The sequence below is a fragment of the Akkermansiaceae bacterium genome (genome assembly GCA_019634595.1).
GTDB lineage: Bacteria > Verrucomicrobiota > Verrucomicrobiia > Verrucomicrobiales > Akkermansiaceae > Luteolibacter.
Window position 1 is genome coordinate 576,715 of the sequence record JAHCBC010000004.1, and the last position, 57,671, is coordinate 634,385.

The 57,671-nt window shown below is 62.4% G+C and carries 46 protein-coding genes (2 of these 46 only partly in view); 18 read left to right on the top strand and 28 right to left on the bottom strand.

Annotated elements, in window-relative coordinates; genetic code table 11:
- Together KF712_17645 and KF712_17650 are read right to left on the bottom strand one after the other, a co-directional pair.
- Positions 1 to 845, bottom strand: partial view of a hypothetical protein gene (locus KF712_17645; protein ID MBX3742812.1) — the 5' portion only. The gene continues 976 nt to the left of window position 1, outside the view; the window shows 845 of its 1,821 coding nt (coding positions 1–845); it begins with the start codon at positions 843 to 845; its stop codon lies beyond the left edge, outside the window.
- A 368-nt stretch (positions 846 to 1,213) separates the two neighbouring features.
- Entirely contained in the window at positions 1,214 to 1,699 is a 486-nt protein-coding gene (locus KF712_17650; protein MBX3742813.1) for a hypothetical protein, read from the bottom strand.
- 474 nt (positions 1,700 to 2,173) lie between these two features.
- On the opposite strand from KF712_17650, the gene KF712_17655 reads away from it, so the two are divergent.
- The 4 genes from KF712_17655 (at position 2,174) to KF712_17670 (ending at position 7,699) form a co-directional block, all read left to right on the top strand.
- Entirely contained in the window at positions 2,174 to 3,109 is a 936-nt protein-coding gene (locus KF712_17655) for a MoxR family ATPase (GenBank protein MBX3742814.1), read from the top strand.
- Between the two features lie 12 nt (positions 3,110 to 3,121).
- On the top strand, positions 3,122 to 4,513 hold the full coding sequence (locus KF712_17660) for a DUF58 domain-containing protein (protein ID MBX3742815.1): 1,392 nt from the start codon (positions 3,122 to 3,124) through the stop codon (positions 4,511 to 4,513).
- Positions 4,514 to 4,615: 102 nt separating this feature from the next.
- Positions 4,616 to 6,622, top strand: a complete 2,007-nt coding sequence (locus KF712_17665) for a transglutaminase domain-containing protein (protein ID MBX3742816.1) — start codon at positions 4,616 to 4,618, stop codon at positions 6,620 to 6,622.
- 78 nt (positions 6,623 to 6,700) lie between these two features.
- Positions 6,701 to 7,699, top strand: coding sequence for a DUF3592 domain-containing protein (locus KF712_17670; protein ID MBX3742817.1), 999 nt, complete (start codon positions 6,701 to 6,703; stop codon positions 7,697 to 7,699).
- A gap of 8 nt (positions 7,700 to 7,707) precedes the next feature.
- Here KF712_17670 and KF712_17675 read toward each other — a convergent pair whose 3' ends face one another.
- On the bottom strand, positions 7,708 to 8,478 hold the full coding sequence (locus tag KF712_17675) for a ferritin-like domain-containing protein (GenBank protein ID MBX3742818.1): 771 nt from the start codon (positions 8,476 to 8,478) through the stop codon (positions 7,708 to 7,710).
- Positions 8,479 to 8,646: 168 nt separating this feature from the next.
- Here KF712_17675 and KF712_17680 point away from each other — a divergent pair, with 168 nt between their 5' ends.
- Together KF712_17680 and KF712_17685 are read left to right on the top strand one after the other, a co-directional pair.
- Positions 8,647 to 9,387, top strand: a complete 741-nt coding sequence (locus KF712_17680; protein MBX3742819.1) for a hypothetical protein — start codon at positions 8,647 to 8,649, stop codon at positions 9,385 to 9,387.
- A gap of 47 nt (positions 9,388 to 9,434) precedes the next feature.
- Positions 9,435 to 10,310, top strand: a complete 876-nt coding sequence (locus KF712_17685; protein MBX3742820.1) for an endonuclease/exonuclease/phosphatase family protein — start codon at positions 9,435 to 9,437, stop codon at positions 10,308 to 10,310.
- Here the strand turns inward: KF712_17685 and KF712_17690 are convergent.
- On the bottom strand, positions 10,286 to 11,173 hold the full coding sequence (locus KF712_17690; GenBank protein MBX3742821.1) for a hypothetical protein: 888 nt from the start codon (positions 11,171 to 11,173) through the stop codon (positions 10,286 to 10,288). The two genes, KF712_17685 and KF712_17690, sit on opposite strands and share 25 nt — an antisense overlap.
- Before the next feature lie 126 nt (positions 11,174 to 11,299).
- Between KF712_17690 and KF712_17695 the strand changes: the two genes are divergently transcribed.
- Entirely contained in the window at positions 11,300 to 13,309 is a 2,010-nt protein-coding gene (locus KF712_17695; protein ID MBX3742822.1) for a sigma-70 family RNA polymerase sigma factor, read from the top strand.
- Entirely contained in the window at positions 13,306 to 14,553 is a 1,248-nt protein-coding gene (locus KF712_17700) for a hypothetical protein (protein ID MBX3742823.1), read from the top strand. The genes KF712_17695 and KF712_17700 overlap by 4 nt, the downstream gene beginning before the upstream one ends.
- A 68-nt stretch (positions 14,554 to 14,621) precedes the next feature.
- On the opposite strand, the gene KF712_17705 is transcribed toward KF712_17700, so the two are convergent.
- Positions 14,622 to 14,957, bottom strand: a complete 336-nt coding sequence (locus tag KF712_17705; protein ID MBX3742824.1) for an alkylphosphonate utilization protein — start codon at positions 14,955 to 14,957, stop codon at positions 14,622 to 14,624.
- Positions 14,958 to 15,111: 154 nt separating this feature from the next.
- Here KF712_17705 and KF712_17710 point away from each other — a divergent pair, with 154 nt between their 5' ends.
- Positions 15,112 to 15,567, top strand: a complete 456-nt coding sequence (locus KF712_17710; protein MBX3742825.1) for a nuclear transport factor 2 family protein — start codon at positions 15,112 to 15,114, stop codon at positions 15,565 to 15,567.
- Positions 15,568 to 15,648: 81 nt separating this feature from the next.
- On the opposite strand, the gene KF712_17715 is transcribed toward KF712_17710, so the two are convergent.
- The 3 genes from KF712_17715 to KF712_17725 form a co-directional block, all read right to left on the bottom strand.
- Positions 15,649 to 16,953 carry a DUF58 domain-containing protein gene (locus tag KF712_17715; GenBank protein ID MBX3742826.1) on the bottom strand — a complete coding sequence of 435 codons (1,305 nt, stop codon included), beginning with the start codon at positions 16,951 to 16,953 and terminating at the stop codon, positions 15,649 to 15,651.
- Positions 16,954 to 16,962: 9 nt separating this feature from the next.
- The gene (locus KF712_17720; protein ID MBX3742827.1) at positions 16,963 to 17,952 is read right to left on the bottom strand and encodes a MoxR family ATPase; all 990 of its coding nucleotides are present in this window, start codon (positions 17,950 to 17,952) and stop codon (positions 16,963 to 16,965) included.
- 66 nt (positions 17,953 to 18,018) lie between these two features.
- A complete protein-coding gene (locus KF712_17725) occupies positions 18,019 to 21,387 on the bottom strand; it encodes a M6 family metalloprotease domain-containing protein (protein ID MBX3742828.1) in 3,369 nt (1,122 codons plus the stop codon).
- Between the two features lie 105 nt (positions 21,388 to 21,492).
- Here KF712_17725 and KF712_17730 point away from each other — a divergent pair, with 105 nt between their 5' ends.
- Both KF712_17730 and KF712_17735 read left to right on the top strand, forming a co-directional pair.
- Positions 21,493 to 23,361, top strand: coding sequence for a heparinase II/III family protein (locus tag KF712_17730; protein ID MBX3742829.1), 1,869 nt, complete (start codon positions 21,493 to 21,495; stop codon positions 23,359 to 23,361).
- A gap of 63 nt (positions 23,362 to 23,424) precedes the next feature.
- Positions 23,425 to 24,708, top strand: a complete 1,284-nt coding sequence (locus tag KF712_17735; GenBank protein MBX3742830.1) for a hypothetical protein — start codon at positions 23,425 to 23,427, stop codon at positions 24,706 to 24,708.
- A gap of 15 nt (positions 24,709 to 24,723) precedes the next feature.
- On the opposite strand, the gene KF712_17740 is transcribed toward KF712_17735, so the two are convergent.
- Together KF712_17740 and KF712_17745 are read right to left on the bottom strand one after the other, a co-directional pair.
- Positions 24,724 to 28,137 (bottom strand): c-type cytochrome, encoded by a 3,414-nt coding sequence (locus KF712_17740; GenBank protein MBX3742831.1) that lies wholly within the window; start codon positions 28,135 to 28,137, stop codon positions 24,724 to 24,726.
- A gap of 22 nt (positions 28,138 to 28,159) precedes the next feature.
- Positions 28,160 to 29,287 carry a Gfo/Idh/MocA family oxidoreductase gene (locus KF712_17745; GenBank protein MBX3742832.1) on the bottom strand — a complete coding sequence of 376 codons (1,128 nt, stop codon included), beginning with the start codon at positions 29,285 to 29,287 and terminating at the stop codon, positions 28,160 to 28,162.
- Positions 29,288 to 29,364: 77 nt separating this feature from the next.
- Here KF712_17745 and KF712_17750 point away from each other — a divergent pair, with 77 nt between their 5' ends.
- Positions 29,365 to 30,111 carry an AraC family transcriptional regulator gene (locus KF712_17750; protein ID MBX3742833.1) on the top strand — a complete coding sequence of 249 codons (747 nt, stop codon included), beginning with the start codon at positions 29,365 to 29,367 and terminating at the stop codon, positions 30,109 to 30,111.
- Here the strand turns inward: KF712_17750 and KF712_17755 are convergent.
- The 3 genes from KF712_17755 to lgt all read right to left on the bottom strand — a co-directional run bounded on the left by KF712_17755 (position 30,103) and on the right by lgt (position 34,084).
- Entirely contained in the window at positions 30,103 to 31,221 is a 1,119-nt protein-coding gene (locus KF712_17755) for a response regulator (protein ID MBX3742834.1), read from the bottom strand. The genes KF712_17750 and KF712_17755 overlap by 9 nt on opposite strands.
- Entirely contained in the window at positions 31,214 to 32,992 is a 1,779-nt protein-coding gene (locus tag KF712_17760; protein MBX3742835.1) for a CHASE3 domain-containing protein, read from the bottom strand. Before KF712_17760 ends, KF712_17755 begins: the two co-directional genes overlap by 8 nt.
- Before the next feature lie 72 nt (positions 32,993 to 33,064).
- Positions 33,065 to 34,084, bottom strand: a complete 1,020-nt coding sequence (gene lgt, locus KF712_17765) for a prolipoprotein diacylglyceryl transferase (GenBank protein MBX3742836.1) — start codon at positions 34,082 to 34,084, stop codon at positions 33,065 to 33,067.
- Positions 34,085 to 34,178: 94 nt separating this feature from the next.
- Between lgt and KF712_17770 the strand changes: the two genes are divergently transcribed.
- Together KF712_17770 and KF712_17775 are read left to right on the top strand one after the other, a co-directional pair.
- Positions 34,179 to 34,445, top strand: a complete 267-nt coding sequence (locus tag KF712_17770; GenBank protein MBX3742837.1) for a hypothetical protein — start codon at positions 34,179 to 34,181, stop codon at positions 34,443 to 34,445.
- A gap of 18 nt (positions 34,446 to 34,463) precedes the next feature.
- The gene (locus tag KF712_17775) at positions 34,464 to 35,264 is read left to right on the top strand and encodes a TatD family hydrolase (protein ID MBX3742838.1); all 801 of its coding nucleotides are present in this window, start codon (positions 34,464 to 34,466) and stop codon (positions 35,262 to 35,264) included.
- Positions 35,265 to 35,354: 90 nt separating this feature from the next.
- On the opposite strand, the gene KF712_17780 is transcribed toward KF712_17775, so the two are convergent.
- Positions 35,355 to 35,546 (bottom strand): hypothetical protein, encoded by a 192-nt coding sequence (locus KF712_17780; GenBank protein ID MBX3742839.1) that lies wholly within the window; start codon positions 35,544 to 35,546, stop codon positions 35,355 to 35,357.
- 282 nt (positions 35,547 to 35,828) lie between these two features.
- On the opposite strand from KF712_17780, the gene KF712_17785 reads away from it, so the two are divergent.
- Positions 35,829 to 39,245 carry a PKD domain-containing protein gene (locus KF712_17785; protein MBX3742840.1) on the top strand — a complete coding sequence of 1,139 codons (3,417 nt, stop codon included), beginning with the start codon at positions 35,829 to 35,831 and terminating at the stop codon, positions 39,243 to 39,245.
- Positions 39,246 to 39,319: 74 nt separating this feature from the next.
- Here KF712_17785 and KF712_17790 read toward each other — a convergent pair whose 3' ends face one another.
- The 5 genes from KF712_17790 to KF712_17810 form a co-directional block, all read right to left on the bottom strand.
- Positions 39,320 to 40,615, bottom strand: coding sequence for an aminopeptidase P N-terminal domain-containing protein (locus tag KF712_17790; GenBank protein ID MBX3742841.1), 1,296 nt, complete (start codon positions 40,613 to 40,615; stop codon positions 39,320 to 39,322).
- A 93-nt stretch (positions 40,616 to 40,708) separates the two neighbouring features.
- A complete protein-coding gene (locus KF712_17795; GenBank protein MBX3742842.1) occupies positions 40,709 to 41,269 on the bottom strand; it encodes a hypothetical protein in 561 nt (186 codons plus the stop codon).
- A gap of 13 nt (positions 41,270 to 41,282) precedes the next feature.
- Complete coding sequence (locus tag KF712_17800; GenBank protein ID MBX3742843.1) at positions 41,283 to 42,230, bottom strand: hypothetical protein; 948 nt, start codon at positions 42,228 to 42,230, stop codon at positions 41,283 to 41,285.
- Positions 42,231 to 42,282: 52 nt separating this feature from the next.
- Complete coding sequence (locus tag KF712_17805) at positions 42,283 to 42,603, bottom strand: hypothetical protein (GenBank protein MBX3742844.1); 321 nt, start codon at positions 42,601 to 42,603, stop codon at positions 42,283 to 42,285.
- Positions 42,604 to 42,638: 35 nt separating this feature from the next.
- Entirely contained in the window at positions 42,639 to 43,541 is a 903-nt protein-coding gene (locus KF712_17810) for a hypothetical protein (GenBank protein MBX3742845.1), read from the bottom strand.
- 181 nt (positions 43,542 to 43,722) lie between these two features.
- Between KF712_17810 and KF712_17815 the strand changes: the two genes are divergently transcribed.
- Entirely contained in the window at positions 43,723 to 44,532 is an 810-nt protein-coding gene (locus tag KF712_17815; protein ID MBX3742846.1) for a sugar phosphate isomerase/epimerase, read from the top strand.
- 77 nt (positions 44,533 to 44,609) lie between these two features.
- Here the strand turns inward: KF712_17815 and KF712_17820 are convergent, their stop codons facing one another.
- From KF712_17820 to KF712_17850, 7 genes are all read right to left on the bottom strand, one after another.
- A complete protein-coding gene (locus KF712_17820; GenBank protein ID MBX3742847.1) occupies positions 44,610 to 47,162 on the bottom strand; it encodes an ATP-dependent Clp protease ATP-binding subunit in 2,553 nt (850 codons plus the stop codon).
- Entirely contained in the window at positions 47,155 to 48,282 is a 1,128-nt protein-coding gene (locus tag KF712_17825; protein ID MBX3742848.1) for a protein arginine kinase, read from the bottom strand. Before KF712_17825 ends, KF712_17820 begins: the two co-directional genes overlap by 8 nt.
- A 127-nt stretch (positions 48,283 to 48,409) precedes the next feature.
- Entirely contained in the window at positions 48,410 to 48,856 is a 447-nt protein-coding gene (locus KF712_17830) for a UvrB/UvrC motif-containing protein (GenBank protein ID MBX3742849.1), read from the bottom strand.
- 136 nt (positions 48,857 to 48,992) lie between these two features.
- Entirely contained in the window at positions 48,993 to 49,862 is an 870-nt protein-coding gene (gene ilvE / locus KF712_17835) for a branched-chain-amino-acid transaminase (GenBank protein ID MBX3742850.1), read from the bottom strand.
- 137 nt (positions 49,863 to 49,999) lie between these two features.
- Positions 50,000 to 52,141: a PQQ-binding-like beta-propeller repeat protein gene (locus tag KF712_17840; GenBank protein MBX3742851.1), complete on the bottom strand. Its 2,142-nt coding sequence runs from the start codon at positions 52,139 to 52,141 to the stop codon at positions 50,000 to 50,002.
- A 74-nt stretch (positions 52,142 to 52,215) separates the two neighbouring features.
- The gene (locus tag KF712_17845; protein ID MBX3742852.1) at positions 52,216 to 52,680 is read right to left on the bottom strand and encodes a CYTH domain-containing protein; all 465 of its coding nucleotides are present in this window, start codon (positions 52,678 to 52,680) and stop codon (positions 52,216 to 52,218) included.
- Between the two features lie 16 nt (positions 52,681 to 52,696).
- A complete protein-coding gene (locus tag KF712_17850) occupies positions 52,697 to 53,275 on the bottom strand; it encodes a hypothetical protein (GenBank protein MBX3742853.1) in 579 nt (192 codons plus the stop codon).
- Positions 53,276 to 53,312: 37 nt separating this feature from the next.
- Here KF712_17850 and KF712_17855 point away from each other — a divergent pair, with 37 nt between their 5' ends.
- The gene (locus KF712_17855) at positions 53,313 to 53,861 is read left to right on the top strand and encodes a 5-formyltetrahydrofolate cyclo-ligase (GenBank protein MBX3742854.1); all 549 of its coding nucleotides are present in this window, start codon (positions 53,313 to 53,315) and stop codon (positions 53,859 to 53,861) included.
- Between the two features lie 245 nt (positions 53,862 to 54,106).
- Here KF712_17855 and KF712_17860 read toward each other — a convergent pair whose 3' ends face one another.
- Both KF712_17860 and KF712_17865 read right to left on the bottom strand, forming a co-directional pair.
- Positions 54,107 to 54,655 carry a phosphopantothenoylcysteine decarboxylase gene (locus tag KF712_17860; protein MBX3742855.1) on the bottom strand — a complete coding sequence of 183 codons (549 nt, stop codon included), beginning with the start codon at positions 54,653 to 54,655 and terminating at the stop codon, positions 54,107 to 54,109.
- 13 nt (positions 54,656 to 54,668) lie between these two features.
- A complete protein-coding gene (locus tag KF712_17865) occupies positions 54,669 to 55,889 on the bottom strand; it encodes a cysteine desulfurase (GenBank protein ID MBX3742856.1) in 1,221 nt (406 codons plus the stop codon).
- Positions 55,890 to 56,198: 309 nt separating this feature from the next.
- Here KF712_17865 and KF712_17870 point away from each other — a divergent pair, with 309 nt between their 5' ends.
- A protein-coding gene (locus KF712_17870) for a heparinase II/III family protein (GenBank protein ID MBX3742857.1) crosses the window boundary here: on the top strand, positions 56,199 to 57,671 show its 5' portion. The gene runs 252 nt beyond the window's last position; the window shows 1,473 of its 1,725 coding nt (coding positions 1–1,473); the start codon lies at positions 56,199 to 56,201; its stop codon lies beyond the right edge, outside the window.

Below are 57,671 nucleotides of genomic sequence, written 5' to 3' on the forward strand. Positions count from 1 at the left end.
TATGCCTCGGGCCAACTGTTGATGTTGAGCAGGAGTTCGGTTCCGGACGGAGGCCGCAGCGAGTCGAGAGCCGCGCGGATCTTGTCTTTGTTCCATGTACCGGTGGCCGGATCGAACCAAGTTTTGACAAGGCTGCCGTTGTGGATGCGGAGCAGACGGGGCTTCATGAAGGAGATGCCTTCGCTCCAACCGGGGCGTGGCGAGGTGGCGGAGAAGCCGTGCTGGCAGTTCAAGGAATACAGGTAAGGGGAAACGGGGCGGGAAAGGCGGTTCCAGTTGATGACGACACGGGCATTCTCCGCGGGGACGGCTTCCGTTGGCGGCGCGGAGGGTGCGGCGGAGGGTTGCCATGTGGGGTCGGCCGTGATGACGAGGGCGTCAACGCCGCTCTTCGGGGTGCGGTTGACCTCGCTGATGAAGTGGATGCTGCCGCCGAGCCGGGAACGTTCAAAGGAACCCACTTTGCGCCATCCGAAGCCGTCGGGGTGGCGGGTCCAGTCCCAGGGAAATTCGACGGCTTTGCCATCGATGCTGGTTTTCATCTGGAGGGCGGTGGCCTGGTAGCGGACCCAGATATGAAGGGGATCTCCCTCCGGGGGGAGATCGCCCGCTGCGACAGACTGGTAATCGGCGGTGGCGGTGAGGTATCTGCCGGTGAAAGCGGCCGGATCTTCGCGGGGCAGGAGTTTGGCATTGCCGGATACGGCGGGTCCGAAGAGCGCGGTGGTTTTCGTGTCGGATCGGGCGGGAAGATCCGCGGCCAACGGGGGTTGGGCGGAGGATGGCATACAGGTCGCCAGGATGGTGCAGATAAGGATTTCCCGGAGAGTGCGCGAGAGGTTCATGGGAGGACTGGTGGGAGAATCATTTCATTTCTCCGGGATGATGGAGGTTGGAGAGGAAGAAGAAGCCGGTGCCCCGAGGACGGCAGGATGGAGGGCGCTTCCATAGGGTGGAGATGAAACTCGATGGCCGGAGGGACGCGGGGAATTCGCATCGAAGGTAGCAGTCGGAGGATTTGTAACTTAATGAAGGGGAAGATGTCAATTTCGCGGAAAATCGTGTCCCATTTTGATGATCAATGACCTGTCCCACTGTTACGGATTCTGAACAAACAAAGGAGAGGGCACTTACCTGTGCCCCGGTGGCATCAGCGAATGTGGCGGCTTTGCCGCAATGTCCACTCTACGTACACTCCACTATGTATTTCCATCTACCGTATCACGTATTTGAAATAGAGCTTCTGATATTTCTCATCCTCCTTTTGGCGGAGTGCGATGGTGGGATTCTCGACATCCCCAATGATCATCCCGCGTTTCACCTGCCATAGAGGCCTTCGATAGCCCAATTCAAATTTGGGAATGGTCTTCCAATCTTTCTCCGGCTTGTGGGTGTAGGAAAATTCCTGGGCGGTGAGGAACTTCTGCTTTCCCGCAAAGGACTCGAACCCTAACTGCATCGGCCCACCATTGTTGGTCATTTCGATGGTAATGACGTCACCGCTCTTGACGAACATCCGCGCCGCCTCCGGCTTTTGGAACCCAGCTTGGAGAATCACCTTGCCGTTGACTGCCATCACGCCCCAATCGTCACACCATAATGCGATGGCAACTTCGGTCACCCGCTCTCCGTTGATCGGAGGTGCGCCCGGAACACTTACCGAACGCTTCGCCCGCAATGCCGATCCATCGGGAGACACCTCCGTGTCAAAAGTCTGCCCATGGCCCCATGTGATGGCGTATCGCTGGATCGCATCGGAAAAGGGATCGGATTCCCATTTCCCTTCGGTGAAATTTCCGTCGTCCCCCCATATTGCGGCGGTTCCATCGACTCTGGCCTTGAGAATCCTCCCATCCGTCAAGCGCCAGCAACCGACAAGCAAATGATTTCCGCAGGAAATGGCGATTCCCAGCGCAGTGACAAGCATGCTACAGGCAAGAGTCCTCATTCCACAGATGAATTGCAGGCCACGGCGGCAGCAAAAGGATTTTCAAGCGGATATCGGATCTCCTCCCGCTCGCGGAAAGGAACTCCCCCCTTCACGCCTTTTTCACAGAGAGCATGCAGGGAATCTGTTGCACCGCGCCCGCACCCGTTGTTTCTTGATGGGACAAGCTCCGGCAGTCTCTAACAGGGACCTTGCCGGGACGTGTCGCCCACAAAAACCCCACCCATGTCCGCCCAGGCCACCGCCCAACGTCTCGAAACCGCCGTTTGCTCCATCATCAAGGGCCAACAGAATGTGATCCGCCGGGTGCTGGCGTGCATGGTGGCGGGGGGGCACGTGCTGCTGGAGGACTACCCTGGCACGGGCAAGACCACCTTGGCCAAAGCCATCGCCAGGGCCATCCGTGGCACCACCTTCAAGCGGGTGCAGTTCACGCCGGACCTGCTGCCGTCGGACATCCTCGGCATTTCCGTGCTGGATCCGAAAAGCCAGGAGTTCCGCTTCCACCCCGGCCCCATCTTCACGGACATCCTGCTGGCGGATGAGATCAACCGCGCGTCCCCGCGGACGCAGAGCGCGCTGCTGGAGGCCATGGGCGAAAGGCAGGCCACCATCGAGGGCGAGCGCCACCTGCTGGATGGTGTTTTCTTCGTCATCGCCACGCAGAACCCGGTGGAGTTCCGCGGCACCTATCCGCTGCCGGAGGCGCAGATGGACCGCTTCGCCATGCAGTGTGCGCTGGGCTATGTTTCCGCGGAGGAGGAGGCGCAGATCCTGGCGGACCAGATGGAGGTGCACCCGGTGGATGTGCTGGAACCCGTGGCCAGCCGGGAGGAAGTGCTGGAGCTGATGGAGGCGTCGAAGCACGTGCGCTTCAGCGCGGAGCTGCGCCACTACGTGGTCTCCCTGGTGGCGGCCACCCGCGGCAGGACGGACGTACAGCTCGCCGCCAGCCCGCGCGCCTCCCTGGCGCTCATGAAAATTTCCCAGTCCCTCGCCCTGTTCGAGGGCCATGACTTCGTTTCCCCGGAGATCATCCAGGCCGTGGCGGCTGATGTCATCGCCCACCGTCTGGTGCTTTCCCCGGAGGCACGCTACTCCGGCATCACCGCAAGGCGGATCGTGGCGGACATCATCGAGGAAACCCCAGTCCCGGTCTAGCCGGATACCGCCATGAATCCGCCGGCCACCACCACCACCTCCCGGCCCGGGTTTTTCACCCGCTTCACCCATGCGTGGTATTCACAGGGCGCGGCGATCGGCTACTTCTTCTCCCGCCGCTTCCGGCCTGCGGGAGCGGGACTCGTCATCGTCATCGTGCTGATGGCGGGGCTGGGCTTCGGCCACCGGAAGGACCCCGTCTATCAGATTTTCTCGCTGGCGGTGGGCATGGGCGTCATCGCACTGCCGTGGGCCTTCATCCGCCGCGCGAAGATCCAGGCGAAACGGGAACTGCCACTCTACGCCACCGCGGGTGAAACCATCCGCTACACCGTGCGCGTGACCAACACCGGTGCATGGCACCTGCGCCGCGCATGGCTGACGGAAACCCCGCCGGATCCCCGGCCTGGGTTGATGGAGTTCTTCCTCCGCCGTGAACCAGGAGAAGAGGACCGCAATGCCTTCGACCGGAAGTTCGCCTTCTACCGCTGGCGCTGGCTGATCGACGGCCGCCGCGCCTTCGACGGCGGGGACTCCACGGAGATGCTGGACCTGAACCCGGGAAAAACGGCCCGCGTGGAGGCCTCCATCACCCCCGCGCGGCGCGGCGTCATCCGGCTGGACGACCTGCGCATCCTGCTGCCGGACCCTTTCGGGCTGGTCCAGAACTGCCGGAAAGTCACCACCCCGCCCAGCACCCTGACCGTGCTGCCCAAGCGGCATCCCCTGCCGACCTTCGAAATGCCCGGCGGCTCCCGCTTCCAGGCGGGTGATGAGAACGCCACCAACGCCATCGGCAACACCGGGGAATTCGTCGGTCTGCGCGACTACCGCCCGGGGGATCCGCTGCGGCAGATCCACTGGAAAAGCTGGGCGCGCACCGGCCGCCCGATCGTCAAGGAACTGGAGGACACCTACTACCCCCGCTACGGGCTGGTGCTGGACACTTTCCTCACGGGGGCGAACGAGGCGTTCTTCGAGGATGCTGTGTCCGTCGCCGCGTCCTTCGTGGCGCTCATCGACCGTGGTGACTCGCTGCTGGACCTGATGTTCATCAAGGACCAGGCGCACATGGTCACCGCCGGGCGCGGACTGGCCCGCATGGAAAAACTGCTGGAGGTCCTGGCGGGAGTGGAGGGAGAGCATGACCCGCAGTTCGGCCAGCTCAGCCGGCTGATCCTCCGCCACCGGGAGGATCTCACCTCCTGTGTGGTGGTGCTGGCGGGCTGGGACGGGGAACGCGCCGCTTTCCTTTCCACTCTGGCCAGGGGTGGCATGGCCTGCGTGCCCATCATTATCGGTGACGGGGAAAAGCCTCCCGGCACCCCCGGCTACTGGCTGCGCAGCGGCTTCATCGGCCCGGACCTGCTGAAACTGCCACGGAAGCTCGACGCCTATCATTGATCCCTCTTTCCTTTCCCGCTCCACCAACCGTTCCCCGCCATCAACAAGATCCATCCACCACCCCGTTTCCTGCTGGGAGCGGCCCTCATCTTCTGGGGGCTGATGACGGAGCATATGGTCATCGCGGTGGGAATGGCGCTGGTGGTGGAGGCCGCCCACTGGCTGCGCCTGCGCTGGCACTTCGATGACACGGCCTACATCCGCGCATGGCAGCTCACCCAGATTTCCGCCGCCTGCCTGGCCGTATATGTCTGGCTGGAGGGTGACCGGCTCAGCGCCCTGCAAAGGCTGATGTCCTGGCTGCCCGCGCTTTTCCTGCCCGTGCAGCTCGCCCAGATCTACGGACTGAAGGACTCCATGCCGCTCAGCACTTTTTCCTTCTTCGCCCGCCAGCGGCAGTTGAGGAACGAGCGGCTGGGGCTGCGGGACACGTCCACACGCCTGAACTTCGGCAACGTGTTTTTCGTCTCCTGTCTGGTCGCAGCCACGCTCGGCCCCCTCGCGGAGAGCGTCTGGTTTCTCAACGGCCTCCTGTTCCTGATCGGGTGGGCCGTTCTCGCCGCCCTGAGAACGAGATTGGCTCCCCTGCTGCTGGCACTGGCCTTCGCCGGAGGCTTCGCCGTGACGGGACAGGCTTCGCTGAAAATCGCCAACGAGAAACTCCTCCGCTATTACCGGGGCGGCCACGACGGCCCGCGCAACCCGAACGTGACGGACACCGCCATCGGCTCCCTGGGCGAGATCAAGCAGAGCAAGGACATCCAGTGGCGGCTGCGCGTGAACGGCAACGGGATGCCGCCCACCCACCTGAAGACCATCGTCTTCAACAAATACCGCAACGCGGAATGGATCAACCAACGCGCCGAAGGCAGGGACAAGGACTTCGACTGGCTGGCCATCGACGAAATCACCGAAGGTTCCAACCAGTTCGTCATCTCCCCCAGTGAAACGGATCCACCGGTGGAGGCGAAGCTCCCATCCTTCCGCCTCCGTGGAAAGGTGGAGGAGGAAAGCCAGCTACCGCTGCCGGGAAGCGCCGCCATCATCCACGGCTTCAAGCTTGAGACCATCGACCACAATTCGATGGGGACGGTGCGGATCAATCCGTCGAACGCCATCATCGACGGCACCGTCTTCTGGAAGCACCGGTCCACCATCGAGGTTCCGCCGGAAAGGCAGGACTACCTCCTTCCGAAGCTGGAGGAAAGCACGATCCTCAGGATCGCGGCGGAGATCGGCCTGCATGGTGAACCCACCCTGAAGGGAAAGCTCGATCTGATCTCCGGGTGGTTCGCGAGGGAGTTCAAATACACGCGCTACCTGACGACTCCGGTGCCGGGCGAGTTCGCGCTCCGGCGGAAGGGCCGGGAAAACATGAGCCGCGGCAATGCCATCGCGGTGTTCCTCACCAACCACCGGGAGGGCCACTGCGAGTACTTCGCCACCGCAGCCTCCCTGCTCCTGCGCGCCGCCGGAACACCCAGCCGTTACGCCGTTGGCTTCTCCGTGAGGGAAATGGATGGCAGGCGGAACGAGTTCCTCATCCGCGGCACGCACGCCCACGCCTGGTGCCGCGTGTGGGATGAGGAAAAGGAACAGTGGATCGACTTCGACCCTACGCCCGGCAACTGGCTGGCCATGGAAGGCATCCGCCCGGACTGGAAGCAACCTTTCAAGGACTGGCTGCTGCGCGTCCGCGAAGACTTCGCGCTCTGGCGGACGGATACGGAAAACCGGACCGGCCTCGCCATCGGGATGATGTCCTTCGCCGTGATCGCCCTCGCTTTCATCGGCCGGAGGTTGTGGCGGTCGAAGCACATGGTGGGGCCGAAGGCATCAGGCCGCCCGGTGTTCGACATCACCCGCACGCCGCTGCATGAACTGGAACCCATGGCCCGGAAGATCCTCGGCCCCCGCCCGCCGGGCCTGCCGTTTTCCCGGTGGTTGTCGGGCTTGCGCGGCATGCTCGGAGATGCCGGCCAACTGGATGAAGCCATCCAGCTCCACCAACGCCTGCGCTATGATCCGGAGCCGCCGGGGTCCACTCCGGTGGAGCGGCTGAAGACGTTGGTCGATGGGATCAAGGACAAGCTGAAGGCGGAGGGTTGAAGGTGGCGAAGGTCTCACGAGGTTCGCTGCGCTTGCAGGATTGATTTTCCATGGCCTTTGGTGGTATCCATCGGACCTATGGCCCAGCTAGCTCCATGGAGGATCAAGATGGTCCGCTGCATCATCGCGGCACTGGCGATGGGCGTCGGTGGATTGCTGGCGTGGGCTGTCTGGTTCCATCAAATGGAGGACCACCGCAAGGTTGCGGGGTGGACAAAAGTTCCCTGCACGATCCTCCGCTGGGACATGCAGGTCAGCGAGACATCCTGGGGGCCGAACGCGACCCGTTACTGCTTCTACCGCTATGAATACGGCGGCAAGACCTACACCGGGCAGAACTATGACGAAGCCACCGACTGGCCGGTGGACCTGCGGGATTTCGAGGAGGAAGGTGTCGCCGCCAGGCAGGGTCCGGCATTCTGTTACGTGAATCCGGAAAGACCGACTGAGGCCAGCTTCCGCGGGCCGCGGGCGTGGTTTCCGTGGTCGCTCACCGGCGGCGGGCTGCTCCTCTTTCTGGCAGGCTTCATCTTTTTCATCCTCACCTTCATCCCGCGCCGTCCCCTGCCGCCGGAAATGGCGGACCTGCGGATGCGCCGGCGGGCGTTGTGCGGGATGGGCCTCGGGCTGATACTGGCAGCGCTCGTGATCGCGAAGCGGCAGGATCTTTGGGAAGGCGTCGAAGGCCAGATCCTGAGATCAAAGCTGGTCCCTGTCCCGGCGAAGATCGAGGCTACCGGTCTTTCCGAAGCAAAAGGCACGGGGAAGAACCGGAACATCACCTACAACATGATGAGCGTGGTGTATTCCTACGAGCATGGCGGCAGGAAATGGCACGCGGACCGTTGGTTCTACCATGAGGTCAGCAGGATGGGCGGCAGCAAGGAGGACGCACGGGAGACGCTTTCCCAGTACCCGCGCGGAAAGGAAGTCACCGCATGGATCCATCCGGAGAAACCATGGATCGCCACGCTGGACCGCGGACTGTCATGGTCGCTGGCATGGGCGGTGATGCCCGCCACCTTGTTCTTCGGCGGGCTGCACGCATTCCGGGTTGGCTGGAAGCTGAAGCGTTGAGCTTCTTTTCAGCCACACAGTCCGCCGATCCTCGCGGAGATCCTCCGCCCTATACGCCGGAGGTTGCGGGACCACACGGCTTCCTTCCGCAGTTGGTGGATGAAGTTCCCCGCATCCCTCCAGATGGTCCGGTAGAACTCCGCGTCCGTCCCGCCGAGCGCGACCACCGCGCCCCGGTGGTTCACCCACAGAACGGTGCCTGCCATCAGCGCGCGCAGCCGGAACATGCCCGCCCACAGCATGCCATGGCACTGCCCGCCCGCTGCTTCATCCGCCAACCGCGCGCGGTGGAAGGCGATGTGGCCCGTCTCATCCCGGATGATGAGATCGCACATGCTGCGCAAGGCGGAATCTTTCCCATGCTTGCGGAGCATCTTGTAATACACGTTGCTGACGATCTCCGTGCCGAGCAACGCCTGCAGCTCGAACCGCACGCCGAGGAATTTCCTCACCGCACAGAACAGCGAGAAGCTCCAGTGTCCCTGGATCTCCTCACCGCCCAGACGTTTCAGCATGTCGCCCAGCAGGCGCGAGTGCTCCCGCTCCTCCTTGAACCAAAGGTCGATCACCCGCTTCATCGCCGGGTCGGAGAGATACTGCTCCCTGTTCCAGGCGATGAGGTAGGCGGGGCCACCGCCATCCCCGAGCTGGAACTGCTGGATGGAACGGGTGAGCTTTTCCAAGGTGCCACCGGTGAGTTCCAGCGGTGCCTGCCAGTCCGGTTCCGGCCGGTGTCTTCCGTTGTTCTCAAAATGCCTGACCCATTTCTGATAGTTCATATTGTTGCGGGGTTACGGGGCAAAGGTCGGTCCTGAATGCGGAGGCTTGATGCGCGGTCGGTGAAGATTCCGTGAAAAGCGGCAATCCAGATGTACGGGAGAATATAAAATCTCATTGAATATTCTTTGTATTTCCATTGTATATCCAATAATCTCACATCCCGATCCATGCCATCTCTGCTCACGATATTCTCTCTGTTCGTCTTGGGTTGCCTTCCCATTCAAGCCCAGCTTTATCCCGTGGCGGTCGCCGTCGTCCCCTATGCCGCCACCATCCCCGAGGGAGGCAGTCTCCAGATGACGGCCCGGCTTGTTTATAACAATGGGGGATCCGCGCCCATCGAGCCGTCACGGGTCCAATGGCGCGTCAACTCGGTCGATCCGGCCTTCATCAGCAACACCGGCATGCTGATCGCATCCGCCGTCCACAAGGACACCCAGATCACCATCCACGCGGTCTATGCGGGTTACCAAGGCTTCATTCCGGCGTTCATCCAAAATACCCAGCCCGACAACTACGGAAGCTACGCGGGGGACGGCCTTGAGGATGGCTGGCAGGTGGAGCATTTCGGACTGGATCATCCGCAGGCCTCGCCGCTTTCCGATCCGGATGGTGACGGGCAGAACAATCTTTTCGAATACACCGCGGGAACTTCACCGAGGGACCGATACTCAAAGCTCGTCTTCGCCGTGCTGCGCGTTCCGTCGCAGCCAACCCATCGGAAGATCGAAATCCATCCGATCCTCGCCGGCCGGAGCTACCAACTGCAGCACAGCCCCGATCTCACCCCGGGTTCATGGAAACCGGTGGCCGCAACACCGGTCGATACCGGAAGCCACAGGGTCATCACCGACACGGACGCGGCCGGTGCCAGCCGCTTTTACCGGGTGATCGTCACGAAACCGTGAGACAATGCCGCGTTGACGGAGATGCCGGGGAAGGATTCGCTCTACGGATGCCGGTCAAACCCATCCTCACCGCCGTCCTGCTGCTTTCAGCCATCGCCCACGCGTCCGAGCCGCTGCGCGTGCTGTGCTTCAACCTCCGCTACATCAACAAGGGGGACACCGGCGACCGCACCTGGACCGCACGCAGGGACCAGGCGGCGGATGTGATCCTCAAGGACAAGCCGGATCTCATCGGCATCCAGGAAGGGCTGCGGCCGATGCTGGATGACATCGCGGAAAGGGTGCCCGGTTATGTCGAGATCGGCGGCGGGCGCGAGGATGGTCTGGCGAAGGGGGAATACACCGCGCTGCTGGTGAGGGCGGACCGTTTCACCATCCAACAGTCCGGAACCTTCTGGTTGTCGGACACGCCGGAAACCACGGCTTCCACCACTTGGGGGAATCAGGTCGTGAGAATCTGCACGTGGGCGAAGCTCTATGACCGCACCAACAAGCGGGCGTTCCATTTCTTCAACACGCACCTGGACCACCAGACTCCGCTCGCCCGGCAGAAAGGCACGGAACTGATCGTCTCGCGCATGGCCGCCTGCGGGGCGGATGGTCCGTTCATCCTAACCGGGGATCTCAACGCCCGCCCGGAAGATCCGCTGCATGGCCTGCTCACCACCGGTCCGTGCGGCCTGGTGGATGTGTGGGCCGCGCTGCACCCGGGTGCCACACCGGAGGAATCCGTAACCGCCCATTCCTTCATCGGGAAGCCCGACGGATCCCGCATCGACTACATCTATGCCTCGAAGGTGTTCACGCCGGTCGACTCGGAAGTGCTGAGGACGCACATCAACGGCGTCTATCCATCCGACCACTATCCGGTGCGAGCGACGCTGGCCTTTCCCGTGGATCAGCCGGTGGCACCAGCGCAGTGACCGCCGTGCGCCTCGCCATCGCGGAAACCGAATCCACGGCGCACCGCCGCCATCTCCGCGGTCAGGCGTCCGTTCTGCCCGCGCACGATGAACGGGGATTCTTCCGTGGTTTCATCACTGAAATCCTCTGGCAACCGGCAGGCGAACAGTGTGAACAAAGGCTCCAGCGTTTCACGCGGCACCACATCCCGCATCCTCACGATCTTCAGTCCGGAGGAAAGGATGCCATCGATCCCCCGTTGCCGCTGGCGCGTGGGGAAACAGACGACGAACCATCCGCCCGGTGCCAGGTGCTTCACCGCCGCCTTCGCATAGTCGGAAATGTCACCCCGCAGCTCGAACCGGGCGTGTGCCTTCTGTGAGTCCTGCGGCACCACACCGGTCCCCTCCGGAAAGTAAGGCGGGCTGCCGGTGATGAGCGGAAACTTTTCCGCCAGGGCGAGATCGCGCAGATCGCCCAGCGAGTGATCCACACGGCCAAGCAGGCCGTTGCAGCGGAGATTCGATTGGAGAAGCCGGTAGCTGATCTCCTGGGCCTCCACACAGGTCAGGCGGGCACCTTCTCCCATCCCCCACAGGGTCAGCAGGCCGACCGTGCCGATGCCGGTGCCAAGATCAAGGTGGCGTTCCACCTTTGGCGATGACTGGAGGGCATACCACGCCGTCAGCACGTCATCTGCAGAATGCCGGTGGCCCTTCAACCGTTGCGCGATGAGCCAGCCCGCCTCCGCACCGGAATCATCCGTGAGGGCGCCACCCGCGCCGCCGACAGGCCCGGTCAGCGCGTCGAGCGTGATGCGCTCGCCGAACTCCTCTTCCAGCCGGAGCCGTTCCTTCCGCCATTCTTCCATTTCAGACGCCATCGCTGGCAGGAGGGAAAGCAGACCCGGCCCACCAACTCAAGTCCGGGTGATCCCTGAATTTTTTTGTCCGCTTTCCCGGCACGGCGGTGTCTTCTGGTCATGATGGCGGATGATTCCCAAAACCTGTTGCTCCGTTTTTCCCGTGACCGCTCCGACGAAGCGATCCGCACCCTGGTCCGGCGCCATTCCCCGCTGGTCTTCGCCACCGCGCTCCGGCGGCTGAACGGCGACCACAGCGCCGCGCAGGATGTCACCCAGGAAGTCTTCACCCTGCTGGCGAGAAAGGCCGCCAGCCTGCACGATGTGTTTCTCTCCGGCTGGCTCCACCGCCAGGCCTGCCGCCGCGCCGCCAACCATGTGCGCACGGAGCAACGGCGCAGGCGGCGCGAGAAGATCGCCGGTGAGGCCATGGAAGCCCCCGGCGGAACCGACCGCTCCCCTTTCCTCTTCCGGGAACTGGATGAGGCGTTGCTGAAGCTCCCCTCTCCGGACCGCGATGCGGTGATCCTCCGTTTCTTCGAAGGAAAGGATCACCGCCAGGTGGGGATGAAACTGGGCATCACGGAGGAAGCGGCCCGCAAGCGGGTGAAGCGCTCCCTCGAGCGGCTGGGCTGCCTCCTCGGGAAACGCGGGCTGGCACTCACGGGAGGATCACTGGAAGTGAAGCTGCTGGGGATGGAATCCCTGCCGGTGCCGGAAGCGCTTGTCAGCCGCATCGCCGGAAATGCGGCGCAGGCAGGATCGGGCAGTTCAACCGTCCTCGCCTTCCTCAAGCCCATGCTGGCCGGATCCGCCCTCGCATCCCTCGCCGCCGGAGGCACGCTTGCGATGCGGCAGCCATCCCACGAACCGGAAAAAGCACCTGCCATCACCACCACCCGCGAGCGGGAGGATAGGGCGGAGGGCTACACCATCCTGCCCGCAGGCTCTCCGCTGGAGGCCATCATCAGCGAGATCAAGCGCCTGAAATCCGGTCCCGCCCACACGCTGACACGCCTGCAACTGGATACACTGCTGGAAAGGATCAGGATCGAACAGATCCCGGAGTTCATCACGCTCGCGGAGGAACGCCTCACACCCTCCGAGCAGATCGCCGCCTATGAACCGCTGCTGAAGCGGTGGGCCGCGAAAGATCCCGATGCCGCCCTCACCCATGTGCTCCAGTCCGGCATGGCCGCCCGGCGGGATGCGGCCATCTGGGGGAACACGCTGTTGGGCAATCTCCTCACCTCTTGGCTGGAACGCAGCCGGGACGCGCCCGCAGCATGGCTCATCGCCCACCAGGATCATCCTTTCCTGAAACCGGGAGGAGATGGAGCGAACCTCGTCGGCAACATATCGAAAGGCTACTACCAGCACGGGAACCATGCGGCCGTGTTCCGTCTCATCGATGCGCTTCATCTCCGCGAAGCGAAGATGAACGCCTTCAAGAGCATCGCCGGAGAGGGTTCGATGTGGGTGATGAACGGCAAAGGAAAAGCGGAACGGTGGATAAAGTTCCACCGGGCGCTCGAACTCCAGGGCGATCCCGCGTTGAAAGAGGAGTTCTCACTCCGGTTCTGGCAGAATCTTGCCAACATGGAATTTTCCGACCTGCAGGAGGCGATGAAAAGCATGACACCCAGAGAGAGATTCCAGGTCTCGCTCGGTGTGCTTTCCTCGGGTGTGTCTCCGAAAAGCACCTATGATAAATCAGGAAGCCTGAAGGATCGATCCTTCAAGAAAGTCATCGACCACAATGAGCGGGAGGCCGCTGCCATGGAAGCGGGCGCGGCGGCGGGCCTCCCCCACGAACAGGCTCTTTCCTTGGCGGGAGACGCACTCAGCCGTGTTCTCGATAACACGGAATTCAGTGACTGGCTCTCGCAACACCCGGAGCTTGATCTGGATGACTCCATCCTACGGCGTATCCGCTCCGAACTCGGCGCAAACGGAGGACGCATCGACGATCCGAAGGAAGCGATCAGCCTCCGCTGGACCGCCATGATCCGGGATCCGGAACTCCGCCTGAGCGCGGCACGAGCGGCGTTCATCCGGCTCCTCGCGGTGAAATCGGAGCTGGCCCAAAGGAATCTGGCAATGCTCCCGGAGGAGCTCGTATCAGAACTCACCCCCATGATGCCCGTCACGCCATGACCAACCGCACCCTCATCACCGGAATCCTCTCCGCGGCGGTGACCGTCGCCGCTTGGGCCATCGTGTGGCCACGAGGGTCAGCTTCACAGGGACAACCCCCTGTCTATGAAAAGGAAAAGCCACCTTCCCAACCCCGGATCGATCCCCCTACCACCATCGCCGCTCTCCGTGAGGCGAAGACGCCGGAGGAAAAGCTCGCCGCGGCAGCCCGGCTCCAACTCATCCCGGTGGAGCGGATTCCGGAGTTATTGGAGAGTTTTCCCGTCATGGAGAACAAGTGGCCGACTTTCGCAACGCAAGCGCTGTTGATCCGCTGGGCGTCAAAGGACGGAGCGGCGGCGATGGAGTGGCTGTGGATGAACCTCCCCGACCATAATCACTTCCCCAGTGCCTCCCGCGACATCCGCGCGAGTTGGGCATGGCATGATCCGGAGGGACTGGCGCGGTGGGCCGGAGAACATTACCGAAACGAAGCTCCGGATGGCTCCGGATCGGAATCCAGCACTCCGTCGATCGATTCCGGCCAACTCAGCGAGATTTGCCTGTGGCTCGTTCCCCACGATCCTTATCTGGCATGCACGCTCCGAAAGAAAGCGGGCGGCTCCTTTTCCTCCCAGGATGTCGCACTGGCGCAGGCTATCCCCACGGTCGAGAAAGTCCGGCAGGCACTTCGTGCCTATGATGATCTGGACCAACTGAGTTCCACGAAAATATCCGGGCACCAGATGATTCCGATGCAGCTTCTCCGCCGCTGGCAGGAACTGGACCCGGAAGACTTCGCCCGCTCTCCCTACGGCCATGTCATGCCAGTCTCCATCTATGGAGGGGACTACCTGAGGAAAGACGAATGGCGCACGCTCTCACCTGAGAAACGCACGGCCCGCGCCAATGCCCTGATTTCCGGAAAGGACGATGGCGGACGGGCAACGGGCATCTATCAGGTCGCCGCACAATGGGCGGAAGTCGATCCCGCAGGGGCGGCCTCCTGGCTGGAAACCCTTCCCGCATCCGACGCGAAACAATGGGCGGGTGCCGTCTCCGGCATCATCGTTCCGAAAGATCTGCCCCGCGCGCTGGCACTGTTAAAGACCCAGGAACCTGCGGCCTACCGCTCATCCCTGGTCCGTGCGTTCGATGCCTGGACGAAGCACCATCCGGACACCCCGGCGGATCTATCCGGCCAGGATGAAGCCACCCGCCGGGTGTGGGAAGACCTGCAGGCGCTGGGCGGGGAGAATCCATGATCCATGATGGCTTGGCCAAATGCTGAAGATGCCGGTCTGAAGACCGGCGCTCCCAGCGCCTCCGATGATCACTGGACCTTTTTCACGAAGCAGGCTTTCAGCCCGATCGACAGGCCTTCCATCTTGCAGGAAATCTCATGATCCCCGTCCACCAGGCGGATCGGCTTTGATTTCATCCCCACCTTGAGGGTCACGGTGCTGCCTTTCAGCTTCAGATCCTTGATCATCGCCACCACGTCGCCGTCCGCCAGCACATTGCCGAAGGCGTCTTTCACCACGCGGTCCGCCGCCGCTTCCTCCGCGACGTCGGCATCCCACTCATGGCCGCAGGTGAGGCACTCGCACTTCCCCGCACCCACCATCACATCCTCCATCCCGCACAACGGGCAAGTCGTCTCGCTCATGGGTTCAGCCAAAGGGATGACCGCGGCGGAGGCAAGCACGGGAACGTGAAAGCCCGATACGGAATTTTCTCCCATCCCCCGCCCTTCCCGGGCAAATAGGGATTGCGGAAGGGCGGACCGCCGTTCCCTCTGACCCCAAAATCGTCATTCATCCATGAAATCCATCGTCATCCCGCTCATCGCCTCCCTCCTGGCTTCCCTTTCGTTCGCCGCCGCACAACCGGACACCAAGGAAATCACCGCCGCCGATGATGCCCGTGTCGCCGCCACCATGGCAGCGGACAAGGCCGGACTGGAGAAAGCTTTTTCCGATGAGCTTCACTACGCCCACTCCTCCGGAGTGGTGGACACCAAGGCGTCCTTCATCGACATCCTCGTGTCCGGGAAGAACAAGTATCTCAAGATGGACTACATCAAGCGGGAGTTCTCCTTCCCCGCCCCGACGGTCGCCCTGATGACCGGCCAGGTCCGGATCAAGACCGAGTCCAAGGAGAAGGGCGTCAATGAATTCACCCTGAGCTACCTCGGCGTCTGGAAGCAGGAGAACGGCGCATGGCGCTTCCACTCGTGGCAGTCCGCCCGCCTCCCGGAGCCGCCTCCCGCCAACTGATCTCCCGTCAATTCGGCGAAAGGAAGACAAGCCTCCGGATTGTCATCTGAGGCAATCCGGAGGATTGCCCTCCTGCCTCCGCTAGATCCTGCCCGCCGCCTTGATGTCCAGATAACGGTTCGCCAGACTGATCGCCAGTTCCTGCGCGGTGGTGTCCATGGTGAGGATGCCGTGCATGCCCAGGGTGCTCAGGATTTCCCTGCGTTCCCTCTGGTAGTGATCGGCGGCGAGGAACTTCAACGCATCGTTGAAATGCACCACCGGGGTGGATGCGGCGTCCTCCACCGACTTTTCCTTGAGGCTGGCCAGCAGGACCAGATGTTTCGAGCGCAGGACCTGGAGCGCACCGCTCAGTTCTTTCCCATCCTCACCGCGTAGGTTGGTCATGACGATGACCAGCGCCCGCCGCCGCTGGCGGGCCATGAGCGCCTCCACCGCACCGGAGAAATCGCTGGGGGCGGAGGTGGTCTGGTAGTCGTAAAGGTGGTTGAGCAGCACCGGCATGGCATGCGCTCCCTTGATGGGCGGCAACCAGCGGTCCGTGCCGCCGAAGGATTTCACCCCCACCTTGTCCCCCTGCCGGAGCGCGATGTGGGAAACAAGCAGGATGGCATTGAGCGCGTGGTCGAACTGCGGGAGCGCGCCATCCATCGCCCGCATCCGCCTGCCGGTATCCAGCAGGAAGATGATGGTCTGGTCCCGCTGTTCCTGGTAGTCCCTGCTGATGAGCATCTGCCTGCGGGAGGATGCCTTCCAGTCGATCTGTGAATACGGATCCCCGTCCCGGTAGTCCCGCAACTGGTGGAAATCGCGGCTGGTCCCCGGCCGCGGCCTGCGGACGATGCCCATCGGACTTTCCCGGTGCTGCATGCCGAGGAGGGCGAAGCGGATCACCGGCTCATAGTTCGGATAGACCTTCACGCTTTCCTCCGCTCCGTGGAACGTCTTCCGCTGCCAAAACCCCGCCGGGGATACCCGGCGGATGCAAACCCTGCTGAATGCGATCTCCCCGCGCTCCATGATGCGGACGGGGTGGAACACCTTGATCTCCCGCCGTGCGGGGACCACTCCCTGCCAAGGCATGGCAGGAGCATCCGAGCCCGCGGGGATACCATCGAAAATCCCGATCTTCGCCGGGACGCCTCCGGCATTCCGAACGGACAGCCTGACTTCCGCCGGTTCCCCTTGGGCGAACCTTTTCGGCAAACGGCGCACCACTTCCAGACGACGGAAAACGAGCAACGCCACGGCATCCACCAGCAGCACCACCGCTGCGGCAATCCCCAGGCCGGTCCAGATCCAGATCCACTCCGGAACCGCGGAGACGACCCCACCGGCCACCGTCCAGGCGAGCGTCAGGAGAATGAACCGGAACGTCGGGCTCATCGGTTCAACCTACTGCCGGGGAGCGGGCACGCTGTCCACGATGGCGCGCAGCACTTCATCCACATTCTGGCCGCTGATGGCGACCTCCGGGGTGAGTTGCACCCGGTGGCGGAGGACCGGCAGGGCGGCGCTCTTGATGTCGTCCGGGATCACATAGCCCCGGCCATTCAGGACGGCGAACGCCTTGCCGATCTTCACGAGGCTGATGGCGCCACGGGTTCCCGCCCCGAGGCCGATGGCCCGGGACTCACGGGTGGCCTGCGCGATGGCGACCGCGTATCCCACCACTTCCGGCATCACCTGGACGGCGGAGGTCGCGGACTGGGCCGCGATGATCTCCGCAGGGCCGCAGACGGGGACCACGCTCCGGTCCGCGGCGCGCCCCGCTTCCGATGCGGCGCGGGTGACGATCTCGCACTCCGCATCCCGCCCCGGATAGTCGATGAGAACCTTCATGATGAAGCGGTCCAACTGCGCTTCCGGCAGCGGATAGGTCCCCTCATGCTCCACCGGGTTCTGGGTGGCCAGGGTCATGAAAGGAGGCTCCAGCCGGAGGGTCTCCCCGTCGATGGTCACCTGGACTTCCTGCATGACCTCCAGCAACGCGGCCTGCGTCTTCGCGGGTGCGCGGTTGATTTCATCCGCCAGCAAAAGATTCGTGAAAACCGGTCCGCGGCGGAGCTGGAACGTCTGGCTGCGCATGTCGAACATGCGGAAACCGGTGACGTCCGACGGCATGAGGTCCGGGGTGAACTGGATCCGCCCGGAATGACCGCCGAAGCTCTTCGCCAGCGTGTTGACCAGGTGGGTCTTCCCCAGCCCCGGCTTCCCCTCCAGCAGGACATGGCCGCCTGCCAGCAGGGACGCCAGCACCTGGTCGATCACCGTGTCCTGGCCGATGATGACCTTCCGGATCTCCGCCCGCATCCGGTGGATGAGATCCAGGAGCGGTGAGGACTGCGGGGCTTCATACGGGGAGTGCTGCGTGGGATCGGACATCGTGACAGCGGAATGTAACAGCCTGCACCCGGGCTTGGGAAAGCCCGGAATTGCCCAATGAACGGATCACTCCCGCTCGATGCGGAAGAACATTTTCCCTTCCGTGGGTGCGACCCCCATATTGAGAAGGGTGCGGGAGATGGGAGCGCCGGTACCGGCGATGCCGGTATGCCCGGTCACCGGCACCCAGGATCCCGGCATGAGCGTGGTGCTGCTGGCCACACGGTAGGTTTTCCCGATCTCCGACCGGAAAGTGACCCCGATGTTGTTGCCGGTGCGCTGGAAGGAGGTCATCTCCAGCGGGATCGGCTTCGGCCCTTGGGTGATGGTGTGGGTGCGGCTGACGGAACCGGAGGTGATGGTGATGATGCCGGTGCGTGCGGCCGTGCCCTGGTTCGCCTCGACCTGGTAGTTGAGCGACTGGTTCCCCACCTGGAATAAATTCGCCAGACTGGAGATCCAGGGCACGTTGCTGGACCATGTCCATCCCGCGTTGTTGGTCACGGCAATGGAGTCCTCCAGCAGAATTCCATCCACGGAGCGGGTCTCCGGGGTGACCGCCAGTTCCACGACCGCCCGGGGGAAGGAATCGGTGAACTGGAAGCGGTTGTTGCTCTCGTTCTCTTCGGTGACCTCATTGTCGGAATCAATCGCCCAGCCAAAGTACCAGTTCGGATAGCTCGCGGACACGGTTCCCAACATGTTGACCATCATGTCCACGGGATACACGCCGCCCGCTTCCAGTCCCGGAACGGTCATGGTGCCGATGTGTTGGTCTGGATTATTGGGATTGATGTGTCCGTTCGACATCATGAAGCGGATTTTGAACGGCCCCGCATCCACGCTACCTGCGTTCCTCACAGCCATCCGGATGCGGGCTTTCCCGGAAGCGACCGCCACGGGAGGCGACAGGCTCATCCCATCCCCCGAGTCCGTCAGGTCGGGACGCGGGATGCCAGCCTGGCGGACGGTATGGGTGGCGATGTAGGCGCCTGTCACCTTGATCCTGAGGGTCCGCGCGGATCCTGTGTTCGGCGGCACGGTGTAGGTGACCGTCTTTGTGCCCGTCTGCGTGCCCGAAGCATCGTTCACTGTCACCCAACCGACGTCACCACCGGTGGGCGTGGTTTCCTTCGACACCCACCAGGTTCTGCCGGGCGCTGTCACCGTGAAGGAATGCGTGCCACCGGCCTGCAGCACGTCCTGCACCTCCGCGGCCACGGAAAAGGTGGGGTTCGGAATGAATGTGCAGACGAGCTGATATTCGCCAGTCTGTGTCCCGTAGTAGTGGTTCACTTTGATATACAACTCCCCCGCGACGGTGACGGTGTGTTCAATGCGGAAGTTGAGATCGACATCGTCGTCGGAATACACCAACTGCGTGCCCGAGGCCGAGTAAAGGGTCCCGACGGTGTCCGTGGAGCCGGTGGTGGTTACCACCAGCGTGCCCGGTCCGTTGGCTTCAAGACGGAAATAGTCCTCATCCCCCTCCTTCTCGATGTTTCCGGCGGTGGTCGAATTCAGCCCGACCAAGGTGGCACTCGCCCGGCTGCCCCCGTGGTCATCCACCGTCTTGCCCTGCTGGGTGACCGTGTAGGAACGGGTGACATCACCCGCCGTGAAGACGAGGGTCGCCGTGCGGGGCGAGACTGATCCGTTGTTGGCGACGGTGTAGTCGAAGATCTGCCTCCCCTGCTGGCTCGGGGCTTCGCTCGTGGTGATCCACGCGGGTTTTCCGGTCCAACTCCACGGGGAGTTCGAATTGACGAAGAACGACTGGGGTGATGCCCCCGCGGAAATGATCACATTCGCGGGATTCAGGCCAAGCAGGGTCACCCCGGGCGGTGAGCCGAGCTGCACATCCATGGATGCGCCCGGCGCGCTGAGCACCTTCAGATAGAGGCCGGAATCCTGGCCGCTCCACCAGTTCGCGTTCGGGTTGTTGTAGTCGTCGAACTCACCGGTGTTGCTGTCATAGAAGTCGCCCGCATCCCCGCGGTTCACGTTGCGCTCCAGATCAAAGCGTCCGTCCGCCTGCTGGATGGATACCAGATAGTGGGCGGAGGACGTCATATGCTGGGCCCGGTTATCGGAAGTGACGGCCTCGTCGATGTGCCAGATGGCGATGCCCTTGTCCTTGCACGCGGCCGCCCATTTGTCGCCCGCCCCGCGGTTCTCGATGAGGAAGTATTCGGTCGGCACACCCGGCTTGCGGATGCGGTAACCGATGTTCCCGGTGGATGGCAGGCTGACCGAGAGATTCTGGTTTGCGGTGAAATCCGTGATGGTCGCCCAGCCGGAAGTCTCTTTCAGGTAAAGGTTGATCGGCCCCGGGGTGCGGCCGCCGTTGAGGTGGTTGGCGGAACCCATGAGGCAGTGTTCGCCGATCCCTTCGGAGCCACCGTCGGTGTCGTAGAGGTCGGGGTAGTCCAGCAAGAGGTGCCCGAGTTCGTGGGCGATGGTGCCGATCACCGGCGCGGAGTTCGCCACATTCGTGCACTGGTATCTGAAGACGGTCCTCCCTCCCAACGACATGCCGCTGCCGCTCAGGTTCCAGGCATGCGGCCAGAGTCCCTTCGCCCAAACCCCGGAATCCTGCCCCGCGAAGAGCAGGCTGGTCGCCACCACCTGATTGTTGACATTGACGGTGAGGGAGGACGAGTCGAAGCCGGTTGCGTTCAACGCGATGATCGCATCCTGCACCAGGAGCCTGCCCGCCGCACCGGCATCCCGGAGGATGGTGTTGTTGGGGTAGTTCGTGTAGTTATAATAGTTCCTGGGATTCGACAGGGTCACCACGGGCGTGACGGCCTGGGTATGGGTGAGCTTGCCCATGGACTGGTCGCTGAAATAATCCCGGATGGATCCGGTGTTCCCGTTGTCCGTATATCCCACCTCATTGCAGAGACGCTGGATCTTGTTCTGGGTCACGGGAAAGGACACGTCGGAGAACTGGACGAGGATGGTCAGGCCGATCTTGGTTCCCAGCACCGGCGCGGCTCCGGGATTGGCCGCCCTCGCCCGCCAGCGCTGCTCACGGTCCGGAATGTATTTCCGGATGTTCGCCTGCCGTGCTTCCGCCACTTTCTCCTTCGGCTCGCGGAGATCCTTCGGCACTCCGGCAGGCGGCTGCTTTCCGGCGGGAACCGCAGACTTCACCAGATCCTTCCCCGCCCCGGCCGCAACCTCGGCATAGTAGTAAGTCTGGTCCGCTTCGTTGAAGATGACGGTATATCCATCCTCCGTGGTGGTGCGGCCATACAACTCATCACCATGGACGCGCAGCGGGAGGACGGTTCCATCCGGCTGGGTCCACTTGGTGGACAAACCCTCCGGAGGATAGGGAGCAGCCACCGCGGATACCGCGGATACCGCGGATACCACCAGCGCGAAGATGGCGGAGATCTGCCTGCGTCCCAACATGGGTGATTTCATGTGATCCACCATAAGCAAAAGCATTGGAAAAACCGCAATTCCAAATACCGCCGTTTGATGAAATGGGCGCTGGTGCCCGCCGGTATTTGAAATTTCATTGGATCCATGCGTCACCTCCTCCTCCTCTCCGCTGCCGCCCTCATTGCATTTCACGCGGTTTCCGCGGAAACCCTCGGATTGAAGGCGGAAATCCGTTCGCTGGGGGAACAAGCGGACTTGGCCAAATACCGGGAAAATCTGGTGGCGCTGTCCATCAAGGAGGCCGCAAAGCCCGTCATCGTCCGTCCGCCCACACTGGCGGTGCTGCTGGAGAAGTATCCGGAGTCGATGAAATACCAGACGAAGCCGGCCCATCAGGCGAAGCTCACGGATGAGGAATGGGAACGCTTCGCCCTTTCCCTCAGTGATGCGAACCTGAACGGCATTCTCTCCGAGCGGCTGCCACGGATGGCAGCAGCCCATGTTTTCAGCGAGGATGAACGCATCCTGTCGCACATCGTGGAACAGCTCACGGAAATGGCATCGTGGAAACCGCTGGAACGTCCCGGCACCACCTCGACAAAGCAGAACCTGCCCTACGCTCCATGGCTGGGGACCGGATGGGCGGTCCGTGCCATCACGGGCACGCTGGACATCCTGCCACCGGAATCCCTCCCCGCCGGATTGAGGGACACATTGATGACAAACATGGAGGAGGAGATCCGTGGCATCCGGAACGCGTGGAAGGAACAGAAGCTCTGGTACACCCGTGAATCTTCCTGCTACAGCAACCAGTGGGTGGTGCCGAACGAAGCCCTGGTCCTCGCCTCCATCTTCACCGGTCTGGAAAAACACCGGGATGACTATGAGTTGGGGGTGAAGAACCTGCTGAAATCCCTGGACGCCCAGGGCGCGAAGGGGGAATTCACCGAAGGCGGTTCGTATGCCGCCCTCACGATGAACAGCCTGCTTTCCGCGGCGGAAGCCGCCGCCGCACAGGGAGACCGCCGCCTGACCGACCATCCTTACCTGAGGAAGTTCCCCATCTGGTACATCCACCACGTCCAACCGGGCGGGCGGATCATCAACGCATTCGATTCCAAGGTGGACAACCTCGATCCGAACCTGCTTTCCCGGTTCATCTCCGCCGTGCGCAGCCCTGAGGCGCTGTGGATGGTCCGCAGGGACAAGAAGCTGGGATATGGCAACAAGCTGGCGGGCTTGTCGGCACGGGCGGTGAAGGATCTTTCCCCGCAGCAGCCTCCCCTTTCCGCTGCCTATGACATCGCAGCGCGCATCAACTGGCGGAGCAGTTGGGATGACGCGACCGCCGCGGGATTCTGGATGCGTGGTGGACATGCGTCGGATTCCCATGACCACCAGGACCGGGGGCATGTCAGCTTTTCCATCGGCGACCGGGAGATCCTCATCGAGGCGGGCCTGACGTCCTACGGCATCCCGGAGCATCCCACCCACTACCGCAGCGTGGCGGGGCACAACGTGCTGCAGGTCGGGAATGCCGCGCCGGAGGATTTGAAAGGCCCCGTCATGAAGGCGGCCGGGCAGATCCTCGATTCCGCGCACCGCTCCGCCCCCATCACCGTCGGGAGGATGGGTGCCTCCGGTGGCACGGCCTCGGCGGATATGTCCGGCTGCTATGCCAAGACGGAGAAATGGGTGCGCCATGCCACCTGGGACAAGGAAGGTGTCTCCGTGAAGGATGAAGTCGTTCTCAAGGAAGCGGACCACGTGACCTTCCGCTGGCACCTGGCCGCCGCCGCGGATGCAGCCGCCGTCATGAAGGATGGCAGCATCCTCATTGATGGCATCGAGATCCGTTACCATGCTGACTCCCCTGTCACCGCCACCGTGGAGCCGATGCCCGGATTCGATGCCCGCCTGAAGAAATCCGCGGAGCACGCTTGCGTGGTCATCCGTTCGGAAAAGCCGGTGAAGTCCCTCACCCTGGGTTCAACGATCAAGCTCGCGCCTTGATCCTCGCAAATCCGTCAAAATTCCTCGTTTCCAATCTCCGGATCCAGCTCCAAGAATAAGGCGATGCCGCATCAATCCTCCGCCTCACTGCCTGATCTCACCGTCGATGGGCTGATCAACCACCTCCATGCCCTGACTTTTTCCCAAGCCGGAGCACCATCACCGGCGCAGATCCGGGAGGTGATGGAGACCCTCTATGCCGCCAGCCTGCTGAAGGAAGAAGGCCGGTCCGTGAGGGCGCGCGTGATCATCGCCCCACCGGATGATTTCAGGGACGCGGACGGACCTCCGGACGGCATCCATGCCATCCGCTTCACCACCCCCCACCCGCTGACGGCGAACGAAATCAAGCGTCTCAGTCCGGCCGCCAGCTTCTTCCACTCCGTGGTGGCCATCTGGCCGGACCGGGACCGGGGCTTCCGCATCTGGGGCATCCTCAACACCGGACCGCGCTGGATGAACCAGGTCGCGGGTGGCCGGAAATCCTCCGGAAAGGAAATCACCCAACCCGTGATCCACGTGCGGGATCCCGGCTGGCTCCTGTTTTACCAAGGCTACAACCTGATCGCGGAATGGCGTGGCACGGAGTTTCATGGCCCGCGCATCGATGTGTTCCAGATCCGCCTGCTGAACGAGCGCTTCGCGCGCTTCCGGCTGAAGATGGTGGAGGAACTGGCCGACGACTGCCTGCCGTGCAACCTCTGCCTGGAAACCTACGCCGAACTGAGCCACCTGATCTCCCTCCAGTTCGTGAAGCGCGTGATCAACCTGGTCCGCACCAGCGGGCATGGCGGCAGCATGGTCATGCTCCCCTTCGGCGACAAGGACGCGGAACTGGCTGGCAGTTGGATTGACTGCAAGTATTCATCGGAGCCGGATGAGGCGGGCCTGAGGTTCCGCCATCTCCTGCAATCCATCATCCGGCGTGTGGGACACCTCAGCCCGGCGGACGCCACGCTGGAAGACGCGTGGGACATCTTCCGCAACAGCCATGACGAGGAACTGGATCATCTGGAGGAAGCGTTCTTCGAGCTGGCCCGCCTGTTCTCCGACCTGATGCAGGTGGACGGCGCGCTGGTGGTGGACCAGCGGATGTGCATCCTCGGCTTCGGCGGAGAGATCCGGGTGGACCGGAACGTCCTCCAGGTCCACCAGGCGCTGGATCTGGAAGGCAGCAACCTCGCACAGTGGAACGTCCAGGGAGATGGAACGCGCCACCGTTCCGTCTACCGCCTGTGTTCGGTGGAGCCGAAGGTGATCGGCTTCGTCATTTCGCAGGACAGCCAGGTGAGGCTCATCGCAAACGTGGATGACTCGGTGGTCTTCTGGGCGCACACGATGATCTGAATCCGCCGTCCTTTCCTATTCCGGCACCAGATGGAGGTGGTCGATGCCGAACATCTTGCCCTGGGATGCGGCCGGGTTCGCCCCCAGCAGCTCGACCACAAGTTGGTTGAGTCCCTTTTTCACCGGCTGCTTGCCGAGGTCCACGTCTCCGGTGGTGATGACGGTTCCTTTGTTATAAAGGTCGATGTTCTCCACCACGGTCACGCCGTTCAGCTTCACCCGGAAGATGCCATAGTCATGGGCCTTCGTGAACACGGCGGAAACCGCGTAGTTGCCCTCCACCGCACTCTCGAACTGGATGACGATGCGGTCGCCGGTCTCCCCCTGGGTCCACCAGAGATGGCTGTCGCCGCTCCATGAGGCTGCCTTGAAGCCCTCCATGTTCTGCTTCTGGACGGTTCCGCGGTTCACTTCAGCGACCTTCAGCAGGTCATCACCGATGATGATCTCCCCTTCCACCGGCAGTGGCACCTGCCGGGGGCTCTGGAGATAGCCGATGAGGTCGCGGGTTTCGTCGGACGTCAGGTTCGCGATCAGTCCCTCCGGCATCATGGACGTCGTGGAAACCTTGTGATCCTTGATATCGGATACAGGCACCGTCACCTGACCACCGCCGATGACGGCGATGCCCAGCACGTCCACAGTCCTGTCTTTCAGCAATCCGGCCACCACCTGGCCGTCTTTCTTGACGATGGTGTGGAGCTGGTAGTCCAGGCCGACGAGCGACCCGGGATCGATGATGTTTTCCAGCAGATACTTCGTGTCCGCGCGGTTGGAGCCGGTCAGGTCCGGGCCGAGCTTCATCCCGTCCCCGAACAACTGGTGGCAGGCGAAACAGGTGGACTGGTAGATTTTCCGGCCATTCCGGAGATCCGCCTTGGCCAGCACCTTCGGGTTGAGGGTTTTCGCCAACCGCTCGATCTCCTTCAGTTTGTCCTCCGCCTGTCCGGCGGAAATGGCGCCCCAGTGTTTCTCCACCGCAGCGGTGATGTCCGGCTGGTCATAGCCGCGCATCTGGCGTGCGACGAACGCGCTGATCCCGCCACGGGTGATCTTCCCTGCGGTGAGGGCTTCGGCCAACTTGCGGGCACCACCCTCAGACGCGCCCAGTGACTGGACCGCCGCCTCCTTGCCGACGGTGTCCAGTTTGGAAAACGTCTCCATCAAAAAGGCCGGGATGCGTTCGTCCGGAACACGGCCGAGCGCCCGTATCCACTCCACGCGCTGCGGATCCGCTTCATTTGCAGCCAGCTTCAGCAGGAGATCCGCCATGCCCGCATGCGCCATCCGCATGAGGTTCTCCAGTGCCGCGCTGCGGTCCTCTTTCTTCGCGGAGAGATCCCCGATGGCCTTGAGGAAACGATCCGCCATCCGCTTGTCCCCGAACACGGTGGCGACCAGCTCGAAATCACGCCGTGCCTCCGGCGACTTCAGGGCGATGAATGCTTCCGATGATTCCGCCCAGCCTTTCGCGGCAGGCAGCGCACCGGATTTCGAAAGCGCCATCGACAGTCCGGAAAGCACATCCGTCACCAGACCTGCCTTATCCGCGTTCACCGCCACCAGCCCGATCACGGCATCCCTGCCCTCCGGGGTTTCCGCCATCCGGCGGACGATGAAACGGGTAACCTTCGGGATCCGCGAGTTGAGGATCATGGCCTGGGCAAGCTTCCCATCCTGCGGGATGATGTCGCTGACCCCATACCAGATCATCAGCGGCAGGTTGTGATCCTCAGCGTCCTCACCGTGGGCGAGCAGCGCCATGGCGATATCCCCGCGCTTCGCGGGTTCCATCCTTTGCAGCGCGGCTGCCAGGTAGAGGCGCACCATCGCGGAGGCATCCGTGGCAGCCATTTCCGCGAAGCGCTTCAGCGCCAGCGGACCGGCGTTCTTTTTCTCCGACAGCAACTGAATGGCCCATGCGCGGACATACTCTCCCTGATGGGCGGTGAGTTCCAACAGGGCAGCCTCATCCAGGCCATTGATGACATGGAGCGCCCACATCGCGCGGAGGCCGCGGGTTTCATCCGCATGGGAAAGCATTTTCCGCAGTCCCGTGACCGTGTTATCACGGTCCAGCGTGCCATCCGCCGCACGCTGCTGGAGCATCCGCCGAGCGGTGCGGACGAACCAGTCGTTCTTGTGCATCTGGAAAGCCACCAGCTCCGCGTCGGTGGACTTCTTCAGGTCCACGGACTTCACCTCCGGTGTGCCGTAGGTGATCTTATAGATCCGTCCGTTGCTGCGGTCCCATACCTCACCGTTCACGTTGTGGCAGGTCTGTTCGTCATACCAATCGGTCAGATACATGCCGCCGTCCGGACCATAGCGGAGGGAGACGCCCATGTGCTGCTTGTCGTTGGAGAACAGGAAATCCGGCTCATGTTTCCCGACGTAGCCGGAACCCCGGCGCTCCACCCGCTCCTGGTTCACACGGTGGCCATGGAGATTGTTGAAAAGCAGCTTGCCGCGGAACTGGTCGGGAAAGTTATCGCCCAGATAGATGGAAAGCCCGCAGTGGGCATGGCCGCCGCCGAAGTCCGATGAGGAACCATCGCGCGATCCCTGCCACTGGTCCCCCTTGTAGTGGAGGTGGTCCGCACAGGTCTTGATGTCATCGTAGGTGTGCGGGTCGAAATGCTGGCCCGCCTGGCGCTGGTAGCGGGCACCTTGGATGACATGATAAAGGTGGGGGATCACGCAGGCGGTGATGAAGGCCTGGCCGTGGTCGTTGAAGTCAACGCCCCAGGGATTCGAACTGCCATGGGCGAACACCTCGAACTCCCGGCGCTGCGGGTGGAAACGCCAGACCGCGGCGTTCATGGGGATACGCTGGTCGTCGGCGGTGCCCGGCTTTCCGACCTTCGAGTGGGTGAAGACACCGTGGCAGCCATAGAGCCAGCCATCCGGCCCCCAGTTGAAGGCATTGAGCGTCTCATGCGTGTCATGCCAGCCGAAGCCGTCCAGCAAGATCTCCGGCTTTCCGTCCGGCTTGTCGTCACCGTCCGCATCCGGGATGAACATCAGGTAAGGAGCGGCCCCCACCCACACCCCGCCGAAGCCGACTTCCAGGCCGGAGACCAGGTTGAGTCCTTCGGTGAATACCTTCCGCTCATCGAAGACGCCGTCGCCATCCTTGTCCTCGAAGATGAGGATGCGGTCCTTGCCGGTATCCCCCTTTGCGCGGATGGGATACTCGTATGCCTCCGCGATCCAGACGCGGCCCCGCTCGTCGATGGTCATCGCGACGGGTTGCCGGACGTCCGGCTCCGCGGCGGACTGGACGACCTTGAAGCCTTCATAGGCGCGGAAGGCCTCCAGCGCCTTCTTCGGCGGCAGGCCGCTGACCTGTTCACCGATGACGGGAGGCTTGAGGTTCTGGGCGGATGCCGAGGCTGCCACCGCGAGAAAGAGTACCGGTAATTTCATCTTGGGTTCCGTGATGGATGTTTCAGCCGAGGGTTTCCTGTGGCAGATGCTTGATGACACCGCCCTCCATCGCGCTTTCATGGGCGAGGATGCCGGTGCAGGTCCAGTTCGCGGACTGGCGTGCGTTCGGGAACGGCTGGCGTTTTTCGATCACCGCCATGGCGAACTCATGGGCGAGGTGCGGGTGGCTGCCGCCATGGCCCGCTCCCTGGGTGAAGCTCAGGTGCTGGTTGTCATCGGAGTCATAGATGCCCTTCGTGGTGTAGCGGCGGATGCTTTCCGGCAGGCGCTCCGCGAAGTCCGGCGCGGTGACTTCCGAAGGGATCTCCGGCTCGGGCTTTTTCGCGGTATGGAGTATGAGCGGCTGGTGCTCCACCAGCGGCCACTCCACCGACTTCGCGGAGCCATAGACGTCGATGCTCTCCCGGTATTGCCGGGCGGTGTCGAAAAGGCTGCGGATGACCCGCACGCTGAGGTCACTGTCCTTCACCTTCACATGCGCGGTTTCCACCGCGAACGGTGAACCGTAGTGGCCGATGAGTTCCTCCCGGATGGTGCCGGAGCCGAAGCAACTGACGTACTCCGCATCCCCGCCAGCCAACCCCAGCACCGGCCCCACGCAGTGGGTGGCATAGTGCATGGGCGGGAGGCCCGGCCAGTAGTCCGGCCAGCCGTCCATGTCCTGCTGGTGGCTGGCCTGGATGTACTGGATCTTCCCGAGTTCCCCGGCATCCCGGAGGTGCTTCATGTAAAGGTACTCCCGCGCATAAACCACCGTCTCCATCATCATGTAGGTGAGTCCGGTTTCCTCCGTCAGGCGGATGATCTCCAGGCACTCCTCCACCGTGGTGGCCATCGGCACGGTGCAGGCCACGTGCTTGCCCGCCTTCAGCGCGGCGATGGACTGCTGCCCGTGGTTGGGGATCGGCGAGTTGATGTGCACGGCATCAATCTCCGGATCCGCCAGCAGGTCTTCATAGCGGGTGTAGCGTTTCGCCACGCCCCATTCGTCGCCCACCTTGTTGAGGTTCGCTTCATTCCGCTGGCAGATGGCGGCACAGGTGGTGTGCGGATGTTTCTGCCAGATGGGGATGAATTCCGCCCCGAATCCGAGGCCGACGACGGCGATGTTGATCTTGCGTTCGCTCATGGGTTGCTGGACGGATGTCATCACAAAGCCTCCCGGCGCGCTTGTAAGATTCCGGGAAATCCTTGTATGATTCCGACATGCCAACTTCCGACCCCCAACGCGGATGGATGGAGGAACTGCCTGCCGGACAGTTCCGCCACCTCTTCGACCATCTGCCGGGAACGCTCTTTTTCGCCAAGAACCGGGAAGCCCGCCTGATGGGCGGAAACCCGGCCTTCGTCCGGCGGTGTGGCTTCCGCTCCGAAGCGGAGATCGTCGGCCTGCTGGACCGCGACATCTTCCCTCCCCGGCTGGCGGATAAATATCACCGTGACGACATGGCGGTCATTTCCAGCGGCAAGCCGATGCTCGGCCTCATCGAGCTGTTCCCCGGCCCGGACGGACAGCCGGAGTGGTTCATCACGGACAAGCTGCCGTTGTTCGACCGGCAGGGAAAGGTGCTGGGCCTTTGCGGCACGGTCCGCAGTTATGAGGAACAGCGGGTGGCGATCCAACCCTATCTGGAACTGGCACCGGTCGCGGAGCATCTGAAGAAGCACCACCGGGAGCCTCTGGACCTCCCCGCGCTCGCCCGCATGGCCGGCCTTTCAGAACGGCAGCTCGAACGGAAATTCCACGCCACCTTCCAGACCACGCCGCGGAATTTCCTGGTGAAGATGCGGATCGTGAATGCGTGCCGCCTGCTGCCCGATCCGCGGCTTTCCCTCACGGAGATCGCCCTGGAAGTGGGATTCTACGACCACAGCGACTTTTCCCGCCAGTTCCGCAAACACATGGGGGAATCCCCCACCGAATACCGCCGGGCAAACCGCGGTTCACGCTGACTCCCCTACCAGCGGCAGGGCGATGCGGAACACGGAACCTTTCCCGTCGCGGGGCTGGTAGGAAACGCGGCCTTCCATCGCCGTGACCAGCTCATGCACGATGTGGAGGCCAAGGCCGGTCGAGGCCTCGCCATTCGTCGGACGGGCGCTCAGCCGGGTGAATTTCCCGAACAACAACGGCACCTCCTCATCCAGGATGCCCGGCCCCTCATCCTCGATCCGGAAGATGCCCCCCTCCCCGTTCCGCTGGAGATGGATGGTCACCGTGGAGCCGGCCGGAGAGAACTTGATGGCATTCGAAACGAGGTTCTCGATGCAGCACATCAACAGGCGGCTGTCTCCGAAAACGGAAAGATCATCCCCGCTGCGGAGAACATCGATGCGGATGTTTTTCCGGCGGCAGTGCTGCTCGAAATTCGCAACCGCCCGCTCCGCGTGGGCCTCGAGGGACAGCGGTTTCCTGATGACCGCGGACTTCGCTTCCTCGATCGACTTCGTTTCGAGAAGGCTGGAAACGATCTCGAAGGCCCGCTGGGCGGATTCCCCGATGCTCGATATGAGCTGCGCGCGGGCGTCCACCGGCAAGGCGGGGTTTTCCGCCAACATGGTGGCGGCGAACTGGATGCCGCTCAGCGGATTCTTCAGATCATGCGCGACCACCTCCAGCAGCCGGTTCTTCTCACGGATGACCCCCGACAAATGGTTGTGCGTCTTGCGCCGGTTGGCATGGAGTTCCACCCGTGAGATCAGCTCCGGTCCATGGAAGGGCTTGGTGACGTAGTCCACGGCACCGGCCTCCAGGGCATCCACCACGAAGTTCTTGTCCGCGGCGGCGGAAAGGAAAATGACCGGGACGTCCCGCAGTTCCGGGTTCTCACGGAGCTTCCGGCAGAACTCGAAGCCTGTCATGCCGGGCATCATCACATCCAGCAGGATGAGGTCGGGATGCACGCTTTCCAGCTTTGCCAGCGCCTCCTGCCCGCTCCCGGCGGCGATGACCTCATGGCCATGGCGGAGCAGCAGCGAACCGACAACCTGGATGTTTTTCACCTCATCATCAACGACGAGCACCAAGGCGGCGGGATTCGGTCTTGGCAGAGGATCAAGCATCAGTGGCGGAATGGGATTTCACGATCTCCGGGAACGCATCCAGGTGCCTGCCCGCCGTCTCCAGATCAAAGGTTCCGGCGGCCTCCCGCAGACGGGCTGCATAGTCCTGCAACGATACCGATCCATGGCGGGATGCAAGGACTGAAATTTTGTCCGCGAAGGAAATGGTCGCCTGCGCCGGCACCAGCTTCACCAGTTCCGGCCAAGGCGATGCCAGCAACGCCGCCAATGCCTCCGCCAGCCCGGCAGGATCCAGGAGGCTTCCCGCCTCGATCCGGACGGAGGACGAATCTGACGGAATGCCCCCCTTTCCTTTCCTTGGATGAAGGATCCTGAAATCCGTTTCATCCTGCATATCCCCCGTGGTTTCCGGAACGAACTCCGACCGGGTGACAGGGATTGACAGGGTGAAGGTGGAGCCTTGTCCAACCACACTCTCCACCGAAACCTCACCCCCCATTGCCTCCGCCAGCCGCCCGCTGATGTTCAGCCCCAGGCCGGTGCCTTCGAAATCCCGCGAGTTCCGGGAATCCACCTGGTAGAACGGCTGGAAGATCGCCTTGTGTTGTTCCTTGTCGATCCCGATGCCTGTGTCCGTGACCGTGAGAACGAGCCAGCCCCGGGAATCGTCCGGCGGTTTCCGGAAATCCGCACTCACGCGGACCTGCCCTTCGCGGGTGAACTTGAGCGCGTTGCCGATCAGGTTCACCATGATCTGCCGGAGCCGCAGCGCATCGAAAACGAGGACGGACGGAACACCCGGCTCCACTTCGACACGATAGTTCAACCCCTTTTCGGAAGCCCTGTACGAGAACAAGGTTCCAAGATTCCCGATGAAACGGCGGACATCCACCGGCACGGGACGGATCTCGAGTTTCGATGCCTCGATTTTCGAGAGATCGAGGATGTCGTTGATCAGTTCCAACAGTGAGTTCCCGCTGGAGAGGATGGCCTGGGCGTAGTGCTTCTGCTGTCCGGCCGGGAGGGAGTCCTCGAGCAGCTCGCCGAAGCCGAGGATGGCATTCATCGGGGTCCTGATCTCATGGCTCATCATGGCGAGGAAATCGCCCTTCGCCTTGTCGGACTGGACGGCACGGTCCTTGTCCTGGGTCACCGCCACCATCCGTTCCTGGTTTCTCAGATAGAAGAACAGAACCAGCACGCCGATGGCGGTGGAAAGGACCGCCGCGCCGCCGGTCAACGCCACGATCAGGTTCGTCCGGGTGAGGTTGTGTATCTGGCTCTGCTGCAGGCCGCCCAGCAGCTTTTCCTCCACGACCTCCATGTCCGAGATCCGCTGGCGGAACACATCCATGAGCGATTTGCCCTCTCCGGTGGCGGAGATCCGGCTGACCTCCACCTCCCCCTGCGTCCTGCGGATGTCGATGGTCCGTGCCAGGTAGGCTTTCTTGCGGTCCGCCGCCTGACGCAGCAGCTTGCTCCTTTCATGCTGGGGCGGATTGTTCCGGGTGAGGGTCTCCACTTCGGACAGCAGGTTGTCGAGAATCTCCCGGGAAAGGTGATAGGGTTCCAGATACTGGTCCTCACCCACGATGATGTATCCGCGCTGGCCCAGCTCCAGATCCTGCATGGCGGAAAGGGAAGACCGCAGGGCTGTGAGGACACTCCGGCTATGGGACACCCGGCGCGCATCCTCAAGGTTGCGGCGGGTGTTGAGCGCGGAGGTGATGACCCCGCAACCGATCATCACCAGCACCACCAGGGCGGAGGCGAGGTACCTCGTCCTGACTTTACGCGCTCGCTGGGGCATTCCGGAGTGGCTTCGGCACCGCTGGCGAAACTACATCAACCAGTTGGTACAACAAGGCTCCAATCCGCGCATTTACTCCGCTGCCACCGGCCTTCTCCTCCACGCCAGGATCAGGAAGCCGGCCGAGAACGCGAACATGAACAGGGACAGGAACTGCCCCTGGGTCAGGACGCCGTCGATGACCCAAGCCGCGTCCGGCTCCCGGAACCGCTCCGCGAAGATCCGGAAAATGGCATAGAGTCCGAAAAACAGCCCGGTCAGCAGGCCGTGCGGGGCCTTCGGGAAACGGATCCGCACGATCCAGAGGATGGCGAAAAGCAGCAGCCCCTCCAGCGCACCTTCATACACCTGCGACGGGTGGCGCGGCTCCAGATAGGGTGCGATGGCCTCTTTCACCTGGTCCGACTTGCGGGTGGCAGCCAGCAGTTGCTCGAAAAACGCATGCTGGGCAGGTCCGGTGGCCGCATCATTCATCGCGTGATAGGCCGGTGCCAGGGCAGGGTCCGCATTCACGGCCGCCGCGGCCGCCACTTCGAAGCTGCCGGATTCCGGCGCTTTCGCATCCATCAGCGCCGTGGGGAATTTCACCGCCCAGGAAAGACCGGACGCGACACGTCCATACAGCTCTCCGTTGATGAAATTCGCGGCCCGGCCGAAAAAGAGGCCCACCGGGGCGACCACGCACAGACCATCCCCCAACCCGGTCCAGGAAACCTTGTGCTTCCGGGCGTAGAACCAGGTGAAAATCACCAGACCGAGGATGCCGCCGTGGCTGGCCATCCCCCCTTCCCATACCTTGAAAACCAGCAACGGATCGGCGGCGAGGCTTCCCCAGCCCATCTTCGGGATGTGGTAGAACAGGATGTAGCCCAGCCGGCCACCGAGAAAGACGCCGAAGAGGGCGGCGGCGGCGATGAAATCCCCCGTCTTCTCCGGCTTGAGCACCCACAGCCCCTTCCGCGCCAGATGGCGCAGCAGCAGGAACCCGGCCACGAACCCCATCAGATACGCCAGCCCGTACCAACGGAGGGCCAGATTCCCGAAGAGTGGCAGCGCCACCGGATCCAGATCATGCACATAAACGCCTAACACGCCCGCACCTCACACCATCCCCCGCCCGTCCGCAAGCGGAACTCCGGGCACCTTCCCGATTGACCTGCCGGGCTTCCCAACGGACGTTTCCTTCATGCCGACGAGCAAAAAGGACCTGCTGGATCTCCAGTTCATCGATGCGCGACACAAGCTCATCGAAGTGGCCGCATTTCTGGACCGCATCGACCGGCACGCCGGGGAGGACGACTACCGCATCGCCGCGCTTAAGAAAACCCTGCCCATCCTGCTGGAAGACCGCCCGGACCGCGCCCGCAGCGTGCTGGAGGCGCTGTCCGACCACAGCACGGAACTTTCCCCCACCGCGCCCTTCCAAGGGGCCTTCGGTGCCCCCCTTCCCTGAGACCCCACCCATTTTCCGATGAAATACATCGAGCCACACGGCCACATGGTCAGCCGGACGACGGATGACTACGAGAAACTCGCTCTCTCCGGCTGCGAGGCGCTTTGCGAACCCGCGTTCTGGGCGGGCTTCGACCGCTCCTCCGCGGACGGATTCCACGACTACTTCCGCCAGCTCACCGAGTATGAACCGAAACGTGCCGCGAAATACGGCATCAAGCACTTCTGCTGGCTGTGCATCAACCCGAAGGAAGCGGACGATCCGGTCTTCGCCCGGGAGGTGATGTCCCTCATCCCGCAGTTCATCAACAAGCCGAACGTGCTCGGCATCGGCGAAATCGGACTGAACAAGAACACCCGCAGCGAGCTGACCATCTTCGAGGAACACGTCCAGATCGCCCTCGACCATGACCTGCCGGTCCTGATCCACACGCCCCACCTGGAGGACAAGCTCAAGGGCACGAAGCTGATCCTCGATTCACTGGCGAATTTCTCAAAAATCGACCGCTCGAAGGTCATCATCGACCATGTGGAGGAACATACCATCTCCCACGTGCTGGAGCAGGGCTACTGGGCGGGCATGACCCTCTATCCTGAGAGCAAGTGCAGCCCGAACCGTGCGATCGACATGCTGGAAATCTACGGCGACGAGCGGCTGTGGCTGAACTCCGCCTGCGACTGGGGCCACTCCGACCCCCTTTCCGTGCCGAAATGCGCGCTGGAGATGAAGCGCCGGAAACACAGCGCGGAGCAGATCGAGAAGATCCTTTTCGGGAATCCGAAGGCATTCCTGAGCCAGTGCCCGAACTTCGCCCTGTGACCCTGCGGGCGTGGCCGTTCGTGCGCGCCGCGAGCGCTTCCGGATATTTCCCGCCGAGTTCGACCCAATCCGAGTGCGCGAAAGAAAGCCTCACGCCATGACAGGAAGGATTCTTCCCAGCACGTGATCATGGAACCATATATGCCGTTCCAAGGCTTCCTTGTATTTCCCCTGCCGGGTGAACTCCTGGACATCATCCAGCGCTTTTTGCAATTCATCCTGTGCCTGGCATGGCAGCATGAGGGAAAAAATGGCGATGATGGAAAAAAGAGATCGTGTCATGGGTTATTCCAGGTATGACTCCGTGCGCGGATGCGGCATTTAACGGGGCAACCAGCTCCTGGAGGGCTCTCCGACAAGAGTTGCCGACGGCATATCCAGCTTATACGCAGACATGTGTCGCGGCCGAGGCAAAGATAGAATCTGATGGAATCTAACAGATTTCATAAAGCTCCGCATTACAAAGGGTTTTTCGCACCCACCTGCATGGATCACAGATAAGTCGTGAAGATTACCAGAATCTGATTTCGACAAACACGATATTACCGGCATATGATTGCCTGCATGCACAGGTTCCGAGCCTTCTTCCTGCCCATATTGCTGCTGCTTGCCGTCGGACTCATCGTCTTCCTCCGTCCTGACCGCGATATCACCTCCACCAAAGCACCGGCACGCCTCCCCTCCCAGCAAGTCATTTCCACGGAGATCCTTTCCCATCCGGATCTGGCGGAATGGACCGATCCACAGCGGACGCGGAAATCCCCGTCCACCGGGGAACTCCCGCGCCTGCTGGAACTCGCCAAGGAACGGTCCGCCACGATGAAGCGGCTGATCTCCACCGCGCCGCAACAGGCGCTGGAGGCCGCGATCACACCGGCCCGTTATGATGCGCTGCCGGAGGAACTGAAGCCATGGTTCGAACGCCCGTTCGCCCAGACCGCCACCCTGCGGGTGACGCCGGTTTGTGCTCCGGGAGTGAACCTGGAGCCGGACAGGGTGCTGGAGATGGACGGGCTGAACTGGAGTGCCTCCGTCTATGGCTGGAGAAAGGGCCAGAACTCCAAACAGGACGCTCCCCTGGTGGGCATCACGCTGGATGGCGTGGCTGCGATTTCGGATGGATTTTTCCAGATCGTGCCACGCGATGAAGAAGCGCACGCTTCAGCACTCCCGATGGGGAATTTCCATCCGGACCACGACTTCCAGACGGGTGAACCGCTTGGCGGAAGCCCGGTGGTGGCAACCATGGGCGGGAAGCAATACCGATTCTCCAGCACGGCTTCCCTTGAGGAGACCAACCTGCAACTCGCCGCGCTCGAGACATTCCCTGCTCCGAAGACAGGAGCGAACGTCGTTTTCGCAGCTCCCGCACCCGCCGCAGGTGGAGGGATCGATTGGGCCGCAGCAAAAGCGGAGGTGAAAATCCAGGCGAGCGTATGGACGGAAACGGACAAGAAGGTCTTCTGCATCCGCGTGGATTTCTCCAACCTGACCGGCGCTGCTTCCACGCAGACGGAGTTGGCGAATCTGATGAATGGACCGGTGGCCAGCAGCTTGCTCGAAATGTCCTACGGTAAAACCACGATCAATGCCACCGTCAGCGAAGCGACGGTCCGCATGCCGCAGCCGACCGGCTTTTACGCTCCGTCCAAGAACACCGAACTGCACGCGGATGCGATCGCGGCCTACAAGACTGCCAACGGAGCCAACTCCCTCAACGGCTACGACATCGTGGTGGTCCACTTCGCTTCCATCGGCATGCAGGGCGGCGGCATCGCCTACGCCGGCTATGCGGATCTCAACGCTGAAAGGCAGTGGCTCCAAGGGACACTCTACTCCGGAGTGACCATCCACGAGTTCGGCCACAACTACGGCATCGGGCACGCCAGCTTCTGGAAAACCACCAACGGAACCGTGACCGGAACCGGCGACTCGGAGGAATACGGTGACCACACCGACATCATGGGCGAAGGCCCTGACCCGGCGGGACACTTCCATATGCAGGCGAAGCAGTTCCTCAACTGGTATCCCACGGGCAACGACAACTGGGTGAATGCAACCACCTCGGGCTCCGGCACCCGCCGCATCCACCGTTTCGACTCCGCCGGCACCACCGGTACGATCCGCGGCGTCCGTGTGACCAAATCAAACACCCCCGCGGGCGTGGATTACTACTGGGTGGGTTATCGCCCGGGCCTTTCCACTCTGCCGACCTTCCAGAACGGTGCCTACGTCCTCTGGCAGCGTCCGTCCGAGACCCGTTCCTGGCTCATCGATACCACCCCCAACTCGGCGCAGGGCAAGGACGACTCCGCCGTGGCGATCGGCCGGACTTACTCGGACACCACCGCCGATGTGCACATCACCCCCACCGGCAAGGGAGGAACAGGTGCGGACCAATGGCTGGACGTGAACATCCAGCTCGGCCCGTTCCCGGGGAACACCGCACCCACCGCCACCCTCACGGGTAGTCCCACCGTCGTGACACGGACCTCCGCTTCCTTCTCAGTCGAAGCGCTGGATGCGAACGGAGATCCCCTCTCCTACTTCTGGGACTTCGGCGATGGCAACTTGGGCGGCAACTCCTCATCCATCACCCACCAGTGGGTGAACAGCGGCACCTACACCGTGACGGTCACCGTCTCCGACATGAAAGGCGGCACCATCTCGCGCAGCCAGTCCATAACTGTGACCGACCCGCTGGATACCTGGACGACCAGAGTATCGGGCTCCAACACGTCCACCTACTTCGACGTGGCGGCGGGCGGCGGGCGGGTGGTGGCGGTAGGACAAAGCGTCGGAGCTTACCGCACCTCCACGGACGGGACCACCTGGACCGCAGCCACCGTAGGGGGAGGCATCACCGTCAATACCCACCTCTACACCATCATCCACGACGGTTCCCAGTTCATCGCTGGTGGCATGGATCATGACAACGGTTGGAAAGGTGTCATCCTCACCTCACCCAACGGCACGACATGGACCCGCCGCCATTTCAACGGGCAAAAAGTAACCGGACTGGCAGCGGGAACAGGCGTGATGGTGGCCGTCGGCGAAGCCGGGGCAATGTGGCGCTCCACCGACTCCATCACCTGGACACCGGTCACCAGCGGAACGAGCCTGAACTTTTCGGACGTCGCCTTTGGCGGCGGCCGCTTCATCGCAGGGGCCGGCGACATGTCCCAGGAACCGTTTCCGCGTGTGGTGCTCACTTCCGCCGATGGCCTGACATGGACCAATACCACCGCAACTACCGGCCTTCCCCACCTCTCGGAGATCGCGGAAATCGAGTATATCGACGGGCGCTTCATTGCCAGTGGATGGAATGCCGGCATCCGCAAATCAACCGACCTGGGCGTCACGTTCCCGGCGGTGGAAAGCAGCTTCAAGAGCCTGACAGGCATCGCATATGGCAACGGTATCTATCTGGCTGTGGGTGTTGACCCGAGCAATGGAAGAGCCGACATCAACATGGCCTCCACGGACGGCGAGACCTGGACGCTCCTTGCCACCACTGCACAGAGCGACCGGAATGACCTCGTCTTCTTCAACAACACCTTCATCACCGTCGGTGCCGATGGCACCATCCGCCAGTCCGGAACCATCGCCCCCGCCCTCACCGGCTTCGCGGCATGGGCGCAGATCCACTTCCCCGACTCTCCTCCTCTGTCCGGACCCAACGATGACTACGATGGCGATGGCGTGAAGAACCTGGCGGAATATGCCACCGGCACGGATCCGAAGAATGCCGGCAGCCGCGCCGCCATCACGGCGGTGAAGCAGGGAGCCACGCTGGTCCTCACCATCCCCCGTGATCCCACCGTTACGGGTGTGACGATCACCGGCACCACCTCGTCCACCTTGGGCGGCTGGACAACAACCGGTGTGACCGTGCTTGAGGATTCCGCCACCCAATACCGGGCCTCCATCCCGGTTGGCTCCGGAAAAGGCTTCCTGCGGGCGGAATTCTCCGTTCCGTGACGAACAGGGGGGGCCCCCGCATGGTAATCTTCCAGAAATCCTCCGTGCCGTGATGCGGCCGGGGGATTTCCCGTTCAACGGCCTCCCGCCATCAGTTCCTCGATCTCCTCCGCTTCGATGGGAATGGATGCCATCAGGTCGGTGTTGGAATCCTTTCCGATGAGGACATTGTTCTCCAATCTCACCCCCAGCCCCTCCTCCCGGATGTAGATGCCTGGCTCGATGGTGAAGACCATGCCCTCCGCCACCGTTTCTCCGGGGGGGGCAACATCATGCACATCCAGTCCCAGGTGGTGGGAGGTGCCGTGCATGAAGTAGCGTTTCACCAGCGGCTTGTCCGGTCCCTGCTCCTTCGCCTCCGCCGCATCGATGAGTCCCAGGTGGATGAGTTCCGCCTCCATGATGGACAGGATCTGCTTCTGGTAGTCCGCAGGATGCACCCCCGGGCGCAGCAGTTGGTTCGCCGCGCGCAGGACACGCAGAACCGCATCATAAACGGCGCGTTGCCGTGGAGAGAACCTTCCGTTGGCAGGCACGGTGCGTGTCATGTCGGAGTTCCAGCCCGCGTACTCCGCGGCCACATCCATCAGGATGAGATCCCCGTCCCGGCAGATCCGGTCATTCTTGATATAGTGGAGGACGCAGGCCCCCGTCCCGGAGGCGATGATGGGGGTGTAGGCGAATCCCTTCGATCCCCGGCGGAGGAACTCATGCATGAACTCGGCTTCGATCTCCCACTCCCCCACACCCGGACGGATGAAGTCGAGCGAGCGGCGGAATCCCGCTTCCGTGATGGCACACGCCTTTGAAATGATGGAAATCTCCTGAGGCTGCTTCACCATGCGCAGGCGGTGCATCAACGGAGCCAGCCGCTCGTAGCGGTGCAGCGGGTAGCGGAGCTGGCATTCCTTGATGAAGCGGGCATTCCGCGTCTCCACCTCCACCACGGCCCGCAGATGCTCGTTCGTCGCCAGATAGATATGATCCACCTGCGGCACCAACCGGTGGAGGATGCCCTGGAAATTTCCCGTCCACTCGATGCGGGAGATCCCCGTCCGCAGCGCGGCCTCCTCCTTCGTCAGCTTCTCCCCTTCCCAAATGGCGATCTCCGCGCTGGTCTCCCTGACGAACAGGATCTCCCGGTCCCGGCTTTCCGGGGCATCCGGCATCAGGATGAGGATGGTCTCCTCCTGATCGATGCCGGTGAGGTGGAAAAGATCGTTCTGCTGGCGGAACGCCATGGTTCCATCCGCGTTCGTGGGATAGATGTCGTTCGAGTGGATGATGACGATGCTGCCGGACTTCAGCATTCCACGCAGGCGGGCGCGGTTGGCGGCGAACAGCTCCGGATCGATGGGTTCCACTCTCACAGGCGGATCATCGGACGGTCCATCCTCCCTCGGCAACACACAAAACCACTCCCGGCACAACAGTCCGCCCCGCGAAGATCCGGCCGTATTCCATCAACGCCAGAGGAACCGATCATTCCACTTGGAATCGAGATCATCCACAGACACCCGTGCGGAGCCGAATTCGTGCCGGATCTCCAATCCTTCGGAAGTCACTTTCTTGATGACGACCTGGGAATATTCCTTGCCGCTCTTCAGGCGCAGCACCTCAAGTTCCTCATCCTCCGCCGCAGTGCGCACGGAAGCCACATATGCCTCCCGGTAGCGCGTGAAATCGCGTTCCTGCTCCTCCACCACAGCTTTCAGCTTCCCATGGCGGTCACGCAGGGCAGCCAACACATCCAACCGCCCGTCAGCAGCCGCTTTCGCCGCCTTGTACTTTTCGTCGATCGCTGCATGACCTGAGTTCTCAGCCCATTTTTCGTTCGCCCGATCCAGTTCATCCTTCAGGACGATGATCGCCTGGCGGTCATCCTGATAGGTCTTCTCGGCATCCGTCTTGCGCGCGGACGCTTCCGAACGCTTCTCCATGACCAGGGCCAGTCCGGTGGCCACCACGGTGAGCGCCACCAGGCCACCTACGAATGTGAGTATTCCTCCACGATCTTCGAACATAAGTGTTGGTTGGTCAGCGTTGTTTCCTTTTCAGTTGGTGCAGCTCCATGGTGCACCTGGCGATCTCCCGCTCCTTGGTGGTGATTTTTGTGCGCATTTCCTTCACCTTGCCCATTCCATTGATTCCGCGGGCGCGTTCCGCCCCCTCCTGCTCCTGCACCTTGACGGCCGCCGCCTGGAGCTGGCGCCACTGGGTCTTCAGCCTCGCAAGCTGGATCTCCTTCGCGGTGACAAGGCGACGGATCTGCTCGCTCCCTTCCGCGGTTGCTGGGTCTTTCAGAGGTTCATCAGGAACTTCAGGCTCCGAGGACGGCCCGGCATCCGCTCCGGTGTCGCCGGCCAGGGATCTTTCATACATCTCACGCTCCGCCTGCTCACGGGCGAGCGCCTCAGCCTTCTCCTTCGGGTCGAACTGGAAGCGTAACTGCCACTCCTCGGTCAGTTCCTCATAGGTGATGCGGCCGCTGCCATCCTTGTGGCGGATGCTGATGCCCACCTCGGTGACCTCACGGATCTCCACCTCCTCATACACGGTGCCGGAAACCGTCTTCAGCTCGGGAAATTTCTCACCCACCGCATCTTCCCTCACCTGGGCACGATAGCCGGCGCGGTAGTCGAGGAACTCCTTCTCCAGCGTCACGGAGTCCGCGATGATTTTCGACATCTGTGCTTCCAGAGCGCCGATCTTTTCCTTCGTGGCCGCGGCCTCCGCAGTCAGGGCATCCGCCTTCTTTCCTGCTTGAGCACCCTTCTTCGAGTTCTCAAGAGTCGTGTTTTCGTGGGCGATCTGGACCTGCAGCGACTCAATTTCATCCGCTTGTTCCCGGATCACGTGCTCGATCGAACTGCCACCGCCCTGCATCTCCTTGTCGAAGACAAAGACGTAGATCCCGCCGAATCCACCGATGACGAGCAACGCCATCAGCAATCCCACCACACCCGGCCCACGGCCGCTCGACATCAAATCTCCAAATGACATGTGAATCTTTGGTAAGGGTTTGGAGTAAATCCGATCACCGGATCACATACTTGCGCTTGTAATCCTCGAAATCTTTCCGCACGGACTCCTTTTTCGCTTCGAGGTCCTTGATCTCGCTCTCGAGTTTGATGATCTCCGCTTGCTGCTTCTTCGTCTCCTCCTCGATGGCGGAGAGATCAGCCGTCCTGTCTGGCGGGAGATCCTTCAAGCGTTCCTCGAGAACGGCCAATTCCCCCCTCAGCTTGGTGATCTCCAGAGCCTGCTGGTCCCGTTTCCGGACCATTTCCGGGGAGTCACAGGAACAGAGGACGGCGGCGAATGCGGCCACGGCGGCATAGGGTGTGATGGATTTCATGATGACGAAGCGGGATTGAAGATGGATGGCAGGTTTCAGGGTTTGACGGGCGGCGGCAGATCCCTGCGCACCGCACCGTAGCCAGCTGTACCATAGCTGGCAGGGCTGTAGTTGTAGTAGTAATTGTAACGGGGAGTACCGCGCACGCGGAACCGGGGATTCTGGTTCACCTTCTCCGGCGGGTCGGAAAGGGATTTGATCTTCAGGGGGGAGTCATTGGAGGCCACCACCGGGGGAGGCTGCACCGCCCGGAAGCGCTTTGCCCGCGGGAGAGGTTTCCTGAGACCGGAAGAATATTTCAACATCGCAGCTTCCTCCCGGGCCAAGATGTCCCTGATCCCCGCGTCTTCCTCCGCGTTCCGGACCCATAGGTCATAGTCCTGCGCACGGCGGTGTTCCTCTCTCATGGCGGCGATGGCGGATTCCTCCTCCAAACCGAAGAAGCAACGCTGTTCATCCGTGAGATCCTCATAGCGCATGCGGGCGGATCCGTCCTGGTGACGCAGCATCACACCGGTGTCATCCACCGCTATCACCTTGACGTCCTTCAGCACCCTGCCGGCCGCAGAGATGAATTCCGGCCATTCACGGCCCATCGCACGCGAGCGGAGTTCGCCCAACTGCTTTTCACGGAAAGCGAGGAAGTCATCCTCCATCCCGGCAACCACTTTGGAAAGAGACTCATACTCCCCCATCCGTTTGTCGAACCGGGCAGTCAGGGACTCCAGATTCGCCATGGCCTCGCCGAGTTTTCCGTTTTCCCCATCCCGCTCACGGCGCTCCAGCCTCATCCCGGTGACCTGGATCTGGTTCTGGAGGTCCATCCGGTAGCGCTCGTTGTCCAGCCAGGTTTCGTCCGAGGGCACATCCCGGTCAAAATAGTAGAATCCACCCACCACCAGGGCACACAAAGAAAGGCATGCTAATACTTTGACCATGATGATTTGGCGAACGACGGGAGTGTACTTTATTCAGACGTATGGAGGGAACTTATTCTTATAAGAAATCCGTTTTTTCACGAAATCTTCATAATCGGCCGCGGACCGTGCGCTCTCCCAACAGAAAATTACATGCATCCCCTTCTTGGCATGGAAGAAGCGGCAATCCAGTCTCTCCAGCATGAAGTTCGCCATCTGCAATGAAACTTTCCGCCACCATGATTTCGAAGGCACCTGCGCCGAGGCCCGCCGCCATGGATATACCGGGCTGGAGGTGGCGCCATTCACCTTGGGTGACGTCTCCGCCATTGCTCCGGAGAAGGCCTCCGCACTGGGCAGGATCGTCCGTGACCATGACCTGGAGATGGTTGGCCTGCACTGGCTGCTGGCCAAAACGGAGGGCTACCACCTGACGGATCCATCCGCGGAAATCCACCGCCGCACCTTCGACTATGCCCGCCATTTGACGGACGTCTGCCAAGGGATGGGCGGCAACATCATGGTGTGGGGCAGCCCGCTCCAGCGGTCACTGGATCCATCATGGGACCGCAGCGCGGCGGAGGAGCGTTTCATCCACTTTTTCCAGCGCCTCTCCCCCCATCTGGCCGCCGCAGGGGTCACCATTGCCTTCGAATTTCTGGGGCCTGCGGAAACGAATTTCATCAACACAGCAGCGGAGACGATTTCCCTGCTGGAGAAGATCGGCTCTCCCAATGTCCGGCTCCATCTGGATGTGAAAGCCATGTCTTCCGACGTCCGTTCCATCCCGGAAATCGTCAGGACCTCCCTGCCATGGACCGCCCACTTCCACGCGAACGACCCGAACCTGCGCGGTCCTGGCATGGGCGAGGTGGATTTCAACGCCATCGCCGCCGTGCTGAAGGAGGAAAACTACGGCGGCTGGGTGTCCGTCGAGGTGTTCGACACCACGGTGGAGCCGGATTTCCTTGCGGGAGAAAGCATCCGCAACCTGCGCTCTGCCTTTGCCTGAGCGGACGGGTTCACAATCCCACATCAAGAGAAAAGCCGGCGCGGTTTCCCACGCCGGCTTTTTGATGTTTCAGAGGATCAGACCCCCGCGCCGTCCGGCTCGATCTCCGGTTCCTCCGGGCGGCTCGACTGGAACACGAGTTCCTCGCTGCCTTCCTTGCGGATCACATTGACCATGTCGCCGGGCTTCACATCCCCGCGGAGCAGGGATTCCGCGAGCGGATCCTCGAGGAAGCGCTCGACGGCACGGCGCATCGGGCGCGCGCCGTAGGCCGGGTCGAAGCCCTTTTCCGCCAGCAGGTCGCGTGCTTCCTGTGCCAGCGTGAGGGAGATGTTCTTCTCGCGCAGGCGCTTGGTGAGCTTGGAAACCTCCAGGTCGACGATCTGGTTGAGGTCCTTTTTCTCGAGCATATGGAAGACCACCAGGTCATCCAGACGGTTGAGGAACTCCGGTTTGAAGTAGCGCTTGGACTCTTCCAGGATCTTCTCCTTCATCCCTTCGAAGTCGGCGTTGTCCTCGTTCATCGCACCGAAGCCGAGGGAGGTCTGGCGCTTGATGGTGGAGGCTCCGACGTTGGAGGTCAGGATGATGATGGTGTTGCGGAAGTCGATCTTCCGGCCCAGCGAGTCCGTGACGGTGCCTTCCTCCAGGATCTGGAGCAACAGGTTCATCACGTCCGGATGGGCTTTCTCGATCTCATCGAAAAGGACCACCGAATACGGACGGCGGCGCACCGCCTCGGAAAGCTGGCCGCCTTCCTCATACCCGACGTAGCCCGGAGGCGAACCGATCAGGCGGCTGGCGGTGAACTTCTCCATGTATTCCGACATGTCGATCTGGATGAGCGCCTCCGCGTCACCGAACATGAACTCGGCGAGGTTGCGGGCGAGGTAGGTCTTGCCGACGCCGGTCGGTCCGAGGAAGAGGAACGAACCGATCGGGCGGCGTGGATCCTTGAGGTCCGCACGGGAGCGGCGCAGCGCCTTGGAAATGGCGACCACCGCCTCGTCCTGGCCGATCACGCGGCCCTTGAGCTCGTCCTCCATCTTGAGGAGCTTCTCGGTTTCCTTCTGCTCCATGCGGCGCAGCGGGACACCGGTCCACTTCGAGACCACGGCCATGATGTCGTCATCCGTCACGGTGACGATGGTTTCCTCCGAAGAGGCGCGCCAGTTCCTGAGGGTCTCCTCAAGTTCCTTCTTCGCATTCTTCTCGTCGTCACGCAGCGATGCGGCTTTTTCGAAGTCCTGCTCCGCGATGGCGGCGACCTTGTCCCGGTTGATCTGGTCGATCTTGCCTTCCAGTTCCTTGATGGACGGCGGGCGGGTCATGGTGCCGATGCGGGCGCGTGCGCCGGCCTCGTCGAGAACGTCGATCGCCTTGTCCGGCAGGAAACGGCCGGTCAGGTAGCGGGAGGTGAGCTTCACGGATGCCTCGATGGCCTCCGGGGTGAACTTCGCCTTGTGGTGGCTTTCGTATTTTTCCTGGAGCCCCTGGAGGATCTTGATCGCGTCATCGACGGACGGCTCGTCCACCTTCACCTGCTGGAAGCGGCGCTCGAGCGCGGCGTCCTTCTCGATGTATTTGCGGTACTCGTTGAGGGTCGTCGCACCCACGCACTGCAGCTCGGAACGGCTGAGGGCGGGCTTGATGATGTTGGACGCATCCATCGCGCCTTCGGCGGAACCGGCGCCCACGATGGTGTGCAGCTCGTCGATGAAAAGGATGACATTCTTCACCTTTCGGATCTCGTCCATGACGGCCTTGATGCGCTCCTCGAACTGGCCGCGGTACTTCGTCCCCGCCACCATCAGGGCGAGGTCGAGCGTCACCACGCGCTTGTCGCGGAGGATCTCGGGCACATTGCCGGAGGCGATCTCCTGGGCCAGGCCCTCGACGATCGCCGTCTTGCCCACACCGGCTTCACCGATGAGGACGGGGTTGTTCTTCGTCCGGCGGCACAGGATCTGGATCACGCGCTCGATCTCCGCCTCACGGCCGATCACCGGGTCCAGTCCGCTCTCGCGGGCGATCTTGGTGAGGTCGCGGCCAAAGGCCTTCAGCGCCGGGGTCTTGGTCTTGCCTTCGCCTTCACCCGGGCCGGATTCCGGAGCGGAGGAGCTTTCGTCCTCAAAGGTGCCATCGGCATCGTCCTCGTCGTCATCCTCATCGTCGTCGTGGTCTTCCGGTGAGAAATTCGGGTCGATCTCCGCAAGGATCTCGTTGCGGGTGCGCTGGATGTCCACATCCAGCCGTTTCAGCACGCGGGCGGCGACGCCCTCCCCTTCACGGAGCAGGCCGAGCAGGAGGTGTTCCGTGCCGACATAGGAATGGTTGAGCGCCTTCGCTTCCTTGTTCGCAAGGGCGAGCACCTTCTTCACGCGGGGGGTGTAGGGGATGTTCCCGGTCGCCTTCTGCGGCGGGCCGGAACCGACCTCCTTCTCCACCTCCATGCGCACGGCTTCCAGCTCGAGGCCCATGCGCTCCAGCACGTTGACGGCCACGCCCTGGCCGAGCTTGATGAGTCCCAGGAGCAGGTGCTCCGTCCCTACGTAGGAATGGTTGAAACGATCCGCTTCCTTGCGGGCCAGGGCGAGAACCTGTTGGGCACGTGGAGTGAAGTTATTCATACGATTCAGGTGTGGGAGGTTCGGAAGGTTTTTCCCCTTCCTTTGATAGAATACGATTATCAGGGGAATCTAGAGATTGCAACCGGGAGCGGACGATTTGTGCACGAATCGAGTCACGTTCTTCCGGAGAAAGTTTCCGCCCGGTGTGGAGCTGCAGGTGGGCCGGCTGGATGTCCATCAGCAGGGCGTCGCAAAGCAGGCCCGTTTCGGCCGGGAAGAATCCGAGATTCCCGCCGAGGCGGAGCAGGGAGAGATGGTTGAGCGCTTCCTTCGAGTCGATGATATAGGCATGCCGTAGCACGCCGTATGCCCGGCCGATCTTGTCAGCGACCATTTCAGGATCATCCTCCAGCAGCTTCTCACGGGCGTTCTGCTCGTGCTGCGCCACCTGGGAAATGACCCGCTCCAGCCTGCGGATGATCGTCTCCTCGCTCTCGCCGAGCGTGGACTGGTTGGAGATCTGATAGAGGTTGCCGAGGGACTCGGTGCCTTCGCCATAGAGGCCGCGGACCGCGAGGCCGATCTTGTTCACCGCCTGGAGCACCTGGCCGATCTGGTCGCTCAGCACCAGCCCCGGCAGATGGAGCATGGCGGAGGCACGCAGGCCGGTGCCCAGATTCGTCGGGCAGGTGGTGAGGTAACCGAGGCTCGGGTCGAAGGCGAACTCCAGTGAGCTTTCCAGCTCGGTGTCGAGGGCGGAAAGACCCTCGAAGGCGGCACTGAGCTGCAGGCCGGGGCGGATCGCCTGCATGCGCAGGTGGTCCTCCTCATTCAGCATGAGGGAAAAAGTCTGGCGGCGCTCGATGACCGCACCGGATCCATCCCCGCGTGCGGCGTGCTCGCGGGAAATGAGGTGGCGTTCCACCAGCACCTGCTTCTGCACGGAGGTGAGATCCCCCAGTTCCTGGGAAAAGGCATCCTTCATCGCCGGCAGCGCTTCCACCGCCGGGCGCAGGATATCCAGGGCGGCGGCCCGCTGGTCACGCTTCGCCCAACCCGGGAAAGGCTGGTTGCGCAGGTTCCGTGCGAGGCGGATGCGCGACGTGAGAACGGCGCAGTGATCCCCCACCCCGCCGGTCATCCAGTCCGCGGGATGTTTGATGAGTGTGGAAAATCGCATCATGGCTTCAGAATTTTTTGAACCACGAACGGACGCGAATCCACGCGAATGAAGATGAGGCTTCCAAAGATCTCCTCCATTTCCCATTCGTGTCCATTGGTGTTCATTCGCGGTTGGTGATTGGAATTTATCCCTGCACTACTTCCAGGTTGCGGATCTCGTCCCGGATGCCCGCGGCTTCCTCGTAGCTTTCGGAGGAAATGGCCTGGTCCAGTTTCGAGCGCAGCTCTTCCAGCCGTTGGGTCCGGTACTGCACGGCCATGAGGCCTTCCGGAACCTTTCCGACGTGGGAGACCCCCTTGTGCATGCCGCGCAGCATGGGGTTCAGGTCGTCGCGGAAGACATTATAGCACTCCGCACAGCCAAAACGACGCACCCGGCGCAGGTCATCCAGGGTGAAACTACAGACAGGGCATTGTTTCCCGCCTGTGACAGCCGTGTAATGTTGTCCCACCGGTGCCGTGCCAGGACCGCCCGGTACGCCACCCAGCAGCATGTCCGCCAACGAGAAGCCGGTGGGATCCGTGACTCCGCGTTCATTGGCGCAGGTATCGCACAGGCAGACTTTCTTCATCTGACCTTCAACGAGTTGAGTCAGAAAAACGGTCGCCTTTTTATCGCAGAAGTCACATTTCATGGCCATACAAAGCTAGAGCCGCATCCCGCGGGGTGCGACAAAAATTCTCCGGGGAGGAAGAATCCGGATCTACTCAAGCAACCGGAGTGCCAGTCGAGCCAGCCAGTTCGTGGAACGCCTTGAGGAAGCGCTTCGTGAACTCGCCCGGCTTGCCGTCACCGATCTTGCGGCGGTCCAGCGAAACCACGGGGATGACCTCCGCCGCGGTGCCGGTCAGGAAGCACTCATCCGCCGTGTAGATGTCATAGCGGGTGAGGGACTTTTCCTTGAACGGAACGCCCAGTTGGTCGGCCAGCTCGAGGATGACCGCACGGGTGATCCCGTCCAGCGCCCCATCGCTGATGAGCGGGGTGAGCAGCACGCCGTTCTTGATGAGGAAAAGGTTGTCGCCGGTGCACTCGGCCACGTAGCCCTGCTCGTTGAGCATGACGGCTTCCAGCGCGTTGGATTGGATGGCCTCCACCTTCGCCATGATGTTGTTCAGGTAGTTCAGCGACTTCACCTGTGGCATGAGGGCGGCGGGTGCCGGACGGCGGGTGGCACACGTGATGATGGCCAGGCCGTTCTGATAGTATTCCTCCGGGTAGAGCTTGATGGTGGAGGCGATGATGAACATCGACGGCACCTTGCAGAGATACGGGTTGAGGCCCAGCTCGCCCGCACCACGGGTGACCACCAGGCGGATGTAACCGTCGGTCAGGCCGTTGGCGGCCACCGTCTCACAGGTGAACTTGATCACCTCTTCCTGGGTCCACGGCAGATCGAGGACGATGGCATGGGCGGAGTCGAACAGGCGGCGGATGTGCTCCTCCAGGCGGAAGACGCGTCCATTGTAGAAGCGCAGTCCCTCGAAGACACCGTCCCCGTAAAGCAAGCCGTGATCGAAGACCGAGATCTTCGCTTCAGATTCATCCACCAATTTGCCATCGAGCCAGATTTTCATGTGCAGTTCGCGGAAAGGTAGGTGGATGCCCGCCGGTGGCAAGCGGTAAGGAAAAAAGGTCCGTGGCGGCGATCACCGGTCGCCGCCTCTTATTGCATGTAATAGAGAATCGGCGACCGGTGATCGCCGCCACTCTTTCATTCCGGAAGCGCGAAGGCGACGAGGCTGCCGCCCGCAGGACGCCCGGATTTCCCGCCACCGGCGGAAATGACCACGAACTGGCGGCCTCCCACCGTGTAGGTGCTGGGTGTGGCATTCCCCCCAAATGGCAGCGGGGCCTGCCACAGCACCTTGCCGGTGTCCTTGTCAAAGGCGCGGATCATTTCGTCCGCCGTGGCGGCGATGAAGATCACGCCCCCGGCGGTGACGACCGGACCGCCGTAGTTTTCGGTGCCGGTCGGTGCCATCCCGCGCGCGGTCAGCTCCTTGTATTCGCCCAGCGGGACCTGCCACTTGATCTCGCCGGTGTTGAGATCCACGGCATTGAGGGTGCCCCACGGCGGCTTGATCGCCGGATAGCCTTCCCGGTCGAGGTAGCGCTTGAATCCGGCGAAGGCATAGGGCGGGGTTTTGTCCGGGGCGGCGGGCGCGGACGGGGCGGCCCCCTGCTCATCCGGACGGCCACCACCACCCGCAGGCGCGGGGACGGACATGATGTAGTCGTGGATGGCGTCCCGCTGCGCGGAGGGGATCTGGTCGAACGGAGGCATGCGACCCGCGCCTTTCTGGGTCAGGGTCTCGATCTCAATGCGGGTCTTGCGCTTCTGCACATCGATCAGCGAAGGAAAGCCTCCGGCCGGATTCCCCTTGCGGTCGAGGCCGTGGCAGGCCGCGCAATAGGTCATGTATTCCTTTTCACCGCGTGGCAGCGCCGTGCCGTCGGCCCGGCGGGTTTCCACCATCTGGACGATCCATGGCATCTCGTTGATGTTGACGTAGTAGATGCCGTCGGGATCGGCGGCTCCCCCGCCCCATTCCATGCCGCCGTCAAAGCCGGGGAACATGATGGTTTCCTGGAGGCTGGGGGCCGGGAAGGGTCCGAAGTTCGGCGAAACGCGGATGCGGTCGAGAGTGGCCGCCTTTGCCTCCGGGGAGGTGATGGAAATGTCGGCCTCCGTGTAGTTCTGGCGCATCAGCGGCGCGGGCTTCACCGGGAACGGCTGGGTCGGCCATGCCTGCTCCCCACGCAGGGTGGAGGCTGGCACCGGGCGTTCCTCGATGGGCCACAGCGGCTCACCCGTCACGCGGTCGAAGACGAACAGGATGCCGTGCTTCGTCCCCTGCGCCACAGCGTCGATCTTTTTCCCCTTGTGGGTTACCGTCAGCAGCACCGGCGGGCACGGCAGGTCCTTGTCCAACAGGTCATGGTGGACGGTCTGGAAATGCCACAGCCGCTTGCCCGTGGTGGCGTCCAGCGCGACGATGCAGTTGGCGAACAGGTTCATCCCGTGGCGGCTCCCGCCGTAGAAGTCCGGCTCCGCCGTCTTCGTCGCCACATAGACGATGCCGCGCTTCTCATCCAGCGCCTGCCCCGGCCACGGCATGACGCCCGTGGCCGTCTTGTAGGCCTCAGGCGGCCAGGTATCGTGGCCGACCTCACCCGGACGCGGGATGAGATGGAAAATCCACTTCCGCTCACCGGTGCGGACATCCAGCGCACGCACCGCTCCCGGCCCGCCGAAGCCGCCGATGATCAGCAGATCCTTGTAGATCACCCCCGGCGTGTTCAGCCCCACATTAGGGGTGCCTTCGCGGTCCAGCCCCTTGCCAAGGTGGATCGCCCCCTTTTCACCAAACGACTCGATGACCTTTCCCGTCGAGGGGTCGAGCGCGAGCAGATGGTTGCCTACGGCGGTGAAAAGCCGCGCCTCGCTGCCGTCCGCGGCGGCCCAATAGACCAAGCCGCGCTGGCGTCCCTTGCCCGCACCTGCGACGCTGGTGGCGGGGTCCCAGGTCCAGCGCTCCTTGCCGGTGGCGGCATCCAGGGCGACCACCTTCCGCGTCGGCGTCGGCGTGTAAAGGACCCCGCCCACGATGAGGTTGTTCGCCTGATACTCGCCCTTGTCGCCGGTGTCGTAGGTCCAGGCGACCTTGAGATCCTTCACGTTCCCCTTGTTGATCTGCTTCAGTTCGGAATAAAGGTTCCTTTCCTTTCCGCCCAGATAGACCGGCCAGTCGGAATCCGCGGATGCGGGCAGCGCGATGGCGAGGAGAACTCCCGAAAGGATCCGGGCATGGAGGGAGGTGCGGCGAAGTCCTGCGGGCATCAGGTGGGTCATGCGGTGGTGAGGATGATCCGGAAAAGACGCGGGAGCCAAGGGCAAGCTTGCACCTTTTTCACCGGCCCGGACTTTCACCACCGTGAAAACGGCGTCCGGGAGAGCGAGGAGTTCGCATACCGCCGGTCGTCGGAGACCTCGGAACCGACCCATGCCGGGAGTTCCGGTTGCTCCGACTCATCCGCGAGTTCCACTTCCGCCACCACCAGGCCGTCGTTCTCGCCGTGGAAAACATCCACCTCCCACACATGGGAGCCGTGGGGCACCAGAAAGCGTGTCTTGTCGATGACCGACGGCTCGCACAGGGCGAGCAATTGGCTCCCCTCCTCCGCCGGTATTTCGTATTCGAACTCGGCGCGGGAGATGCCTTCCGCCGCCCCCTTGATGGTGAGCCACGCCTTGTCCCCGGCCACCCGCACCCGCACCGTGCGCCCGGTTTCCCGTGATAGATAGCCCTGTGCCATGCGGATCCCCTCCGGGTTTTCCGCACGCCAACTGTCATCCGCCACCAGATATTTCCGCTCGATCTCTACCGCCATGGTTCGTTTCTGAAATTCACGGGGCATTCCCCGCCGCCACCTGCGGCCGGGTGAGGATGGACCAGTCCAGTTCCCCGTGGTCCAGCCGCTGCACCTCGCTGGCATAGACCGCGTCCTCATTCCTGGGGTCGAGCTGCGCGGCGAGCGCCGTGAAAAGACGTGCCGCCAATTCGTTTTCCTCACCGCCCTGCTTCGCCAGCAGTCCCGCGCGGGCGAAAACCAGCTTCGCCATCGCCTCCGGACCGAAGTCGAGCCGCACCTTTTCCGGCAGGGTACCTTGGGAAAGCTGGAAATTCACGACCAACGCCCGCTTGTTCCGCGGGGACAGATGCAGGGCCAGTGCGAGGAACTTCCGCGCCTGCTCCAGCGATGCCGGGGATGCCTCCGCTTCCGCCACGCGGTTCACCGCGAGATTGGAAAGGCCGGTGGCATATTCATCCCTTTCCGCGTTCATCATCGCCAGCTCAGGGGAGAACGAACGCCCGTCCACCCGGATGGCCTGCCAGGTGAACTTCACGGGTGCGGCGGGCTGGGCATGCGCCACCACCAGCGAGATCGCCGGAAATGCCACCGCCACTTGCCAAAGCCGCATCATCGCGGATAAGGATGCGGAAGCACCTCGAACCGCGCAAGTGGCAATTCCCCAAGACACCAATCCCCCGAAAAAGGAACTCCGCCGAGAAATGCGCTGTCTGGTGAAGACGCTGCCACAGGAAAACCCCATGGTCCTGCAACTGCTGCGCGACTGGCTGGCCGGACAGCCGCAGGTGGGCACCATCTCCGTGTATGCCCCGCTGCCGGGTGAGGTGGACATCACGCCACTGGTCGCGGAGTTCCCCCATCTCCGCTGGGTCTTCCCGCGTGTGGAGGGCAGCGAACTGGTCCTGCATGTAGTGAACGACCCGGCCACCGACCTGGAACCCGGCGCGTTCGGGATCCGCGAGCCGAAGCCCGGTCTGCCGGTGGTCGATCTTTTCCATGTCGATGCCTTCCTTTGCCCGGGCCTCGCCTTCGACGAGTTCGGTGGCCGCCTCGGCCGGGGCCGTGGCTTCTATGACCGGCTGCTGGAACATGCCCGCGGGGATGCGCTCAAGGTCGGCGTCTGCCACAAGGAGCAGCTCGTCCCGCACACCTACGGCGAAGCCCACGATGTGGCGATGAACCGGGTGATCTCGGGGTGAGACAACAAGTCGGAATCACCTTATTTCCGGGACTGTCCCGGCGAACAGAGGGTGATGACCACTGATTTCACTGATTAACTGATCTCAAAAACTCAGGACAATCTCCGCACCGGACTCTTCCCCCTTATCATTCTTCAATCAGTAAATCAGTGAAATCAGTGGTATCAAAACCATTCCAAGGCCATCCGATCCCGCAATGAAGTGAGCCCGGGCGGAGCGCCAATTCCATGGCATCCCTGCCTCAGTCACTGGCCACCACCGGGAGCGAAGCGCGCGATCTCGTCCAGGATCTGTTCCACCGGGGCGAGACGGCCCACGCCTTCATAACCGCAGGCGAGCAGACCCTCCGCCGGATCGACGAAATGGCAGCCGTCCTCCCTCAGACGCGCGACGTTCCGCGCGGTGGCGGGGTGCAGCCACATCTTCCCGTTCATGGCGGGGGCGATGAGGACGGGGGTCGTCCTTGGCAGGGCAAGGTAGATGGCGGAAAGCGGATCCGGGGCCAGGCCGTTGGCGAAGTTGCCGATCACGTCCGCGCTGGCCGGGGCGACGACCAGCAGGTCCGCGCCGTCCGCCAGCTCGATGTGGCCGGGCTTCCACGACTGCTTCTCATCCTCCAGGGACACCAGCACCGGCCTGCGCGTGAGCACCTGCAGCGTCAGCGGGGTGATGAACTCCGTGGCCGCGCGGGTCATGACCACATCCACCTGATGGCCCGCCTTCACCAGTTGGGAGGCCAGATCCGCCGCCTTGTAGGCCGCGATGGAACCGGTGATGCCGAGGACGATTTTCATGAGGGTTGCGCTTTCACCGGAGCATTCCGACGGCTTTCCGGACCGATGCGACGAAGATTTCGACGTCCGCCATGGTATTGTACACCGCGAAGGATGCACGGGTGGTACCTGAGATGCCGAACCTCGCCATCAGCGGCTGGCAGCAATGGTGGCCGGTTCTCACGGCCACGCCCATCTGGTCCAGCAGCGTGCCGAGGTCATAGTGGTGGATCCCGCCGATGTTGAAAGAAAGCGCTCCCGCCCGGTCAGCCGGGCCATAGAGACGGACGTCCGGGATTTCCGCGAGCCCGGCGGCAGCCGCCAGGATCAGGTCCTGCTCGTGCGCGGAAATATCCCCGATGCCGATTTCATTCACGAAATCCAGCGCCGCGGCGAGCGCGATGGCACCCTCGATGTTCGGGGTGCCTGCCTCGTATTTGAACGGAAGGTCGTTGTAGGTGGCGCCCGCGAAGGTCACCTCCTTGATCATCTCGCCGCCCCCACGCCATGGTGGCAGGTCGTTCAGCACGTCGGCCTTGCCCCACAGGACGCCGATGCCGGTGGTGGCATACACCTTGTGGCCGGACAGCGCGACGAAGTCCGCACCCACGGCCTGCACATCCATCTTCACATGGGGAGTGGCCTGGGCGGCATCCAGCAGGACATACGGGACGCCCGCCTTCTTCGCCACAGCCGTCATTTCCGCCACCGGATGAACGGTGCCGAAGGCATTTGAGATCCAGCCGATGGAGAGCACCTTGGTTCTGGCGCTCAGCAGCGCGCGGAAGGCCTTCTGGTCCAGCACGCCGTCGTCATCACAGGGGATGACCTTCAGCTCAGCTCCCGTCCGCTGGCAGAGCATCTGCCACGGGACGATGTTCGAGTGGTGCTCCAGCGTGGAAATGAGGATCTCATCCCCCGCGCCGATCTTTCCGGAAAGGGCCAGCACGTCCGCCACCAGGTTGATGCCGTCCGTGGTGCCGGAGGTGAAGATGACCTCGTCCGTGGAGGCGGCGTTCAGGTGGTCGGCCACGGTCTTCCGTGCTTTCTCGAATCCCTCCGTCGCCAGCCGGGCGAGGTAGTGGGTGCCCCGATGGATGTTCGAGTTCATCGCCTCGTAGTAATGCTTAGAGGCGAACAGGACCTCCATCGGTTTCTGGGTCGTGGCCGCGTTGTCGAGATAGACCAACGGCTGCCCGTTGATCTTGCGGTCCAGGATGGGGAAATGGTGGCGGATTTCGTCGTCAGAAAACATCGGTCAGAAGCACGGGTTTGCCCCCGCGCCCCGAGCATGCCCCAGCCAACCCCTCCCCGCAATGCCGGAATCCCCTCCCGCTGGGAGCGCTGGTCTTCAGACCGGCATCTTCAGGGCAACGGACCTCCCATCAACGAAACAAAGCTATATGGACGGACTACTTTTCCAAAATTCCCCGTCAGATAACCGCTGTTGAGCACATAGGGAAAGAACCGGCATCCATCCGGTTCCGCCGATGCCCGGCCACCACCCTTGAAAGGATTCTTGCCCTAACCCGGTTCCATCCCTTTCCAATAGTCAATCCGCTCCATGTTCCGCTTCTTCCTCTGCCTGTTCCTGATCCTGCCGCTCCATGCGGCGGAGAACCATCTGTCCGCGCTGCGGAAGGGGCACCCCCGGATCATGCTCACCCCACAACGCGTCGGTGAGATCAGGACCCTCGTCACCACCGACCCGCAGGCGAAGCACTGGCATGAGCTGCTTTCCGCCAGCGCCAAGGGAATGCTTTCCTCTTCACCGGTGACCTACACGCTGGAGAACAAGAAGCTGCTAAACGAAAGCCGCGCCGTCCTCAAGCGGGTATCGACCCTCGCGGGGCTGCACGTCATCAAACCGGACCCGCAGATGGTAGAACGGGCGAAGAAGGAACTCCTCAACGCCGCCGCCTTTCCCGACTGGAACCCGGCCAGTTTCCTTTCCACCGCGGAGATGTCGCTGGCCTTCGCCATCGGTTACGACTGGCTGCACAATTCCCTCACTCCGACGGAAAAGGAAACGCTCCGCACCGCCATCATCGAAAAGGGGCTGAAGCCCGGGCTGGAGATCTACAAGGGCAAGCGCGGCTGGCCGTACGTGAGCCACAACTGGAATTCCGTCTGCAACAACGGCCTCATCGCCGGGGCGCTGGCCATCGCGGATACGGACCCGGAGATTGCCAACGCAGTACTCAGCGCGGCGAAGGACTCCCTGCCGAGGGGCTACCGCGACTACGCCCCGGATGGCGGCTGGCCGGAGGGCCCCGGCTACTGGGGCTACGGGACGCAGTATGCGGTCTATGGTCTGGCCAGCCTGGAGTCCGCGCTGGGCACGGACTGGGGCCTGCCCGCCAGCCCGGGCTTCTCCGGCACCGGGGACTTCCGCATCGACCTCATCGGCCCCAGCGGGATGTATTTCAACTTCGCGGATGGCGGTATGCGACCCGGTGCGGAGTCCTGCATGCTGTGGCTGGCCAACCGTTTCAACCGGCCGGACTACGACGCCAGCGAACGGATCATCGCCACGCAAAAGCCCTCCATCTTCCACCTGGTTTTCTTCAACGGCAGATTCAGCAACGCAGCCCCACCGCCGGAACCTCCGCCACTCCGGCAGTTCACCGGCACAGGGGTGGTCATCCTGCGTTCCGGCGGGGGGAAATCCGCGACCTGGCTGGGGATCAAGGCGGGTGACAACAAGGCGAACCACTCCAACCTCGACCTGGGCACCTTCGTCCTGGATGCAGGCGGCGAGCGATTCGCGGAGGAACTGGGCGCGGACCACTACACGCTGCCGGGTTACTTCTCAGCGAACCGATGGGACTACTACCGGACCCGTACGGAAGGGCAGAACACCCTGGTCATCGGAGGACAGAACCAGAACCCCAAGGCCGCGGCGGAGATCATTTCCATCAAGGATGCCTCCGTCACCATGGATCTCACCGCGGGCTATCCCACCGCCAAAAAGATCCACCGCACCGCCACGGTGTCCCGGGACGGCACCGCCACCATCGACGACCGCATCCTCCTC

Coding starts and splice junctions, on each gene's coding strand:
- KF712_17655 (MBX3742814.1), top strand. CDS start 2,174: ATGTCCGCCCAGGCCACCGCCCAACGTCTCGAAACCGCCGTTTGCTCC.
- KF712_17660 (MBX3742815.1), top strand. CDS start 3,122: ATGAATCCGCCGGCCACCACCACCACCTCCCGGCCCGGGTTTTTCACC.
- KF712_17665 (MBX3742816.1), top strand. CDS start 4,616: ATGACGGAGCATATGGTCATCGCGGTGGGAATGGCGCTGGTGGTGGAG.
- KF712_17670 (MBX3742817.1), top strand. CDS start 6,701: ATGGCCCAGCTAGCTCCATGGAGGATCAAGATGGTCCGCTGCATCATC.
- KF712_17675 (MBX3742818.1), bottom strand. CDS start 8,478: ATGAACTATCAGAAATGGGTCAGGCATTTTGAGAACAACGGAAGACAC.
- KF712_17680 (MBX3742819.1), top strand. CDS start 8,647: ATGCCATCTCTGCTCACGATATTCTCTCTGTTCGTCTTGGGTTGCCTT.
- KF712_17685 (MBX3742820.1), top strand. CDS start 9,435: ATGCCGGTCAAACCCATCCTCACCGCCGTCCTGCTGCTTTCAGCCATC.
- KF712_17690 (MBX3742821.1), bottom strand. CDS start 11,173: ATGGCGTCTGAAATGGAAGAATGGCGGAAGGAACGGCTCCGGCTGGAA.
- KF712_17700 (MBX3742823.1), top strand. CDS start 13,306: ATGACCAACCGCACCCTCATCACCGGAATCCTCTCCGCGGCGGTGACC.
- KF712_17705 (MBX3742824.1), bottom strand. CDS start 14,957: ATGAGCGAGACGACTTGCCCGTTGTGCGGGATGGAGGATGTGATGGTG.
- KF712_17710 (MBX3742825.1), top strand. CDS start 15,112: ATGAAATCCATCGTCATCCCGCTCATCGCCTCCCTCCTGGCTTCCCTT.
- KF712_17715 (MBX3742826.1), bottom strand. CDS start 16,953: ATGAGCCCGACGTTCCGGTTCATTCTCCTGACGCTCGCCTGGACGGTG.
- KF712_17720 (MBX3742827.1), bottom strand. CDS start 17,952: ATGTCCGATCCCACGCAGCACTCCCCGTATGAAGCCCCGCAGTCCTCA.
- KF712_17725 (MBX3742828.1), bottom strand. CDS start 21,387: ATGAAATCACCCATGTTGGGACGCAGGCAGATCTCCGCCATCTTCGCG.
- KF712_17730 (MBX3742829.1), top strand. CDS start 21,493: ATGCGTCACCTCCTCCTCCTCTCCGCTGCCGCCCTCATTGCATTTCAC.
- KF712_17735 (MBX3742830.1), top strand. CDS start 23,425: ATGCCGCATCAATCCTCCGCCTCACTGCCTGATCTCACCGTCGATGGG.
- KF712_17740 (MBX3742831.1), bottom strand. CDS start 28,137: ATGAAATTACCGGTACTCTTTCTCGCGGTGGCAGCCTCGGCATCCGCC.
- KF712_17745 (MBX3742832.1), bottom strand. CDS start 29,287: ATGAGCGAACGCAAGATCAACATCGCCGTCGTCGGCCTCGGATTCGGG.
- KF712_17750 (MBX3742833.1), top strand. CDS start 29,365: ATGCCAACTTCCGACCCCCAACGCGGATGGATGGAGGAACTGCCTGCC.
- KF712_17755 (MBX3742834.1), bottom strand. CDS start 31,221: ATGCTTGATCCTCTGCCAAGACCGAATCCCGCCGCCTTGGTGCTCGTC.
- KF712_17760 (MBX3742835.1), bottom strand. CDS start 32,992: ATGCCCCAGCGAGCGCGTAAAGTCAGGACGAGGTACCTCGCCTCCGCC.
- KF712_17770 (MBX3742837.1), top strand. CDS start 34,179: ATGCCGACGAGCAAAAAGGACCTGCTGGATCTCCAGTTCATCGATGCG.
- KF712_17775 (MBX3742838.1), top strand. CDS start 34,464: ATGAAATACATCGAGCCACACGGCCACATGGTCAGCCGGACGACGGAT.
- KF712_17780 (MBX3742839.1), bottom strand. CDS start 35,546: ATGACACGATCTCTTTTTTCCATCATCGCCATTTTTTCCCTCATGCTG.
- KF712_17785 (MBX3742840.1), top strand. CDS start 35,829: ATGCACAGGTTCCGAGCCTTCTTCCTGCCCATATTGCTGCTGCTTGCC.
- KF712_17795 (MBX3742842.1), bottom strand. CDS start 41,269: ATGTTCGAAGATCGTGGAGGAATACTCACATTCGTAGGTGGCCTGGTG.
- KF712_17800 (MBX3742843.1), bottom strand. CDS start 42,230: ATGTCGAGCGGCCGTGGGCCGGGTGTGGTGGGATTGCTGATGGCGTTG.
- KF712_17805 (MBX3742844.1), bottom strand. CDS start 42,603: ATGAAATCCATCACACCCTATGCCGCCGTGGCCGCATTCGCCGCCGTC.
- KF712_17810 (MBX3742845.1), bottom strand. CDS start 43,541: ATGGTCAAAGTATTAGCATGCCTTTCTTTGTGTGCCCTGGTGGTGGGT.
- KF712_17815 (MBX3742846.1), top strand. CDS start 43,723: ATGAAGTTCGCCATCTGCAATGAAACTTTCCGCCACCATGATTTCGAA.
- KF712_17820 (MBX3742847.1), bottom strand. CDS start 47,162: ATGAATAACTTCACTCCACGTGCCCAACAGGTTCTCGCCCTGGCCCGC.
- KF712_17825 (MBX3742848.1), bottom strand. CDS start 48,282: ATGCGATTTTCCACACTCATCAAACATCCCGCGGACTGGATGACCGGC.
- KF712_17830 (MBX3742849.1), bottom strand. CDS start 48,856: ATGAAGAAAGTCTGCCTGTGCGATACCTGCGCCAATGAACGCGGAGTC.
- ilvE (MBX3742850.1), bottom strand. CDS start 49,862: ATGAAAATCTGGCTCGATGGCAAATTGGTGGATGAATCTGAAGCGAAG.
- KF712_17840 (MBX3742851.1), bottom strand. CDS start 52,141: ATGACCCACCTGATGCCCGCAGGACTTCGCCGCACCTCCCTCCATGCC.
- KF712_17845 (MBX3742852.1), bottom strand. CDS start 52,680: ATGGCGGTAGAGATCGAGCGGAAATATCTGGTGGCGGATGACAGTTGG.
- KF712_17850 (MBX3742853.1), bottom strand. CDS start 53,275: ATGATGCGGCTTTGGCAAGTGGCGGTGGCATTTCCGGCGATCTCGCTG.
- KF712_17860 (MBX3742855.1), bottom strand. CDS start 54,655: ATGAAAATCGTCCTCGGCATCACCGGTTCCATCGCGGCCTACAAGGCG.
- KF712_17865 (MBX3742856.1), bottom strand. CDS start 55,889: ATGTTTTCTGACGACGAAATCCGCCACCATTTCCCCATCCTGGACCGC.